61 protein-coding genes, 2 pseudogenes and 2 riboswitches (1 of these 65 running past the window's edge) are annotated in these 56708 nt (G+C 47.4%); of the genes and pseudogenes, 39 read left to right on the top strand and 24 right to left on the bottom strand.

The genetic code is table 11. The features are described from left to right. Both C7R94_RS26395 and C7R94_RS26390 read right to left on the bottom strand, forming a co-directional pair. Positions 1-466, bottom strand: the 5' portion of a protein-coding gene (locus C7R94_RS26395; protein WP_106785599.1) for a TrkH family potassium uptake protein. Its footprint begins 893 nt before the window's first position; 466 of the gene's 1359 nt are visible here — the first part of the coding sequence; its start codon is at positions 464-466; the stop codon falls past the left edge of the window. Positions 467-589: 123 nt separating this feature from the next. Then, complete coding sequence (locus C7R94_RS26390; RefSeq protein WP_047073414.1) at positions 590-1015, bottom strand: CHRD domain-containing protein; 426 nt, start codon at positions 1013-1015, stop codon at positions 590-592. A gap of 423 nt (positions 1016-1438) precedes the next feature. On the opposite strand from C7R94_RS26390, the gene C7R94_RS26385 reads away from it, so the two are divergent. The 5 genes from C7R94_RS26385 (at position 1439) to C7R94_RS26365 (ending at position 7416) form a co-directional block, all read left to right on the top strand. Continuing rightward, complete coding sequence (locus tag C7R94_RS26385) at positions 1439-3190, top strand: ABC transporter ATP-binding protein (RefSeq protein ID WP_106785598.1); 1752 nt, start codon at positions 1439-1441, stop codon at positions 3188-3190. 4 nt (positions 3191-3194) lie between these two features. Further along, positions 3195-5252: an ABC transporter ATP-binding protein gene (locus C7R94_RS26380; protein WP_106785597.1), complete on the top strand. Its 2058-nt coding sequence runs from the start codon at positions 3195-3197 to the stop codon at positions 5250-5252. Positions 5253-5325: 73 nt separating this feature from the next. After that, positions 5326-5652, top strand: coding sequence for a DUF1904 family protein (locus C7R94_RS26375; protein ID WP_106785596.1), 327 nt, complete (start codon positions 5326-5328; stop codon positions 5650-5652). Between the two features lie 236 nt (positions 5653-5888). Continuing rightward, positions 5889-6461: an RNA polymerase sigma factor gene (locus C7R94_RS26370; protein ID WP_106785595.1), complete on the top strand. Its 573-nt coding sequence runs from the start codon at positions 5889-5891 to the stop codon at positions 6459-6461. Next, the gene (locus tag C7R94_RS26365) at positions 6439-7416 is read left to right on the top strand and encodes a DUF4367 domain-containing protein (protein ID WP_106785594.1); all 978 of its coding nucleotides are present in this window, start codon (positions 6439-6441) and stop codon (positions 7414-7416) included. The genes C7R94_RS26370 and C7R94_RS26365 overlap by 23 nt, the downstream gene beginning before the upstream one ends. A 182-nt stretch (positions 7417-7598) precedes the next feature. Here the strand turns inward: C7R94_RS26365 and C7R94_RS26360 are convergent, their stop codons facing one another. Then, the gene (locus C7R94_RS26360; protein WP_106785593.1) at positions 7599-8525 is read right to left on the bottom strand and encodes a DMT family transporter; all 927 of its coding nucleotides are present in this window, start codon (positions 8523-8525) and stop codon (positions 7599-7601) included. Positions 8526-8636: 111 nt separating this feature from the next. Here C7R94_RS26360 and C7R94_RS26355 point away from each other — a divergent pair, with 111 nt between their 5' ends. Beyond that, positions 8637-10064 carry an aminotransferase-like domain-containing protein gene (locus tag C7R94_RS26355; RefSeq protein WP_106785592.1) on the top strand — a complete coding sequence of 476 codons (1428 nt, stop codon included), beginning with the start codon at positions 8637-8639 and terminating at the stop codon, positions 10062-10064. Between the two features lie 203 nt (positions 10065-10267). On the opposite strand, the gene C7R94_RS26350 is transcribed toward C7R94_RS26355, so the two are convergent. From C7R94_RS26350 to C7R94_RS26340, 3 genes are all read right to left on the bottom strand, one after another. Continuing rightward, the gene (locus C7R94_RS26350) at positions 10268-10468 is read right to left on the bottom strand and encodes a cold-shock protein (RefSeq protein WP_047073426.1); all 201 of its coding nucleotides are present in this window, start codon (positions 10466-10468) and stop codon (positions 10268-10270) included. Between the two features lie 215 nt (positions 10469-10683). Further along, entirely contained in the window at positions 10684-11370 is a 687-nt protein-coding gene (rluF, locus tag C7R94_RS26345; RefSeq protein WP_106785591.1) for a 23S rRNA pseudouridine(2604) synthase RluF, read from the bottom strand. An 18-nt stretch (positions 11371-11388) separates the two neighbouring features. Beyond that, the gene (locus C7R94_RS26340) at positions 11389-12036 is read right to left on the bottom strand and encodes an MOSC domain-containing protein (protein ID WP_106785610.1); all 648 of its coding nucleotides are present in this window, start codon (positions 12034-12036) and stop codon (positions 11389-11391) included. 145 nt (positions 12037-12181) lie between these two features. Here C7R94_RS26340 and C7R94_RS26335 point away from each other — a divergent pair, with 145 nt between their 5' ends. The 10 genes from C7R94_RS26335 to C7R94_RS26290 all read left to right on the top strand — a co-directional run bounded on the left by C7R94_RS26335 (position 12182) and on the right by C7R94_RS26290 (position 22392). Next, entirely contained in the window at positions 12182-13630 is a 1449-nt protein-coding gene (locus C7R94_RS26335; RefSeq protein WP_106785590.1) for a nicotinate phosphoribosyltransferase, read from the top strand. A gap of 196 nt (positions 13631-13826) precedes the next feature. Then, the gene (locus C7R94_RS26330) at positions 13827-15086 is read left to right on the top strand and encodes a Glu/Leu/Phe/Val family dehydrogenase (protein WP_106785589.1); all 1260 of its coding nucleotides are present in this window, start codon (positions 13827-13829) and stop codon (positions 15084-15086) included. Positions 15087-15228: 142 nt separating this feature from the next. Then, positions 15229-16149 (top strand): homoserine O-acetyltransferase MetA, encoded by a 921-nt coding sequence (gene metA, locus C7R94_RS26325; RefSeq protein ID WP_106785588.1) that lies wholly within the window; start codon positions 15229-15231, stop codon positions 16147-16149. A gap of 132 nt (positions 16150-16281) precedes the next feature. After that, on the top strand, positions 16282-17472 hold the full coding sequence (locus C7R94_RS26320; protein ID WP_233220677.1) for an ROK family transcriptional regulator: 1191 nt from the start codon (positions 16282-16284) through the stop codon (positions 17470-17472). Positions 17473-17559: 87 nt separating this feature from the next. Further along, entirely contained in the window at positions 17560-18672 is a 1113-nt protein-coding gene (locus tag C7R94_RS26315; protein WP_106785586.1) for an Ig-like domain-containing protein, read from the top strand. A 111-nt stretch (positions 18673-18783) separates the two neighbouring features. Further along, positions 18784-19680 carry a LysR family transcriptional regulator gene (locus C7R94_RS26310; protein WP_106785585.1) on the top strand — a complete coding sequence of 299 codons (897 nt, stop codon included), beginning with the start codon at positions 18784-18786 and terminating at the stop codon, positions 19678-19680. A 114-nt stretch (positions 19681-19794) separates the two neighbouring features. Continuing rightward, positions 19795-20184, top strand: a complete 390-nt coding sequence (locus C7R94_RS26305; RefSeq protein WP_007721979.1) for a CidA/LrgA family protein — start codon at positions 19795-19797, stop codon at positions 20182-20184. Continuing rightward, positions 20162-20860: an LrgB family protein gene (locus tag C7R94_RS26300; RefSeq protein WP_106785584.1), complete on the top strand. Its 699-nt coding sequence runs from the start codon at positions 20162-20164 to the stop codon at positions 20858-20860. Before C7R94_RS26305 ends, C7R94_RS26300 begins: the two co-directional genes overlap by 23 nt. 96 nt (positions 20861-20956) lie before the next feature. Beyond that, the gene (locus tag C7R94_RS26295) at positions 20957-21382 is read left to right on the top strand and encodes a GNAT family acetyltransferase (RefSeq protein ID WP_106785583.1); all 426 of its coding nucleotides are present in this window, start codon (positions 20957-20959) and stop codon (positions 21380-21382) included. Positions 21383-21480: 98 nt separating this feature from the next. After that, positions 21481-22392, top strand: a complete 912-nt coding sequence (locus C7R94_RS26290) for a DMT family transporter (protein WP_199197964.1) — start codon at positions 21481-21483, stop codon at positions 22390-22392. 159 nt (positions 22393-22551) lie between these two features. Here C7R94_RS26290 and C7R94_RS26285 read toward each other — a convergent pair whose 3' ends face one another. Next, a complete protein-coding gene (locus C7R94_RS26285) occupies positions 22552-22941 on the bottom strand; it encodes a hypothetical protein (RefSeq protein ID WP_106785582.1) in 390 nt (129 codons plus the stop codon). 168 nt (positions 22942-23109) lie between these two features. Here C7R94_RS26285 and C7R94_RS26280 point away from each other — a divergent pair. Together C7R94_RS26280 and C7R94_RS26270 are read left to right on the top strand one after the other, a co-directional pair. Beyond that, positions 23110-23426, top strand: a pseudogene (locus tag C7R94_RS26280) (GNAT family N-acetyltransferase); the annotation flags it as partial. Between the two features lie 506 nt (positions 23427-23932). After that, the gene (locus tag C7R94_RS26270; protein WP_106785581.1) at positions 23933-24763 is read left to right on the top strand and encodes a protein-glutamine gamma-glutamyltransferase; all 831 of its coding nucleotides are present in this window, start codon (positions 23933-23935) and stop codon (positions 24761-24763) included. Between the two features lie 53 nt (positions 24764-24816). Here C7R94_RS26270 and solA read toward each other — a convergent pair whose 3' ends face one another. Continuing rightward, positions 24817-25959 carry an N-methyl-L-tryptophan oxidase gene (gene solA, locus C7R94_RS26265; RefSeq protein ID WP_106785580.1) on the bottom strand — a complete coding sequence of 381 codons (1143 nt, stop codon included), beginning with the start codon at positions 25957-25959 and terminating at the stop codon, positions 24817-24819. Between the two features lie 176 nt (positions 25960-26135). Between solA and C7R94_RS26260 the strand changes: the two genes are divergently transcribed. The 8 genes from C7R94_RS26260 to motB all read left to right on the top strand — a co-directional run bounded on the left by C7R94_RS26260 (position 26136) and on the right by motB (position 32993). Next, positions 26136-27863, top strand: coding sequence for a methyl-accepting chemotaxis protein (locus C7R94_RS26260; RefSeq protein WP_106785579.1), 1728 nt, complete (start codon positions 26136-26138; stop codon positions 27861-27863). 235 nt (positions 27864-28098) lie between these two features. Beyond that, entirely contained in the window at positions 28099-28875 is a 777-nt protein-coding gene (locus C7R94_RS26255) for an ankyrin repeat domain-containing protein (RefSeq protein WP_106785578.1), read from the top strand. Positions 28876-28978: 103 nt separating this feature from the next. Beyond that, a complete protein-coding gene (locus C7R94_RS26250) occupies positions 28979-29581 on the top strand; it encodes a flavin reductase family protein (RefSeq protein ID WP_106785577.1) in 603 nt (200 codons plus the stop codon). A 112-nt stretch (positions 29582-29693) separates the two neighbouring features. Further along, a complete protein-coding gene (locus tag C7R94_RS26245) occupies positions 29694-29936 on the top strand; it encodes a helix-turn-helix domain-containing protein (RefSeq protein WP_007722000.1) in 243 nt (80 codons plus the stop codon). 4 nt (positions 29937-29940) lie between these two features. Next, positions 29941-30456, top strand: coding sequence for a peptide deformylase (def, locus tag C7R94_RS26240; protein WP_106785576.1), 516 nt, complete (start codon positions 29941-29943; stop codon positions 30454-30456). 96 nt (positions 30457-30552) lie between these two features. After that, complete coding sequence (locus C7R94_RS26235; RefSeq protein ID WP_047073459.1) at positions 30553-31284, top strand: ZIP family metal transporter; 732 nt, start codon at positions 30553-30555, stop codon at positions 31282-31284. Positions 31285-31375: 91 nt separating this feature from the next. Further along, positions 31376-32191, top strand: coding sequence for a flagellar motor stator protein MotA (gene motA / locus C7R94_RS26230; RefSeq protein WP_106785575.1), 816 nt, complete (start codon positions 31376-31378; stop codon positions 32189-32191). After that, on the top strand, positions 32184-32993 hold the full coding sequence (gene motB / locus C7R94_RS26225; RefSeq protein WP_047073463.1) for a flagellar motor protein MotB: 810 nt from the start codon (positions 32184-32186) through the stop codon (positions 32991-32993). The genes motA and motB overlap by 8 nt, the downstream gene beginning before the upstream one ends. A 165-nt stretch (positions 32994-33158) precedes the next feature. On the opposite strand, the gene C7R94_RS26220 is transcribed toward motB, so the two are convergent. Then, positions 33159-33482, bottom strand: coding sequence for a hypothetical protein (locus tag C7R94_RS26220; RefSeq protein WP_106785574.1), 324 nt, complete (start codon positions 33480-33482; stop codon positions 33159-33161). A gap of 78 nt (positions 33483-33560) precedes the next feature. Next, on the bottom strand, positions 33561-33944 hold the full coding sequence (locus tag C7R94_RS26215; RefSeq protein ID WP_106785573.1) for a winged helix-turn-helix transcriptional regulator: 384 nt from the start codon (positions 33942-33944) through the stop codon (positions 33561-33563). A 202-nt stretch (positions 33945-34146) separates the two neighbouring features. On the opposite strand from C7R94_RS26215, the gene C7R94_RS26210 reads away from it, so the two are divergent. Next, positions 34147-34965, top strand: coding sequence for an alpha/beta hydrolase family protein (locus C7R94_RS26210; protein ID WP_083995200.1), 819 nt, complete (start codon positions 34147-34149; stop codon positions 34963-34965). Positions 34966-34991: 26 nt separating this feature from the next. On the opposite strand, the gene C7R94_RS26205 is transcribed toward C7R94_RS26210, so the two are convergent. Continuing rightward, positions 34992-35462, bottom strand: coding sequence for a low molecular weight protein-tyrosine-phosphatase (locus C7R94_RS26205; RefSeq protein WP_106785572.1), 471 nt, complete (start codon positions 35460-35462; stop codon positions 34992-34994). 67 nt (positions 35463-35529) lie between these two features. Here C7R94_RS26205 and atoS point away from each other — a divergent pair, with 67 nt between their 5' ends. The 6 genes from atoS to C7R94_RS26175 all read left to right on the top strand — a co-directional run bounded on the left by atoS (position 35530) and on the right by C7R94_RS26175 (position 42361). Beyond that, a complete protein-coding gene (gene atoS / locus C7R94_RS26200) occupies positions 35530-37353 on the top strand; it encodes a two-component system sensor histidine kinase AtoS (protein WP_106785571.1) in 1824 nt (607 codons plus the stop codon). Then, a complete protein-coding gene (locus C7R94_RS26195) occupies positions 37353-38756 on the top strand; it encodes a sigma-54-dependent transcriptional regulator (RefSeq protein ID WP_106785570.1) in 1404 nt (467 codons plus the stop codon). The genes atoS and C7R94_RS26195 overlap by 1 nt, the downstream gene beginning before the upstream one ends. A 167-nt stretch (positions 38757-38923) precedes the next feature. Next, positions 38924-40249 (top strand): short-chain fatty acid transporter, encoded by a 1326-nt coding sequence (locus tag C7R94_RS26190; protein ID WP_106785569.1) that lies wholly within the window; start codon positions 38924-38926, stop codon positions 40247-40249. 80 nt (positions 40250-40329) lie between these two features. Then, a riboswitch (guanidine-I (ykkC/yxkD leader) is annotated at positions 40330-40433 on the top strand. Positions 40434-40572: 139 nt separating this feature from the next. Next, on the top strand, positions 40573-40926 hold the full coding sequence (locus C7R94_RS26185; protein ID WP_106785568.1) for a DMT family transporter: 354 nt from the start codon (positions 40573-40575) through the stop codon (positions 40924-40926). Continuing rightward, positions 40923-41237: a DMT family transporter gene (locus C7R94_RS26180; protein ID WP_106785567.1), complete on the top strand. Its 315-nt coding sequence runs from the start codon at positions 40923-40925 to the stop codon at positions 41235-41237. Before C7R94_RS26185 ends, C7R94_RS26180 begins: the two co-directional genes overlap by 4 nt. Positions 41238-41383: 146 nt before the next feature. Beyond that, positions 41384-42361, top strand: coding sequence for a cation diffusion facilitator family transporter (locus C7R94_RS26175; protein ID WP_106785566.1), 978 nt, complete (start codon positions 41384-41386; stop codon positions 42359-42361). A 72-nt stretch (positions 42362-42433) separates the two neighbouring features. Here C7R94_RS26175 and C7R94_RS26170 read toward each other — a convergent pair whose 3' ends face one another. The 9 genes from C7R94_RS26170 to C7R94_RS30760 all read right to left on the bottom strand — a co-directional run bounded on the left by C7R94_RS26170 (position 42434) and on the right by C7R94_RS30760 (position 49126). Then, on the bottom strand, positions 42434-43771 hold the full coding sequence (locus C7R94_RS26170) for a hemolysin family protein (protein WP_047073481.1): 1338 nt from the start codon (positions 43769-43771) through the stop codon (positions 42434-42436). 217 nt (positions 43772-43988) lie between these two features. Further along, complete coding sequence (locus tag C7R94_RS26165) at positions 43989-45101, bottom strand: site-2 protease family protein (protein WP_106785565.1); 1113 nt, start codon at positions 45099-45101, stop codon at positions 43989-43991. A 68-nt stretch (positions 45102-45169) separates the two neighbouring features. Continuing rightward, positions 45170-45472 (bottom strand): iron-sulfur cluster biosynthesis family protein, encoded by a 303-nt coding sequence (locus tag C7R94_RS26160; protein WP_007724750.1) that lies wholly within the window; start codon positions 45470-45472, stop codon positions 45170-45172. A 143-nt stretch (positions 45473-45615) separates the two neighbouring features. Continuing rightward, positions 45616-45972, bottom strand: coding sequence for a DUF3905 domain-containing protein (locus C7R94_RS26155; protein ID WP_047073485.1), 357 nt, complete (start codon positions 45970-45972; stop codon positions 45616-45618). Between the two features lie 109 nt (positions 45973-46081). Beyond that, entirely contained in the window at positions 46082-46258 is a 177-nt protein-coding gene (locus C7R94_RS30120; RefSeq protein ID WP_158264713.1) for a hypothetical protein, read from the bottom strand. A 59-nt stretch (positions 46259-46317) separates the two neighbouring features. Next, positions 46318-46497 carry a hypothetical protein gene (locus C7R94_RS26150; protein ID WP_106785564.1) on the bottom strand — a complete coding sequence of 60 codons (180 nt, stop codon included), beginning with the start codon at positions 46495-46497 and terminating at the stop codon, positions 46318-46320. 396 nt (positions 46498-46893) lie between these two features. Beyond that, positions 46894-47073, bottom strand: a complete 180-nt coding sequence (locus tag C7R94_RS26140) for a hypothetical protein (RefSeq protein WP_106785562.1) — start codon at positions 47071-47073, stop codon at positions 46894-46896. 790 nt (positions 47074-47863) lie between these two features. Further along, positions 47864-48532 (bottom strand): hypothetical protein, encoded by a 669-nt coding sequence (locus C7R94_RS26130; RefSeq protein ID WP_233220676.1) that lies wholly within the window; start codon positions 48530-48532, stop codon positions 47864-47866. A 345-nt stretch (positions 48533-48877) separates the two neighbouring features. Beyond that, on the bottom strand, positions 48878-49126 hold the full coding sequence (locus tag C7R94_RS30760; protein WP_233220675.1) for a glycoside hydrolase family protein: 249 nt from the start codon (positions 49124-49126) through the stop codon (positions 48878-48880). Between C7R94_RS30760 and C7R94_RS26120 the strand changes: the two genes are divergently transcribed. After that, on the top strand, positions 49066-49656 hold the full coding sequence (locus C7R94_RS26120) for a hypothetical protein (RefSeq protein WP_233220674.1): 591 nt from the start codon (positions 49066-49068) through the stop codon (positions 49654-49656). The two genes, C7R94_RS30760 and C7R94_RS26120, sit on opposite strands and share 61 nt — an antisense overlap. A gap of 748 nt (positions 49657-50404) precedes the next feature. Here the strand turns inward: C7R94_RS26120 and sspK are convergent. Next, complete coding sequence (gene sspK, locus C7R94_RS26115; RefSeq protein WP_007724732.1) at positions 50405-50536, bottom strand: small acid-soluble spore protein K; 132 nt, start codon at positions 50534-50536, stop codon at positions 50405-50407. A gap of 97 nt (positions 50537-50633) precedes the next feature. On the opposite strand from sspK, the gene C7R94_RS26110 reads away from it, so the two are divergent. The 3 genes from C7R94_RS26110 to C7R94_RS30435 are packed head-to-tail and all read left to right on the top strand — an operon-like array spanning position 50634 to position 51277. After that, positions 50634-50906 (top strand): DUF3886 domain-containing protein, encoded by a 273-nt coding sequence (locus C7R94_RS26110; RefSeq protein ID WP_106785560.1) that lies wholly within the window; start codon positions 50634-50636, stop codon positions 50904-50906. After that, complete coding sequence (locus C7R94_RS30440) at positions 50906-51052, top strand: hypothetical protein (RefSeq protein WP_007724729.1); 147 nt, start codon at positions 50906-50908, stop codon at positions 51050-51052. Before C7R94_RS26110 ends, C7R94_RS30440 begins: the two co-directional genes overlap by 1 nt. 48 nt (positions 51053-51100) lie before the next feature. Beyond that, complete coding sequence (locus tag C7R94_RS30435) at positions 51101-51277, top strand: hypothetical protein (RefSeq protein WP_007724726.1); 177 nt, start codon at positions 51101-51103, stop codon at positions 51275-51277. 58 nt (positions 51278-51335) lie between these two features. On the opposite strand, the gene C7R94_RS26105 is transcribed toward C7R94_RS30435, so the two are convergent. The 3 genes from C7R94_RS26105 to C7R94_RS26095 are packed head-to-tail and all read right to left on the bottom strand — an operon-like array spanning position 51336 to position 54543. Continuing rightward, complete coding sequence (locus tag C7R94_RS26105; protein ID WP_106785559.1) at positions 51336-52523, bottom strand: ABC transporter permease; 1188 nt, start codon at positions 52521-52523, stop codon at positions 51336-51338. Further along, on the bottom strand, positions 52520-53239 hold the full coding sequence (locus C7R94_RS26100; RefSeq protein WP_047073491.1) for an ABC transporter ATP-binding protein: 720 nt from the start codon (positions 53237-53239) through the stop codon (positions 52520-52522). Before C7R94_RS26100 ends, C7R94_RS26105 begins: the two co-directional genes overlap by 4 nt. Positions 53240-53265: 26 nt before the next feature. Then, positions 53266-54543: an efflux RND transporter periplasmic adaptor subunit gene (locus C7R94_RS26095; protein WP_106785558.1), complete on the bottom strand. Its 1278-nt coding sequence runs from the start codon at positions 54541-54543 to the stop codon at positions 53266-53268. Positions 54544-54753: 210 nt separating this feature from the next. Here C7R94_RS26095 and C7R94_RS26090 point away from each other — a divergent pair. After that, positions 54754-56103 (top strand): annotated as a pseudogene (locus tag C7R94_RS26090) (glucose-6-phosphate isomerase); the annotation flags it as partial. Then, positions 56086-56343, top strand: a complete 258-nt coding sequence (locus tag C7R94_RS31060; RefSeq protein ID WP_327935347.1) for an excisionase family DNA-binding protein — start codon at positions 56086-56088, stop codon at positions 56341-56343. The pseudogene C7R94_RS26090 and the gene C7R94_RS31060, both read left to right, overlap by 18 nt. A gap of 64 nt (positions 56344-56407) precedes the next feature. Then, positions 56408-56524, top strand: a riboswitch (TPP riboswitch). Positions 56525-56708 lie beyond the last annotated feature (184 nt).

Here is a 56708-nt window from a genome sequence, read left to right as displayed (position 1 = left end):
AGTAGCCGGCGTAAATAAAATGACTGCCTAACAGGATGGTTCCCACTAGCTCGATTAACAGTGCAATCACGAGAATATTGCGCATCAGGTCGACCAGACCGGACAACGTGGAGCGGTTGTGGTCCGTCGCGATCCAGATGCGCTGTTCCAGACCGATTTTTTGACCCATGAGGATCCAGATGAACGTTCCGAGTGTCATGATTCCGACCCCGCCAACCTGGAATAGCAACGTAAGAAAGAGAATCCCCCACTGGTTGAAAACCTCATGAATTGTAATGACAGTCAGCCCGGTAACGCTGATGGCACTCGCCGCGGTAAACAAAGAGTCAATAAAAGAAAGAGAGACTCCCGGCAAGTGAAAAAACGGCAATGACAGAAGAAACGCTGAGATCAGGATGAGCCCAACGTAGGCGAACACGATGATTTGAACAGAAGTCAATCGTCGCTTTTGATTGGATGATAACAAAATAAATGGCCTCCTGAATAAGCTTCATGAGGATAATCATACCAAAAAAAGTTCGCAAGCAAAAATACTAAGAAAACACCCCTTGTCTGCATGTAGCACCAAAGACAAGGAGTGTTCGTTCACCTACCTCTTATTGAGACGGAGGGCACGTCTGATTTGACCGCGAATCTCTCCATCCGGATTTTGCGTCGTGTGCACGTTTACATACGTTTGCCCGTTCTTCATGAGCCGAATCAATTCTGACAGGGGTCTGCCCTGCAGCGGACCAACCAAATCAGCTTGAGTAATGGAACCAGCAACAACACCCCGATTCACACTGATACCACGCGTTACAGGACCAAACAGGAATACAACAACAGGTCCATTTACTCCTCTGGCCCCCACATGAATATGAGCTTCCGTGAAATTCCGCAAATTGTTCACGACCAATCGAAAATCGAGTCGTTGTCCATTCTGGCTTAATCGAAAGCTAGTAGTACCTGTTGCATTTGTTCTGACTGGCGGAACCTCTTCAGAACCTCGTAAAAAAGCTCGAAACCTAAATGGCATAGTAATCACCTCCTACTTTCTACAATATTTTTACTGCTCATACATGGCTTGTACGTTTGTCCAACGCGGATTGAGCATGTACAAAAAGGGCTAGCGAAAAGATCAGTTGACAATGTATCCGCAAGAATGGTAAAGTTCAGAATGTATTTATTGGAAATTCAAAATATTAATGGAAAGGTGGGCTAGTCATGAAAAGAATTGTACGCATGGGTCATCCATACAATGGCATACATGACGTAACCCCACCATTGATACGAGCGTAGTATCGTTTTTTTGATCTCGTTAACATGGCGTAGGTTATCTTTTGTAGCCTACGCCTTTTCTATTTTTGTTGATGAAAAGGCATGTTGCTCACGGGCGATATGTCTTTTTTGTCCCTAAAAAAGGTCACCCACCCAGCTAAAGAGAGGGGAGAAACATAAGATGTTCTCGGTTTTGGCAAAGCTTGATTGGTTTTTCAAGGAGCATTGGAAACGTTATATGGTCGCTATTCTGCTATTGATCCTGGGCGGCCTGCTGGAGATTATCCCTCCAAAAATCATCGGGGTGGCTATTGATGAGATTCACCTGGGAACGCTGACTGGCGAGCGGCTGGTATCCATTTTGCTGTTTTTCGGCGTATTGTCTGTCGCGATTTATTGGGTCAATTTTATCTGGATTCGCCAGCTGTTTGGGGGAGCGTTTCTGGCGGAGCGGACGTTACGCTCGAAGCTCATGACGCATTTTTTGCGGATGACGCCGACGTTTTATCAGCGCAATCGTACCGGGGATCTGATGGCCCGAGCGACAAATGACCTCAAGGCTGTCTCAATGACGACAGGCTTCGGAATTCTGACGATGGTAGACTCGTTATCCTTTACAGGGGCAATTGTGCTGACGATGGGCTTTCTGATCAGTTGGAAGCTGACCTTAGCGGCGATCCTTCCATTGCCGTTCATGGCCTATATCATCAAGCAGTATGGGAAAAAAATTCACGAGCGTTTTTCAACCGCACAAACCTCATTCGGTGAGCTAAACGACCGTGTGCTGGAATCCGTCTCTGGCGTTCGCGTGATACGAGCCTACGTACAGGAGATGGCGGATCAGGAGCGCTTTCGCCAAAAAACCCATGAAGTGTATCAAAAAAATATGGATGTGGCGAGAATCGATTCGTTGATTGAACCGACCGTCAAAATATTGGTTGGGATCAGTTATATGATCGGCTTGATCTACGGTGGCTACCTCGTGTTCCAAAGAGAACTGACCTTGGGAGAGCTGGTCTCGTTCAACGTCTATCTCGGGATGCTCATTTGGCCGATGTTTGCGATTGGCGAATTGATCAATGTGATGCAAAGAGGAAGCGCCTCGCTGGATCGGGTCAATGAAACCTTGTCATACGAAGCCGATGTAACGGATCACGACAGACCGATTCATGTGGCAGTACCAGAAGTCATTCGGTTTGATTCCGTGACATTCCGCTATCCATCTGCGCAGGTTGATCAACTAGTGGATGTCTCCTTTACACTTGGTCGGGGGCAAACGCTAGGAATCGTCGGGCGTACGGGGAGCGGGAAATCCACGCTGGTGCGACAACTGCTTCGCGAATTTCCGGTAGGGCGAGGAGCCATCAGTGTTTCGGGAGAGGCGCTAGAACAGATTAGCCTGGATAACATCAAGAGCTGGATTGGCTATGTACCGCAGGAACAGATTCTGTTCTCGAAGACAGTCCGCGAAAACATCCTGTTTGGGAACAACGAGGCAACAGAAGAACAATTACAGGAAGTGTTGAAGCAGGCCGCATTTGCTCGGGATGTGCAATTACTGCCTGAAGGCTTGCAAACGCTCGTGGGTGAAAAAGGTGTAGCCCTTTCTGGCGGGCAAAAACAGCGAGTTTCGATTGCCCGTGCTCTTTTGGTCAATCCGGAAATCTTGATTCTCGATGATGCCATGTCAGCGGTGGATGGCAAAACCGAAGCGGAGATGATCGCGAATATTCGCCGGGAGCGTGCAGGCAAAACAACATTGATCACTACACATCGCTTATCGGCCGTCCAGCATGCAGATTGGATTCTCGTCATGGACGAAGGGCGAATCGTCGAGGAAGGTACACATGCACAGCTATTGGAGCTGGGCGGTTGGTATAAAGAACAATTCGAGAAACAGCAGATTGAAGCGACGCTGACAGAAAGCGGGTGAATGAATGACGACGGGGAAAAGGCTAGTCCACTATGCAGCTATTTTTAAAAAGACGATCCTCTTGGCTGTTTTGATGCTGTCCATCTCGGTTGGGGCAGAACTGACGGGACCGTTTTTGGCAAAAAAAATGATCGATACGCATATCATGGGCATTGAATTCCCTTGGTATGAAACGGCACAGCATGAGGATTCCGTGCTATACAAAGGGAAGTACTACACGAGACAGGACCACTTGGCAGCAGGGGAGAGCACAGGTGGGGAAGTACGTGTTTTGCAGGTGGGACGCGACTATTATTTCTTGAATCAGGCGATTTCGTATGATGGGGAGCGCTCTATTGAGGATGGGAAGCTCGTCATTGTCAAAGGTGCCGATCGAGCGGAGTACCAGGCCACTCTCTTAAGCAATCAGGAGATATTTGAATTTTTCCGGCCAGAGACGGGCGGCTTGCTCACACTGGCTGCTCTCTATTTCGGATTATTGGTAGTTGCCTCACTTTTCCACTATGGACAAAAGTTCTTATGGCAAAAATCAGCGAATCAGGTCATCGAGAGACTGCGTATTGACGTGTTTGCGCATATTCAACGATTGCCCATTCACTATTTCGATCATCTCCCTGCCGGGAAGGTGGTTGCTCGTGTCACAAACGATACGGAGGCAATCCGTGAACTGTTTACGAATGTGCTCGGCAACTTTATTACGAGCGGGATTTATTTAATCGGTATTTTCGCAGCGCTGTTCTTGCTTGATGTACGACTCGCGCTCGTGTGTCTGGTCATTTTGCCGATCATGGTCGTGTGGATTTACTTGTACCGCAAGTACGCTTCTGCTTTCAACCATGTCATTCGGGCACGCATCAGCGACATCAACGGAATGATCAACGAGTCGATCCAAGGGATGCCGATCATTCAGGCGTTTCGCAGAGAAAAGGAAACGATGCGGGAATTCGGCGAACTGAATGAAGAGCTGTTCACCTATCAAAATAAAATGCTCCGGCTCAATGCGACTGCTTCGTTTAACCTGGTTCAGTTCATCCGCAATATCGCGTTTGTGTTGTTCATCTGGTATTTCGGAGGAGCGTCCCTTGGGATAGGTACACTGCTCTCGCTTGGTGTCCTCTACGCATTCGTCGATTATCTCAACCGCTTGTTCCAGCCGATGACACAGATCGTCAACCAATTGGCGAACCTGGAGCAATCTCTCGTCGCGGCGTCGCGTGTGTTTGAACTGCTGGATGAAGAGGGCGTTGATGTTGATCCAGCAAAGGTTCCTTGCTATCAGGGGAATGTCCGCTTTGACGATGTTTCTTTTGCCTACAAAGACGACCAATACGTGCTGAAAAACATTTCGTTCGAGGCTTGGCCTGGAGAGACAGTGGCACTGGTTGGTCACACAGGCTCGGGAAAAAGCTCGATTATCAATCTGTTACTCCGTTTCTATGATGTAAACAAAGGAGCGATTATGATTGATGGGCGCAATGTGCAGTCATTTTCCAAACAGCAGCTTCGCCAGCATATGGCTATTGTTTTGCAGGACCCTTTTTTGTTTACAGGAACGATTCGTTCCAATGTGAGTCTGGATGATCCGTCGATTTCTCCGGAAAAAGTGGAGAAGGCCTTGTGTGATGTAGGGGCAGACCAACTTTTCCGCAGTCTCCCGCAAGGATTTGATGAACCCGTTATCGAGAAGGGCAGCACGCTTTCGCTCGGACAGCGTCAGTTGATTTCGTTTGCGCGTGCTCTCGCGTTTGACCCGGCTATCCTCATTCTGGATGAAGCGACTGCCAGCATCGACACGGAAACAGAAGGCATTATTCAAAATGCACTTGAGGTGTTGAAAAAAGGGAGAACGACCTTCATCATTGCGCATCGCCTGTCTACGATCAAAAATGCAGATCAAATTCTCGTTTTGGATCGAGGCAGAATTGTAGAGCGAGGAAAGCATGAAGACTTGATGGAGAAGCAAGGCAGATACTATCAGATGTATCAATTGCAGCAAGGGAACAAAGAAGTACGGGTGGAAGAGGCAGTAGGTAAGCACGGGAGCGCCGCAGCACTGACCTAGTTTTTTCTACTCTTTTTGCCTCTTGAACGGTAAGATAGAGCATAGAAGTATGGACTTTTCAGGAGGGATCATTATGCCACATCTTATCGTTCGAGGCATTCAAGCTGAACAAATGGCTACCATTAGCGAACCGCTTGCAGTGGAGCTTGCTGCACTCTGCCAATGCGGCACGGATAATTTCACAATCGAATGCTTACAGACGACAGGCGTTTTTGGCGGGAAAATCGTGGAGTCGTTTCCTTTTATCGAAGTAGCGTGGTTCGAGCGTGGGCAAGAAGTTCGTGACAAGTTTGCCCAAATTGTAACCAAGCATGTCCTATCTCTTGGCATCCCAGAAGTGGAAATGGCATTTGTTGCTTATCAAAAAGAAAGCTATTACGCCAACGGAGAGCATTTCTAAAGAGCAGCCGACAGGTGCTGTCGATTTCCCGGGAAAGAATCAAGACATTCGACAAGCGTACGGACAACTAAATGAATGCAGTATGGAATAAAGGTGTTCCTTTCGTAAGTACGAGGTTTTTCGTACGAGACGGGTGGAGCACCTTTTTAATTTTATTCGCAGAACCAAAAATTTCTAAAATAGGTGTCACAAACAAAAGATGCCAGTTGTTATTCATAGTGAGAGGAGGGCAAACAGTGGAAAAAACAGAGATAGAGCGCCTGCTGATTGAGATAAAAGCAGGTTCTCTTGAGCAATACGAACTCATTATCGATCACTATCAACAACCGATCTTTACATACTGCTATCACATGCTCGGTCATCGCCAAGATGCGGAAGACGCTGTCCAGGAAGTCCTGTTTCGTGCCTACGAGCATCTTGACCAGTATACGTACTCGCTGTCATTTTCTGCATGGCTGTACCGGATCGCTTACAACCATTGTGCGAATGTGCTAAAGCGCAGGAAATTAAGCCGCGTGTTGCCCTTTTTGTACAACCGTGATCAGGATGGACGCAACTATGTCGAGGAGAGCATCGACAGCAATTATTTCGGGGAGCCGCTCGAACAAATTTGGAAACGGCTGTCCGCCGAAGAACGAACACTCATTTTCCTGCGTGTGCTAGAGGAAAGAGAGTACGAGGAAATTGCGGAGCTGATGGACAAAAAGGCTGCGGCTCTGCGCAAGCAATTTGAACGCGTTTTGAAAAAGTGCAAACGTTATTTGCCACCGACGGGAGGGGTGCTGAATGATGGACAAAAATCCGTTTAAGCATATGCGAGACATGCTGGTAGCGAAGCCAGTCCCGAAAGTCGATGTCAAACATAAAGTCATGGCAGCAATTCGTGCCAAGGAAAACAAGGAGGAAAAAGTCGTGAAAAAGAAAATAGGTTTACTGGTCACTGTAGGTATGCTCGTCGGAGCGTCTTCTGTATGGGCGGGGATGGAAATGATCCAGTTGAAAAATGAGAAGGGCGAAGTAGTGCTAAAGCTTAAACAAATGAGTATGCAAGAACAGCAACAAAAGATGCAGCAGCTACCCCCTGACATAAAGGATCAGATCAAGAATCGAAATGCAGAGATTTTTAAACAGTTGGATACGGGGGAACAAATCGTCAATGGATTAAAACCTGGCGAAGCGGTTGCCATTTATTGGCCGCTGACAAAACTTCAGTTGGAATCAAATCCAAACAGTACTCCGTTCGTAGATGTACGATCCAAGCCTTTTACCTATACAACGTGGAAGGACATGGAACAAAAGGTTGGCCATCTGTTCAAAGTGCCAGCAGAGATGGGGACGGATTTCAAGTTTGTAGCAGGTGAAGCGATCTATCTTCCAAGTGACAAGTATGATGAGAAAGCGATGAAAGAGGAACAAGAAAGAACGAAAAAAGAATACGTGGTACAACCAATTCCATTATCAGACAAGCTTCGTAATGCAGAGATCGAGTACAAGGGCCAAAAAGGGAGTGCTTTCGTAGAAGTTTCGATCCTGGATGACAAGAATAAAAGTGGAGGTACACTTGCGGAGAATTTGGAGAAAGTCATGATTGGCGACAATGAAGCCGTGTACTCCACTTTTGCACCTAAAAATGGGGACACTGTTCACTCTTTGGATTGGGTGAAAAATGGGACAAAGGTAAACTATGGCCTGAGAGCCAAGATGAGTGTAAGCACGAAAGAAGAGCTGCTGAAAATGGCGGAACAAATCAATCAAGCGAAATAATGAGAAAATCCCTCATCGTGGGTGAACCAAGCCGCAATGTTCCGTTCGTGCTAGCGAGAAAGTGGCATCCAAAGACGAGCTAATCAAAATCGCCGAGCAAATCAACGATACGAAATAACCATAATCCAAATAGAGGAGTACCACAAAGCGCCAGTTTGGCTTGTGGTACTCCTCTTCTATCTCTAATTGCTTATGTCACTCAACTTGTTTGCCTTTTTACCCATCAACTGCTTCAAGCCATCCATGTTAATCAGGATAATCCCGACAATAATCGTGATTCCCCCTACGAACGACAGGAGGTAAAGCGGCTCATTGTACAGGGTGACGCCCAAGCTTAAGGCGATCAACGGAGAGATATAGAGCCACGTGGATGGAAACACAGGGTTGGTCTTGGCAACGAGCCAATAGAAAATGGTGTGCCCCATCATGGAACCAACGAAGACCAAGTACAGGAGCGAGAGGATCGCATTTGCCGTGAGCATCGATTCGATATGAACTTGCTCCGTAAATAACGATAAGACAAGCAGCATGGCTCCTCCGTACATCATCTGTGCTGCATTCAATGCGATGGGTGAGGTGTCTTGAAACCGTTGAATGACGCTACGGGAGTAAACAGCACCAGCAGAATAAAAGATTTGCCCGAATAAAACCACTATGCACCCAGCGAGCCAAAGGAAGCTGAATGAGATGGTTGTCGCACCGGGTAAAATCAGCAAGACAACACCGACAAGTCCAACGAGACTACCAGCCCACGATATGGCAGAGAGCTTTTGTCGTGAAATACCTCTCTGAAGCAGCATGACCATAAGCGGTGCTGTTGCCGATAAAATCGCAGCGATTCCTGAGCTGATATGCTGCTCCGCCCAATACAAGGTGGCAAATGTCCCAAACGTTAAACCGATTCCGGTAAAAAACATCTCTCTATGGAGCAGCAGCGAGAGACGCGCCTGTTTTTTCCAGAGCATAAATGAAAACAAAATCACACCTGCCAAGAAGAAGCGAATACCAGCAGAGAAAAACGGCGGCGCCCCCGCATCGATCCCGACTTTGATTGCCAAAAATGTCGTTCCGAATATCAAGCACATGACCACATAATTAAGCAGTACCATTATGATTCCTCCCTTTTCCTCATCATAAAGGGAAGGAAACAGAACAGATGAAATGGAATAGAACAGATGTGAGGGTCAGTGATTTATTATGGGGGAAAAGGGGGAGCTTGCATGAAAAGGGAGGCTCTTTCAAACAGTCATTCTGATAAGCTTTTCGAACAAGTGTATGACTATCTTCTGGACCGAATCAGACGCGAAGAGTGGAGAGCACATGAGAAGCTTCCTTCTGTTCGAACGTTGGCGTTGGAATTGAATGTGCATCGCCTGACGGTTTTTAAAGCATTTCAAATATTAAAGCAAAACAGCCATGTGTATGTGAAGGATAAGTCGGGGTATTATGTACTACCGAGCAGCCTGTTGCCAGTGGAGTCGATGGATGATCCAATCGTTTCTGCCTATGTGCACAAGAGTCATCTTTCGGAAATCCATCAGGTGCAAGCGACCTATCAATTTTCCAAAGCATTGATTGAACCGAATTTATTGCCAAATCATTACTTCTCCGAGTACGTGAAGAAAGTGTTTGATCTGTATCCAAAAGTGCTGGGTACCTATTCAACCACACAAGGAGATCAGGAGCTGCGGGAAGCGCTGTGCAGCTATTATGTCAGCCGTTATCATTTCCACCTGTCACCCGATGAGCTGATGATCACATCAGGTTCACAGGAAGCGATTGATCTGGTTGCCAGAGTCCTTGTAAAGCCGCGTGATGTCGTGTTGCTGGAGAGACCCACTTACAGTCCTGCCATCGATGTATTCAGAAGACAGGGAGCCAAAATGATTCCCATCGAGATCAAGCCGCATGGGTATGATTTGGAGCAGATTGAGCTGTTGATGCAAAAAGAAAAGCCCCGCCTGTTTTATCTCAATCCGACCTTTCACAATCCAACCGGCTACACGGTTCCAGCTGAACAACGGAAACGATTGGTGGAGCTGGCTGCGGAGTATCAGTGTCTTATCGTGGAGGATGATCCGTGCCGTGATATTTACTTCGGCGATGAGCCTCCACTGCCGTTTTTTTCTTACGACACAGCGGGCTATGTCATCTATCTGCGCAGCTTTAGCAAGTACATCGCGCCAGGGCTTAGTATTGCCACTGTGGCATGCCGTCCAGCTCTCATGAGATATTTGATCCAAGCAAAATCACTGTCAGACAGCGGAGCGCCCCTGTTGAATCAAAAGATTTTTTTGCATTATTTCTTCTCCGAACGGATGCAGCAGCATTTGGCGAAGCTGCGGATTGCACTGGCCATTCGCCGGGATATCATGGAGGAAGAGCTGTCTGTGACCGACTGGGAGTGGTCCAGCCCGCCAGGAGGCTTTAATTTATGGGTAAAGCTGCCTGACTCCGTCCCGATGGAAATTCTTTTGGGGAAGTGCATAGAGCAATCCATTACGTTTGTGCCCGGTGCGATCTGTGACCCGCTGCGGGAGTTAAGCTCTTGGATACGCATCAGTTATTCCTATTTGAATGAACAACAGCTGCGTGACGGTTTGCAAAGGCTCGTCAGCACGGTTCGCCAGTTGAATAGGGAGGAATAAAGGAAGGGCTGGGTCGAATCATCCGTATTTGAAAATATAAAAATTTTAGGAAGCGCTATGTACTGTGTTATACTGAGCCTACCTTTTACTGTTCTGTAGCATTCCCTACTCCATTTACGTGAGTAGGGTTTTTCATTTGTGTTTCAGACAACCCAAAAAAACAGACCCCCTCACAGGAGTCTGTTTTTTGGTGTATGGCTAAATTAAACTTTTTGAACGTTAGTAGCTTGTGGGCCGCGTTGTCCTTGCTCTACGTCAAAAGTAACTCTTTGACCTTCGTCAAGGGATTTGAAACCTTCGCCTTGGATAGCAGAGAAGTGAACAAATACGTCTTCTTTACCTTCGCGCTCAATAAAACCAAAACCTTTTTCTGCGTTAAACCATTTTACTGTACCTTGTTCCATTGTTATTGCCTCCTAGTGTGTAACACACATATATTACTATCCTTGCTCTCAGGATCATCTAGACGAAAATTTGCTATCTACGCTATCCGTTGCTTCGAACAAAAATAATTCTCTACTAGCATAACAGGATATTGAAAGGATAGCAAATAATTCGCGAATGTTGTTGAAAGAAAATACAGAGGAGCCACTATACTAGCTTCCAGCCCGTCCCTATTTCACAAGCTTTTATTCAGATCAGTCAATTCCTTGGCCGTCAGATTGCGCCATTGACCCAATTTTAAATTACCCAGCGTAATGTTCATGATGCGTATCCGTTCAAGCTTTCGCACCTGATAACCAAAAGCTTGGCACATCCGTCTGATTTGTCGATTCAGCCCTTGCGTCAGTACGATATTGAAGACGCGGTCGCTGACTTTGGTTACTTTGCAAGGCTTTGTAGTCGTTCCGAGAATGCGTACGCCGTTTGCCATTCCGTGCAAGAAATTCGCCGTGATCGGCTTGTCTACGGTGACGATGTACTCTTTGTCATGATTGTTCTCAGCACGCAAAATTTTGTTTACGATATCCCCGTCATTGGTTAACAGGATAAGGCCTTGCGAATCTTTATCGAGACGCCCGATAGGAAAAATCCGCTCCGGGTGATTCACGAAATCGATGATGTTGCCTTTGACGTGCAGTTCAGTGGTACACGTAATTCCGACAGGCTTGTTCAAGGCGATGTAGACATCTTTCTTTTTAGCACCGAGCGGCTGTCCATCGATGCGCACGTCATCTCCTGACGCAACCGTACTTCCCAATTCCGCGAGCTGGCCATTGATCGTCACGCGCTTGGCCTCGATTAATTTATCGGCTTCTCTTCGCGAGCAAATGCCGGTTTCACTGATGAACTTATTAATTCGCATGAGACGTTCCTTTCGCTATTACTGCTGCTTTTCCAGTTTTTCAAGTAGTTTATTCCGCCAAGGCAGGGCCAATTCCTCCACCTCGAGCATACGCTGTATCGTCTCTTGGGATGGTGCCTTGTCGTGGAAGTATAAGTGATGGATCGACGCTACCGTTACTTGTTTTGGGTGTGCAGTGATGAGGGTAATCTTGGAGTCTGGCTTGATCGTCCCTTCCTGCAGGACGCGGAAGAAATAGCCCGTATAGCCCATTTCCACCACCGCTTTGAGCAGTTGGTTATTGTTGTTTCGCTTGTTGATCGTCGCGCAAGGAAATCTGCCTTGGGTCACTTGCAGGATGGTATCACCGAATTGATACACATCCCCGATGCAGACCTGCTCTTCGGTCATGCCAGCGACCGTGAGATTTTCTCCGAATGCCGCATTGGTCAGAGGTTGGCCGAATAACTTCTCCCAATGGGCATAATGTTCAAAAGGATACGCACAGACGACGCGGTCTGGGCCGCCGTGGTATTCTGGATTCGCGATATCGTCGTCATCAATTTTCTCGGAACGGACAACGAGCTCGTTTGCTTCTTCCTTCCAAATGCCGGAGAGATATTCCTTGCCGTTGTACATATTACTTTTAGGCAAACCTTTACTGATTGTAACGATTTTTCTGTTCAACTTATGCTCACTCCCAGCCTGTACGATTGCTTCTCTTTTTATCCCCATACTATACCACATTCCCTAATATCCTCCACAGCGGATGGGCACCAGCGGACGCTTCTGGTATGATGGTAGAAAGGAATACACAGGAGGCCTCAGTGACATGCAATCATTTGGTGTGGCACTACACACAGATAAATATCAAATCAACATGATGTACGCCCATTGGGTGAACGGAACACACAATCAGAAGGTCGTTTTCGAAGCATTTTTCCGCAAACTGCCTTTTGGAAACGGATACGCCGTATCTGCCGGATTGGAACGAATTGTTTCCTATATTAAAAATTTGCGTTTTGAAGAAAGCGATCTCAAGTATTTGAGTGAGCAGGAGGAGAACTACGATCCGAAGTTTTTGGAAGAGCTGCGCCAGCTTCGTTTTAAGGGCTCGCTCTACTCCGTGAAGGAAGGAACCGTGGTTTTCCCGAACGAGCCGCTGATTCGCGTAGAGGGGCGTGTCATGGAGGCACAGCTGGTTGAGACGGCTCTGTTGAACTACATGAACTACCAGACGCTGATTGCGACCAAAGCCTCGCGGATTAAAAACGTGGCGGGCAATGATGTTCTTATGGAATTCGGAACAAGAAGGGCGCAGGAGGCAGATGCTGCGCTGTGGGGGACGCGGGCAGCCTACTTGGCTGGTTTCGACGCGACCTCGAACATGCTGGCAGGGAAAATGTTTGGCATTCCGACAAAAGGGACGCATGCTCACTCATGGGTACAGAGCTTCGAGAGCGAAGAAGAGGCTTTTGAGCGGTTTGCGAAAGCACTTCCTGGACAGGTCACTCTTCTGGTTGATACCTACGATACGCTGAAAAGCGGTGTGCCGAATGCGATTAAGTTAGGGAAGCGAATGGAGAAGGAAGGCAAGAAGCTGGCTGCTGTAAGACTGGACAGTGGCGACTTGGCCTATTTGTCCATCAAAACGCGTGAAATGCTCGATAAGGCCGGACTGCCCGAAGTAAAAATTGTCGCTTCCAACGACCTCGATGAGCACACAATTATGAACCTGAAAGTGCAGGGAGCCCGTGTGGACAGCTGGGGAGTGGGAACACAGCTCATCACGGCAGCGGATCAGCCGACGCTCGGAGGCGTATACAAGCTGGTGGCGCGTGAAGGTGCGAACGGAGAATATCAGCCGACCATCAAAATTTCCGGGAATCCGGAAAAAGTCACAACGCCGGGCATCAAAGATATGTACCGATTGATTGATCCGGAAACAGGCAAAGCGATCGCTGACTACTTGTGCTTCCCGCATGAAACAGCAGTCGAAGAGGGAGCTCCTCTCCATTTGTTCCATCCGAGCCATACGTATTTGAGCAAGAACTTGGAGAACTACCAGGCTGAGTCGCTGCTCATTCCAGTATTTGTGGATGGGAAACTGGTCTATGAACTGCCGACCCTCCAAGAGATTCGCGACTACCACCGTGAGCAGCTCAAGCTGTTCTGGCCTGAATACTTGCGCATGCTGAATCCGGAGCATTACCGTCTGCACATCAGCGAAGAGATGTGGGAGACGAAAACAAAGCTGATGAAGGCGTATTTAAAAAAATAGGAGAAAAACGTCTGATGTGTCGCGATGCATCGGGCGTTTTTTATTTGCTTGCCAAAAAATAACACAATAATGTGAAAACAAAGAAAATAAATTGTCTGAATTTACTTTCATCGTATATAATTACTCCAGTCATCCTTTAGCTCTGTGCCAAGGTGATGTAGAAAACGAGTGTGAAAAGTATTGGGGAGGAAGAGAGATGCTTAATACTGTAGAGAAAGAAAACCTGAATCCATACGAAATTGTGCAGAAACAGATTGATGCTGCGGCGGCATTGTTGGGATTGCGGAGCGATGCTGTAGAAATTTTAAAGCGACCCAAACGAGTATTGGCCGTCAGCTTTCCTGTCAAGATGGATGATGGCAGCGTGCGTGTCTTTGAAGGCTATCGATCTCAGCATAATGATGCGGTAGGGCCGACCAAGGGAGGGATTCGCTTTCATCCGGATGTGACGATGGATGAAGTCAAGGCGCTCTCCATGTGGATGTCATTCAAATGTGGCGTGGTTGGTCTTCCTTATGGGGGCGGAAAAGGCGGCGTCATATGTGATCCCCACGAATTCAGCAAAAATGAGCTGGAACGAGTCAGTCGCGGTTTCATGGAAGCCATCGCTGATATTGTCGGACCTGAGACAGACATACCCGCACCCGATGTGTATACGACCCCGCAAATCATGGGCTGGATGATGGATACGTACAGTCGATTAAAAGGCACCTATTCTCCGGGAGTGATCACTGGAAAGCCGCTCTCCGTCGGCGGCTCCAAAGGAAGAAACGAAGCGACTGCCCGGGGATGTGTCTTTACCATACTAGAGGCATTAAAGGATTCTGGACGCAAGCCGGAGCAAACAACCATTGCGATTCAAGGCTTTGGCAATGCGGGAAGAATAGCAGCGAGGCTTTTGACAGAGCTGGGCTTCAAAGTCGTGGCGGTCAGTGACTCACGCGGAGGTATTTATGATGCTGCTGGCTTGGACATCAAAAAGGTCGGACAGTTAAAAGACGACGCCACTATTTTGGAGTATGTAGGTGGTACGGTCATCTCCAATGAACAGCTGTTGGAGCTGGAAGTGGATATTCTGATCCCGGCTGCGTTGGAAAATGTCATCACAGCAGCGAATGCCCACAACATTCAGGCCAAATGGATTGCAGAAGCAGCAAACGGACCTACTACCCCTGATGCTGACGCCATTTTGCGGGAAAAAGGGATTACCGTGATCCCAGATATTCTCGCGAATGCAGGTGGCGTAACCGTTTCTTATTTTGAATGGGTGCAAAACCTGATGAATTACTACTGGTCCGAGGTTGAGGTAAACGAAAAGCTGCAAACGGCCATGATTAACGCTTATCGCGCGGTGAAAGAGCTCTCTGATCAATACAAGGTGGACTTGCGCACGGGAGCTTATATGATCTCGCTTTTGCGAATTACGGAGGCGATGGAAGCGCGCGGCTGGATTTAAGGGAAGAGACCTCTTGCAACTTGCTTGCAAGGGGATTTTTTCGTTTTCCCCTGCGGGATTAGCAGGAAGGCGAGTATTTTTGTCGAATTTGTCGGATTATTGTTTTTCTACCTGTGTTCAAAGGATGGAAAGGGGGATCTTTATGCCAATCAAATTGCCTGACGAATTGCCTGCAACGGAAATACTCGCCCAAGAAAATATTTTTGTGATGAAGGATAGCCGTGCCTTCACACAGGACATACGACCGCTCAGGATCGTCATTCTCAACCTCATGCCAGTGAAGGAAACAACGGAAACACAGTTGCTCCGCCTCCTGGGGAATACGCCGCTACAGGTGGAGATCGTGCTATTGCACATGTCCAGTCATACGTCCAAAAATACGTCAGAAGAGCATTTATCAATGTTTTATAAAACGTTTGAGGAGATCCGTGATCAGCGATTTGATGGCATGATCATCACCGGAGCGCCAGTGGAACAGCTCGAGTTTACAGACGTCACGTATTGGCAGGAGCTGACAGAAATCCTCGATTGGAAAATGGAGAACGTCACTTCGACCCTGCATATTTGTTGGGGAGCACAAGCGGGCCTTTACCACCACTTTGGCGTTCCGAAGCATCCTTTGCCAGAAAAAATGTTCGGAATCTTCCCTCATACACTCAATAAGCAAAATGTGAAGCTGTTCCGCGGATTTGACAACTACTTCCACATCCCGCATTCCAGGCATACTGAAAATCGCAGGGAAGACATCGAGCAAGTGCCGGAATTGGAGATCTTGTCCGAGTCTGATGAAGCAGGGGTTTACATCGTAGCGACGAGGGATGGCAGACAAATTTTCGTGACAGGACATTCCGAGTATGATCCGACCACTCTGCAAGATGAGTACCAGCGGGATGTGAACAAAGGCTTGGACATTGCTGTTCCGCGTAATTACTATCCAAAGGACGATCCAAGCCGCGAGCCCATTGTCACTTGGCGCGCGCATGCGAATTTGATGTTTTCCAACTGGTTAAACTATTACGTTTACCAAGAGACACCGTATGATTTGAACAACAACAAGCGATAGCAACGCAGCAGCCATCCGAGGTGATTCGGATGGTTTTTGTTTGGCCCAGTTGACGTAATAAATGGCGACAGGTAGTGTGAGAATAATCGCGCAGGAATACTACCGGGAATTCAAGCAAGATGGGAGTTTTGTATGATGAAAAAAATCATGAAACAAGATCAGGACGTCACCAAGCAGCATAACAAGCAAATGATCCTCGATATTATCAAAAAGCAGAGACCGATATCGCGTGCAGAAATCGCAAAAATTACGCGGATGAGTGCCACCTCGATTGGCAGATTTGTCAGCGAGCTGTGCGAGGAAGGACTGATTCGAGAGACAGAGCTTACTTCATCAGGTGTAGGCAGGAAGGCAATTATGCTCGACATCGAGCCAGGGGCCATTTATACAATCGGCGTGGACATGGCAAAAAAGCGCATCAGCTTTGGAATCATGGACTTTAGCGAAGCGATTATTGCACAGCACCGGATGGATCATAAAACACAGGATTCTACACCGGAAGAAACGGCTGAACTGATCTGTAACGAGATCGAAGGGATGCTCAACCAGACAGGCATTCCGCTAGAAAAAGTGGTCGGGATCGGCATTGGAATGCCAGGGGTGATCAATTATGAGCGAGGGATTGTTCAGCTATCCACTACGCTGGAGTGGAAGGACGTAGCGTTCGCCAGCCTGATTGAAAAAAGGCTGAAAATCAAAACCGTTATCGACAACGATTTGAAGGTGAAAATCCTCTCGGAGTACTTGTACGGATCTGCCAAAGGGTCGAACAAGACAGCCTTGATCGGCATTGGAACGGGCATCGGTTCGGCATTGATTATCAATGGCGAAGTGTTTCGCGGGGGCTCCAATAGCGCAGGAGAGCTGGGGCATACAACGCTCGATCCGAATGGGAATCTGTGCGAATGTGGAAAGCGCGGATGCCTGCAAACATATATAGACGAAAATTCTTTGATCATGGAAGCGCGTCGGGTGAAGGATGTCAATGATGTCCGACAGGTGTTCGCGGCGGCGAGAAACGAAGAGCGCTGGGCGAAGGAAATCGTCTCCCGTACCGCATTGTACCTCGGAATCACGATTAACAATATTGTGTGCATGTACAATCCAGATACCGTGATTGTAAGCGGTGATTTGGTGGAGAATTATCGCGAAATCATTGACTTGGTCGAGGAGCATAGCGATCAAGTGATTTGGGAGCCATTCAAGGGAAAATTTCGCGTCATTCCTTCTGAATTGAAGGGGGAGGCGATCGTGATGGGAGCTGGAGCTCTGGCGATGCAGCACTTTGCTCCTTTGGCAGGGAGATGGGCGGAAGAACCATGACTTTCTTTGCCATTTTGTATTCAACAAGTACAGCTGTTTAGCCGATATAGGAAATGGTGGAAAATGAGAGAGGAGAGGGATGTGAGCATGAGAAACTGGCAAAAAGGGATGCTCGCTACGGCTGTTACTGTTGGGCTTATCTTTTCCAGTGTCGGCCAAGTACCGGCATTGGCAAATTCTGCGACGACAAGTACGCAGAAGAAGATTTCCAAGCTTGTGGTTGATACAAAGACGGTAAAATTGAAAAAAGCGGGGACACAGCAGCTAAACGTCCGCGTGCAATACACGGATAAAACAACGGAAGATGTCACACAGCAAGCGGAGTGGACTTCCTCTGACAGTGACATTGCAACCGTTGAAAAAGGCTTGGTCACAGCAATTAGTTCCGGTAAAACAAGAGTGAAAGCAAGCTTCGGGGGCAAAAGTGTGAATGTCCCTGTTGAGATCGATGTGATTTCCAAGCTCACTGCTGACCAGAAGAAACTGGCTCTCAGCGTGGGAGGCACGAAACAGGTAAACGCAACAGCAACCTTCTCGGATAAGTCTACTGCTGATGTAACGGCTCAGGCAGAGTGGGAAAGCGATGATAAGGAAATCGTAACAGTCACGAATGGATTGGTTACGGCAGTAGGCTCGGGCACAGCAAAGCTCAAAGTGAAGTACGGTGGTAAAAGCGTATCCATTCCAGTAGAGGTGGATGTCGTCTCCAAGCTGGACAGTGATAAGAAAAAGCTGTACCTGCGTCCAGACACTACCCAGTCAGTTACGCTGTTGGCTACCCTGTCTACCAAAGAAAAAGTAGATGTAACAAGCAAAGCCAAGTGGACATCTGACAATGAAAAAGTCGCCACAGTTGAAAACGGAGTTGTGAAAACCGTAGGCTTTGGCAAAACGAGAATCAAAGCAACTTACGGTGGAAAGACAATCTCGATCCCTGTAGAGTCTGCTGTCATCTCCAAGCTGGAATTTGATACGAAAAAGGTCGCACTTAAAATCGGCGAATCAAAAGATTTGAAAGTATCTGTTACCTATACTGACAAAACTAAGGTCGATATCACAACCGATGCAGACTGGATCTCCACGAACAGCTCCGTTGTGACTGTAGCGGATGGCAAGCTCACGGCTGTGAAAGAAGGTCGTGCAACGATTGCGGCGACGTACAATGGAAAAGTTGTAAAAATACAAGTAACCGTGAAGTAACTCACACTGGAGGAAAAGCCAGGGCGCGACTGCGCACCTGGCTTTTTCGCATACTCCCGCCTGTGGTAATCTGTAGCTAACGATTTTGATTGGACGAAGACGGAGGGCATCATGGATATTCGACAGCTGCATTACTTTGTGGAAGTAGTCAAACATAAAAACTTTACGAAGGCCGCGCAATCCCTCCACGTCTCTCAGCCTTCTATCAGCAAAATGATCAAGGCATTGGAAGAAGAGCTAGAGGTAGTTCTGCTGGATCGGACGGAGCGGAAAATGGATCTGACAGACGCAGGGGAAATGGTCTACAGCTATGCGACCAAAGTGTTGCAGCTGATGGAAGGCATGGCGTCGTCGATTGCAGAATTGCGAAATGTCGAGCGTGGTCGGGTCAAACTGGGCATGATGCCGACAGTGGGTTCGTTTCTCTTGCCAAATGTGATCGCCTTGTTTAAAAAGCAGTATCCAGGCATCGATATCGAGATGAAGGAATACAGCGCCAAGCTGCTTGAAATCCAAATGGAGCAAGGAAGCATCGATGTGGCATTAACCGTTCTTCCAACAGATCAGGAGAAATTTGTGGCGGTTCCCTTGCTCGCAGAGGACCTCGTCGCGATCGTTCATCGGGAGCATTGGCTCGCGGGAGTCGACGAGGTGAGCTTGGAACAGCTCAAGGACGAGGCTTTCATATTGTTTACCGAAGAGTACGCGATGCATGATGTGGTGCGCCAAGCGTGCAAGCTGTCCGGCTTTGAACCGAAAGTCGCTTACATGAGCTCTTTATGGGATTTTGTCGGAGAGATGGTGGCTACTCAACTGGGGATATCACTTATTCCACGCTCCATCGTGAGACGCTTGAACAACAGACAATTGCACACCGTCAACATTTCCTACCCGGTGATTGACTGGCAGTATGCCCTGATTTATCGAAAAGAAGGGTATTTATCGCATGCGACAATGGCTTTCATATCGTTTGTAGAGAAAATGTACGGCTATAACCAAATGGAATAGAAATGATGATTTTTATGTATTGTACGAATGGAATCGAGACGGCTTAGAATGAAGGTAACTCGTTCAAACAGTAACTTTTTGAACAACCTTTGTAGAGCAACTGGGGTGGTCTCGATGAAAAGATGGTTCTCCATCATCGCACAAGTTTTGCTTTTGTTCGGCTTCACCTGGCTTGGGAAATGGGTAAGCTCATTTTTTCACCTTCCTGTTCCCGGCAGTCTGATCGGACTCGCGCTTTTGTTCATTTGTCTATATACCGGCTTGATTCGACTACAGTGGGTGGAAGCAGGAGCGACTCTGTTATTCTCGCAGATGATCCTGTTTTTCGTACCATCGCTGGTCGGAATGATGCAATATCCATGGTTATTAGGTATAAAAGGATTGCTGGTGCTTGTTGTTGTCGTAAGCGGTTGTGCGCTTGTGATGATTTCGACAGGTGTTGTTGCTGAGCGCATGTTCAATCGTGGAGAGGTGAAACAGCATGATCCTGTGGAAAACGTCTAGCGTGCTCCTGACACTTGTTTTCTTCTATGCAGCCAAACGGTTCAACAAGAAAAGACCGTTACTGCTGTTTTCCCCGGCCATATTGGCGCCGATTGGCTTGATTCTGTTTTTGCTTTTTGCAGGCATTCCTTATCAGGTGTACAGTGAAGCGACCTCTCTCATTAGTGAGATGATGAGCGTAGTCACAGTGGCGTTTGCGATTCCGCTGTACCGAAATTGGTCGGTGTTAATGGCGCATCGCCGGATGATATTGACGAGTCTCGCTACGGGTTCCCTTATTGCCATCCTTGCAGGAGTATCTACGACGATGCTAGTCGGATTGGGAAAAGAAGCGGCGATTAGCGTCATTCCTCGCTCGATTACTCTGCCGATTGCGGTGAGCGTAACCGAGGCGATTGGCGGAATGCCTACGATGACGGCTGTATTCGGCATGCTGACCAGCTTCGCAGGCGTTTTTCTAGCTCCCAAAATCATCAAAAAGATGAAGCTCCGTCATCCTGTTTCCATCGGTTTGATGTACGGAATGGGCGCACATGCGTTGGGGATGGTAAAAGCGTTTGAGCGTGGGGAAACAGAAGGAAGCAGTGCGACTTTGGCTGTAATCGCCGGAGCGATGATCACAGTAGTGTGGGCGTTTACTTTGCTGCCGGTGATCATGTCGTGGCTGGCTGTGTGAAGGAAGGGGTTGTTAGATAGCCCCTTTTTGTATTACAATAATCGTATAAAAATAAAATTAAATGAATAAAAATACATAAGATAGTGGTGATCAAACATGAGAATTGAATCATTCTCTTTGCAACAATACGAGGATGTCATTCAGCTATGGCAACGAGCCGGATTACAGCTTTCTTGCTCGGATACACGTGAGGGATTGTGTAAAAAGCTGGAGCGAGACGCAGAGCTTTTCTTGGTGGCAATGAATGAGGAGGAAAGGATGATAGCAGCTGTAATGGGCAGCTATGACGGACGGCGAGGATGGGTGAATCATCTGGCAGTCGATCCGGATTTCCAAGGACAAGACATAGGGAGCAGGCTGATGGATGAGCTGGAAAAGCGGCTGGCGAATATCGGGTGTGAAAAGATTAACCTGTTGATCGAGCCGACCAATCATGGTGTACAAGTCTTTTACAATCAGCTTGGGTATGAGCGTGACGAACTAATTTTCATGGAGAAGTGGATTGCTTCTGGTAAAGGATAAAAATGGAAGTGTATCATGACCGCCCAAATGCTGGCGAAAGGTGTATGATAGAGGACAAATCAAAGCTTCATAACTCTTTCATCTTGGCAGGAGGCAACATGAGACCGCTATATATCGTCCTATTACTCTGTACTAGCTTCCTTTGGGGAGGAAATTTTGTTGTCGGTAAATTTCTTGTCGGGCACGCGTCTTCCTTGACGTTGACCAATTTGCGCTGGCTCATTGCTGTTGTTTGCTTGTTGCCCGTTGTTTGGATACGCGAAAAGCGGATTTTTCCCACACGAGAGGCACTTCTTCCTTTGATTGTGATGGGAGTGACTGGTGTAGCCCTCTTTAATTTATTCATGTTCTGGGCACTTGAGCGGACAGACGCGACCAATGTCGGGCTATTGTCCACGCTGAATCCAGTTTCGATCGCGATTTTTTCCTTTTTGCTGATGGGCGATAAAATTCGACCGTTGCAGATTGTCGCGATGCTGATCTCGTTTACAGGCGTGCTTGTGGTGATGACCAAAGGAGACTTCGTACACTTGTCCCAGTTGCATTTCAACACGGGCGATTTGTGGATGCTCGCCGCTGTCGCCATGTGGGGGATTTACTCCGTATGCGCGCGGTGGGCGATGAAGACGGTCTCGCCGATGATGTCCACACTGTACTCGGGGATTTTCGGTGTTGCGCTGATGCTGCCCTTTAATGCCACCACATTTACGATCAGCAACACAGACTGGACGTTCTGGCTGTCGCTGTTCTACGTTGGTGTAATGGCGACTGTCGTCAGCATGGTGTTGTGGAATATCGGTGTACAAAAGGTTGGCGCAACCTCAGCAGGTATGTTCCTCAATTTCAATCCTATTTTTACCGCCATTCTCGCATTTCTTTTGCTCGGAGAGCGTATGACCATCATCCAATTACTCGGAAGTATAATCGTCATTGTCGGATGCTATATGTTCTCACGCTTAAAGCACGTCTCGACCCCGACACCACATACAGTCAAACAAGCACAAGGCTAAAACGGAAATCCCTCGTCTGCTCAAACAGGCGGGGGATTTTTTGGTAAATAGGCATTTATAAAAAATAAATTTACCAGAGTGCAAATTAGGCACTTTGCAAATTGCTAAACCCCGCCATAAGCTCTATCAGAGTCGAGGTGGGGTTTAACGGTTTAACTTCTATGGTTCCTCATTTGCAAACATCTCCAACGTAGCGATAAGAATGTCTTTCTTTTCAATATAGTAGTCTGCATATGGAGACGTTATTAGATTCATACCTTCAATCATTGTACAAAAATCCAAAACAGGTATAGGGCGTCCGATTCCTAGGGCAGCACCTACTGTCGATAGTAATGCCAGTAAACGAACCGGGTTCCATTCCCATTCCAAGAGTTGAAGAAGTTGGATGGCACTAGAAGCTCTTTTCGTTTGCTCGAGCGTATATACTTCGGGGAATCGCCCATCCGTCTTGTAGGCATGAAAAAACTCGTTGTAGTAAGCTTCTGCTGCGAAATCGATATCTCGGTACATTTCTCCAAAATCCGTGTAAGGTTGACTTTCATTCTTCATTACTACCCACACCAACCTTTCTTATAGGATGAAGTCATTGTATCAGAAAAAAATTTGATAGTAATAGAGTAAAAACGAACCTCAACCCTCACAATTATGTGAGCGGAGAGGTTTGTTTCAGATTTTACGAAATGAGAATATTCACTCGGGAGAGTAAGTAGACATCCTAATCAAGTTGTGGGTCGAATTGTTTTGAAAAGAAATTGGAACAAATATGCCTATGTGGAAGATATTAAAGTTGATAAGCAATATAGAGGATACGGTGTCGGAAAAAACTAATCGAACAGGCTAAACGCTGGATGAAGGATGGCGGTATGACGGGAATCATGCTGGAGACACAAAATAATAATGTCCGCGCATGTAATTTCTAAGAAAGTTGTGGTTTTGTCATCGGAGGTTTCGATTCCTACGTCTACAGAGGTCTAGATAAAGATAGTGATGAGATAGCCATTTATTGGTATCTCATGCTTGACAGCGCAAAATAAGCAGCCGCAGTCTAAGACTTTATTTTTTAAGTCATAGTCAGCGGCTTTTTAAATTTGGGTACGAGTCTATATCTTATTTTGTACGACTGAAGATTCTTCCTGAAATAACTTGCGCCATATCAAGGTTCCCGCCTATTACTTTATTTTCAATGAACACAACATGGAAGTTTTAGAAGGTACCGATCAACGCCCAAGGCTAGTGAGAAGAAAAAGCACAGGGCTCGCAGACCTTGACAAAGCCTACCCAGTCGGAGCTACAAAAAGGGGTCCACGCTTGTCGAACACTTCTCCCTCGAGAAACTTCCGCCCGTAGGGTGGCTTTGGCTCGATGGTCCCCTTTTTGTAGTGGAGACGTCCAGTGAATCCCCTGCCGGCGTGTCAGAGTCGAAGAGAACTGTGCTTTTTCTTCTCCACCACTATGTTGACTCATGGCTTTTTAGTCGATCACGTGGACATGGGCATTCGCATACAAATAAGAAGGACAGTGTGTGAAGGGGAGGTTGTATATGATCGTCATAGCGGGGAGACCAGCTAATCCCGCCTCGTTGGCAACGGAATGGGGATTAAATCCGGTACAGCGTGAAACAGTAGCGATTCTGGTACGAAGTGATGAAGTATTTGAATATCCGACTCCTGAACTCCTGCAATTTGAACTGAAGATGCGTGATCATCTGGTGAGGTCTGCCTTGGCTCTGCACGAAAGCGGCCTGGCCTTTTCTACTTTTGAAGAATCCCGTGCCAATCCAGCTTACTGGATACGAACAGACCAGGGCGGATTTCGCTTGCGACCCGGAGTGCTGCCATCCAGCGGGATTATCAATATTTTTCTTGAGGGCCAAAAATACGCCACGGAGTGTGCTACGGCGATGGTCATTATTATTTATCATGCAGTCCTACAGTCCATTCGTTTACCGGATTTTGAGAGAATGTTTGCAGACATCTTGCTATATGACTGGCGGTACGATCAGGATCTGGACTTGCAAACATTAAGAACAAATACCTTCTTGCCTGGTGATGTGATTTATTTTGCAAATCCTGATTACGATCGCACGACACCGCAGTGGCAAGGGGAAAATGCGGTAGTGCTCGGCAGTGGCTTGTATTACGGGCATGGTGCGGGGATCAAGCGAGCGAATGAGATGGTAGCGTTTTTGAATGAACAACGAAGAGAGGGAGCAATGAGGTCTGCCTATCTGGTCAATCAGGCGACTCGGCCTGGTTTCGCCTACCTGTTCCCCTATGACAACGGTCGTTCTATCATGCGAGTCTCCGGCAATCCGTTACAAGCGAGCAGTCGAATTACAGCGCAGATCGGTTCTTTGTCTTGGGAATGGTAATACGAACAAAAGCCTCCTGCCATAAATGCGGCGAGAGGCTTTTTGAACAACCTCTATGATGGACAGGAGAATCGCTTCCAAGAAAACATAGACAGGTCAAGGGTAGATGATCCTTCTATCAGCAGTTGGCTGGTCGCTTCCCCGATCGCACTGGCGAATTTAAAACCGTGTCCGGAAAAGCCAGCTGCCAATACAAGCTGTGGAAGTTGAGGATGACGGTCAATGACGAAATGCTCATCCGGTGTCATGGTGTAGATGCATACCTTGCCTTGTCGCAATGGTCCGGCTGCCCCAGGCATATACGCTTCCAAAAAAGAACGAACACAGCCTTCGTCTGACAAATAGGTGCCAAAGGTACGCTCTAGTTTATCGGGATCGATAGCTTGCCCACCGTCATGGCGCCCGATTTTTACACCACTGCCATCAAAGCTGGGAAATCCGTAGAACATGGAGTCATGAAGGCGAAAGATGAAAGCGGGAAAGCCATCCGCACTATACTGGCTCTCATCTGCACCAAACCAGGCGACCGTTTTGCGTGTAGGCGTGAGCGGGATAGACAAGCCCAACGAGTCAAGGAGAGAACCATTCCAAGCACCAGCGGATAGAAGGACTTTATCGGCATGGTAGCTGGCAGAATCCGTATGCACGATGAACCCGTTTCCTGCTGGCTCCAACTGCGTGACCGGCGTGTTCGTCAACAGTGTAGCTCCGGAGGCGAGGGCGAGCTCTCGATAGGCACGAATGCCGTTTTCGGAATAAAGCACACCTGAAGTAGGCTCCAGGCACCCGTAGTAATCAGCAGGTAGATTGATTCCTGGCCAGCGTTGCATGACCTCATCGGCACGGAGTACCTCCAAGGGCAGGGAGTACTGCTCAGCGCTCTCCCGAATTTCATTCAGGAAAGGACAATTCAAGGGTCCAGCGTTCAACACACCCGTTTTGGCGAAGATCGGTATGCCGGATGCTTGTTCCAATTCTGACCACAACTGTTGCGCCCGCAACGCAAGCGGGACGTACTGCTTTCCTTCTCCGTATGCATGGCGAATGATACGGGTATCCCCATGATGGCTGCCCATCGTGTGCGGGGGATCAAAGGCATCGATCATGAGTGTACGCACGCCGCGCTGTGCCAGATAGTAGCCAGCTGCCATTCCCATCGATCCTGCTCCAACAATAATGACGTCGTAGTTTTGCATCATCAGTCCTCCATTCCGCTTATTTTCATCTATCTTACAGGAGTTTTCTGAATTGTGGATTTTAATTTTTTGTGTAAAGAACCATTTTTTTGTGTGCAATAAGGTTTATTCCATCAGTTGGTAGGGAAAAGGAGATTACGCTATCATCATACGTCAAGAAAAGTGGTGTTTACGAAATGAAATGGACGATCGGAAAAAAATTGGGTAGTGCGTACGCGCTGATCCTGGTCATCATGCTGTTTATGGGGATCACGACCATTATCAAGATGGAACAGATGAATCAGAAGATGGTGGAAATGAATACGAATTGGCGCCCAGGTCTGGAAGATATTTTGAAGATCAACATGACGCTGGAAACCGTTTACGGACTTACGCAAACCATGCTTACGACAGAGAACATGGATGACAAGAACAAGTACGCAAAGCAAGTCGATGACCAATTTGCCTATATGGACGGCTTATTGGCAAGCTATGAAAAAACGATTTTCAGTGAAGAGGACCGTAACAATTATGAAGGATTGAAGCAGGCGCTGCAAAAATACGAGGATTTCAGTCCGCAATACGTGGCAATCGCCAAAAAGGTCGACATCAGAAGACCGGCTACCGATGCAGACATGGCAGAGCTGGAGCGCATCAAGAAAAAAGCCAGTGAATTGTTTCTAGAACGCAAGAAATATTTGGATGCCATGATGACGAATAACAGTGAGGGAGCAGAACGCGCTGGCGCAGAAAGTGCTGAACTGTATGAGTCAGTCAAGCGGGACCTGAATATTATCTTGGTTATCTCTATTATTGCGTGTGTGGCGCTAGCTGTCGTACTGACGTCAAGCATCCGTCGACCGATCTTGCGTTTGATGGAAGAGATGAAGAAAGTGGCTGATGGTGATTTGCGTGTGGAGCCATTGGTTGTCAAAAGCCGTGACGAGATTTTGGATCTGGCGAATTCGTTTAATGATATGACTAGCAGTTTAACTACAGTCATTCGTCAGGTAGGCGGAACTTCCGAGCAGGTAGCCGCATCTGCTGAGCAATTGATGGCAAGTGCCGATCAGACGAGCAGGGCTACCGAACAGATTGCTGTTACTGTTCAAGAAGTGGCAGCAGGCGTTGATCGCCAGGTAGCGAGTGTAGACAATGGGGCGAAATCCATTGATGATATGTCACGAGGAATTCGTCAAATCGCAAATAACGCACAGCAAACATCCAATATGGTGAGCGAAGTCGCCAACATGGCAGGAGAAGGGAACCAGTCGATTCAGGCAGCGGTTCAACAAATGAATGCGATCCACGCTTCCATGCGTGAGCTCTCATCCGTGATAGACGGTCTGGGTAACCATTCTCAAGCAATCGGAGAGATCATTGAGGTTATTACAGGCATTGCGGATCAGACCAATCTGCTGGCCCTCAATGCAGCGATTGAAGCAGCGCGCGCAGGAGAGCAAGGCCGTGGATTCGCGGTGGTAGCAGATGAAGTACGGAAGCTGGCAGAGCAATCTGCTCAGTCCGCCCAAAAAATTGCGCAGTTGATCAGCACGATTCAGACAGATACAAAAGTCGCGGTCGAATCAATGGAAACAGGCACCCGGGAAGTACAAGAAGGAATTCGTGTCGTTCATCGTGCGGGTGAGACTTTCGGTCAAATTCAGAGCTCGATTGGCACAGTAGCCGGCCAGATTCACGACGTTTCTGCATCTGCCCAGGAAGTGTCCGCCCATTCCGAACAGGTCGTACAAGCGATGGAGCTAGTCAGCGAAGTTTCTGACTTGACTGCTGATGGCACGCAAAACGTTTCCGCTGCTACACAGCAGCAGCTCGCTTCTATGGAGGAAATCGCTTCGTCAGCAACAGCTCTTTCCAATATGGCAGAAGAGCTGCAGTACATGATTCGCCGATTTAAGGTGTAGGTATATACCGTGCAAACGAACGCAAAAACGCCAACGTGATTTGGCGTTTTTTCTTTTCATGGCATTTTTTTAGAAAAAGTTAATCTTTAGGAAATAGTTCATTAAGAACAGGTTTAGTAGGAGTTTATCTCTACGGACTACGATGGATTCAGAGGTTTAACAGGCAATCTAAGCTCGGTACGCAACCGGGCTTAGGCCTATATCTTAATGACATAGCCAGGAGGAAGGTGCCAAAATGTACAAACTCATTCTCACTGCACTCCCATTCGGAATGTTGTTGACTGGCTGCGTAGAGGAACCGTCCACAACAGCTCCGGCTGTAACAACCGCACAGGAGCAACAACAACAACCAGTAACACCGCAGCAACAGTCTCAACCAGTAAAAAAACCAACTCTATCTCCAGAAGCAGTGAAAGAATGGAACAAAAAACTGCTCTCTGCCGCAGCCGAGGGCAAAACTGATGAAGTCAAGGCTAGCTTGGCAGCAGGGGCTGAGATAAACACACAGGATGACCGTGGAAGAACAGCGGCAATGGCGGCAACACACGGCAACCATGTGGAAACAGTGAAAGTCCTTATTGAAGCAGGAGCTGACATCAATATTCAGGACGACCGGCAAGATAATCCGTTCTTATACGCGGGAGCAGAGGGATACCTAGAAATCTTGAAGCTGGTTATCGATGCAGGTCCAGATACGAAGATTTACAACCGCTTCGGAGGAACACCTTTAATTCCAGCGGCGGAACATGGGTATGTGGAAGTAGCAAAGGAACTTCTTACCCGGACGGATGTAGACGTCAACCATGTGAACAATCCGGGCTGGACGGCGTTGATGGAAGCAATCGTATTGAACGATGGTGGGAAAAAACAGCAAGAGATGATCCAACTGTTAATCGACCACGGTGCCGATGTGAACATCCCGGATCGCGAAGGAAAAACACCTCTATATCGTGCAAAAGAACAAGGTTATCACGAGATCGTCCAAATCCTGCAAAAAGCAGGAGCACGCTAATATGCGGAGGTAAGTGCACATTCACACTTCGAGCGCGATGGAAATAATCCTCGACTAGAATAAGTCGTAGCAAGAGTGATTCTAGTCAAAGGAGGCTATGTTCATGACAAGCCATACTACCATCCAGCCGAAGATTTTGTATTACGGAACTCCCGTCGTTCTGTTGACGACTGAAAATGAAGATGGAACAACGAATATCAGTCCCATTTCATCGTCATGGGCACTGGGGAATTATGTGATTCTGGGACTCGGGTTTGGCTCGCATGGATTGGAAAATTTGCGTCAGCGGCCCGAGTGCGTTATCAATTTGCCGGATGCTTCCATGTGGCAGCAAGTAGAAGCACTGGCTCCGCTAACAGGCCGCAATCCCGTACCCGACTATAAAAAGGAGCTGGGCTTCCGCTATGAAGCAGATAAGTTTCAGGCAGCCAATTTGACTCCTGTTGACTCTGCTATCGTTCGTCCAAAGCGAGTAGGAGAATGCCCGCTTCAACTCGAAGCAGTCGTCCGCACAATCCGTTTTCCGGAATATGCCGACATGTTTGCGATTTTGGAGACAGAAGTGCGTCACGTCCATGCAGCCAAAGAGATTGTCCAAAGTGCTCATCATGTAAACCCTCAAGCATGGAATCCGCTGATCTACAACTTCCGTCATTATTTTGGTCTGAGTGATCAGTTAGGCAAAACATATCGATCGGAAACGTAAAACGTTAAAAACGCCAAGTTTTTGGCGTTTTTGTATTTCGGCCTGTAAAATATGGTATATTAGGTGTTGCCTAATAAAATTAGTTAATACCAAAAGCTTGAGGGGTGAAAAGATGCTTGTCTGGATGTTGCGAAAAGTAATGGCAGAAAGAGGAGTTTGGACGGGAGCCGCTTTAGCAAGGCTGTTAAAAGAGAAAGCAAATTACAGCCTGTCTCCAGCCTCCATCAGTGCTTTACTAACCAGTCAGCCCAAACAAATGAAAGCCGAGACACTTGATGCACTCTGTACAGCTCTGGAGTGTACACCAAATGACTTGTGGGCATATACACCGCCTAATAGAGTGAAGGGAGCCTAAAAATATGGCAGTGAAACAAATTTTGCCTTTTGGAGACCCGATTTTGCGCAAAGTAGCCAAGCCAGTGGATGAGCTGAATGCGAAAACGTTCAAGCTACTGGATGAGATGGCTGAAACCTTATATGCCAAGGATGGCCGTGCTGGCCTTGCCGCACCTCAAGTAGGCATTCTTCGCAGAGTGGTTGTCATGGATTGCGGAGATGGATTAATTGAGCTCATTAATCCGGAAATCATAGAAAGGAGTGGCGAACAAATCGGAATGGAAGCATGCTTATCTTTTCCGGGTTACTATGGCAATGTAAAGAGAGCCGAGCATGTAAAGGTAAAGACGTTGAACAGACAAGGCGAGGAAATGATCCTTGCGGGGGACGGATTCCTTGCTGTTTGTATGCAGCATGAAATCGATCATTTAGACGGAATCTTATTTGTGGATCATGTTCAGGAGAAATGGCTGTATCATGAAAAAACAAAGCAAAAAGTCGATTTGCTGGATGTGATCCGCTTAACAAAAAAGGCCTAACAAAAAGGCGTACTGTTTCCATAAGGGAAATATGATAGTAGAAGGCCGTTTGTTCCAGATATCTGAAGAGCGGCATTATTACGTGGAGGAACATACATGGAACAACTACTGATAGGTAGCTTTCTTTCAGCCATGGCTACTGGTGTGGGCGCCTTGCCTATCCTTTTTTTCAAGTCGGTATCACATCGATGGCGGGATATATTGCTGGCGTTTACGGCTGGAATTATGGTGGCTGCCTCGACCTTCAGTCTGATTCCACAGGCACTTCAGAGCGCGCCATTTATTATTGTTTGCTTGGGAGTGCTTACCGGAACATTGCTGCTTACGGTGTTGGAAAGCATCGTCCCGCATATCGATCTGGAGCATACGAGAATCAACATTTCGATGGATTCGCAATCGCTGCTTATCTTGTCCGCGATTACCTTGCACAATATCCCAGAGGGCTTGTCTGTTGGCGTGAGCTATTCCAGTGAACAGTCTGGCTTGGGTGGCCTGATTTCTTTTGCAATCGGTTTGCAGAATGCACCAGAAGGCTTCCTGGTCGCTCTCTTCCTGATCAATCAGAAGGTCAGTCGCTTCAAGGCGTTTCTATTGGCAACGATGACCGGAGCAGTCGAAATCGTCTCTGGAATCTGTGGCTATTATCTAACCTCTGTGGTTCACGGGCTGGTGCCATATGGGCTTTCCTTTGCCGCTGGCGCGATGTTGTTCATCGTTTACAAGGAGCTCATCCCCGAAAGCCATGGAGATGGTCATGCTCGTTCCGCGACTTTTTCGTTTATCCTAGGACTTTTGGTCATGATTGGACTCGTTCAGTCATTCGGATGATCGGTTTTTTTCAAAAAGCCTCACAAGTGAGAGCAAAAATTCCGAAACCATATATAGATAGATTTCGATTATGGAAGTAGGGAGTGTCACGATGGAAAAGTCTACCTTGATAGGTATAGTTTTAGGTATTATCGCAGTAGTGGTCGGGATGATCTTGAAGCATGCGAGTCCGGCGGCATTACTGAATCCAGCAGCATTTATGATCATCATGGTAGGTACTGTTGCTGCTATCTTTAACGCATTTCCTATGTCGGAAATCAAACGTATTCCTGCTCTTTTCAAGATAATTTTTAAAGAAGAAAAGCTCCCTGAAAAAAAAGAATTGATCGGTCAGTTTATGAACTGGGCTTCCATCGCTCGCCGCGAAGGATTGCTTGCACTGGAAAACACTTCTGATGAGATTGAAGATCCATTTCTGCGTAACGGCATGAAGATGATCATTGATGGTGGGGAACCGGATTTTGTTCGCGATGTTCTGAATGAAGAAATTCACGCCATTGAAGAGCGCCATCAGGCAGGGGCACTCGTCTTTAGCCAAGCGGGAAGCTACGCTCCGACTCTTGGGGTATTGGGTGCGGTTGTCGGACTGATTGCCGCCTTGGGTAACTTGAGTGACATTGATGCATTGGGTGTATCGATTGCGGCTGCGTTCGTAGCTACCTTGCTCGGTATTTTCACGGGTTACGTATTATGGCACCCGTTCGCGACCAAGCTCAAACGGAAATCAAAGGCAGAAATCGAAATCAAAAAAATCATGGTCGAAGGATTGCTTTCCATTCAAGCAGGTGTATCCCCGACCGCAATTGAGCAAAAGCTGCTGGTTTACATTCCGTACCAAGAGCGTGCGGAAATGAAAGAAGAAATGAAGGAAGAGAAGAGGGAGGAAGGAGCTGCGGTAAATGGCTAAGCGACCAAAGAGACATGCTCATCATGAAGAGCATATGGACGAGTCTTGGCTAATTCCATACGCGGACTTGCTTACCCTTCTGCTTGCTTTGTTTATCGTGTTGTTCGCCTCTAGCGAGATGGATGCGAAGAAGTTCGACCAAATGGTTCGGTCGTTCAGCGTTGCTATGAACGGCGGTGTGGGTGTCATGAACTACCCGAGTCCGGTGCCGCTAGACCCGGAACTTCAGCAGCAAACCTTGCACAAAGGCGCACAGGAAGCAGAAAAACAGAAGACAGAAGAAGAAAAGCGTCTGGAAGAAGCAGTTCGCAAAGAGACAGAGGACTTGAAAAAGCTACAGACAAAGCTGGACGGATACATTCAGCAAAACAAGCTGCAGGACAAGCTACAGACTAAGCTCACCGAAGAAGGACTGCTGATCACTATTTTGGACAATGCATTGTTTGACTCCGGTAAAGCTGATCTGAAACCGGAAGCGAGAAAGCTTGCGAGCGAAATGGCAGGGATGCTGGTGCCGCACCCGAAAAAAGTGACCGTAACCGGTCATACGGACAATGTGCCAATTCGCCGTGCAGAGTTCCCATCCAACTGGGATCTCAGTGCCAAACGTTCCGTTAACTTCTTGAAGGTGCTTCTGGAAAACAAGAACCTAGACCCGACGAAGTTCAGCGCAACAGGCTTGGGAGAATACCATCCGGTAGCGCCGAATACATCGGCAGAAGGCAGAGCGAAAAACAGACGGGTAGAGGTAGCAATCCTGCGTGATCTGGCTTCTCCTCCGAAAAATACTGTGAATCCGTAATAACAAAAAGGATAGCTTCCTCGAGGAGGCTATCCTTTTTTTGTTTTAGTAGCTGTAGTGGAGGGGAAGAAGCCCATTTCCAGTCTACGCTTCGGCCTACGCCCCGCAAGGGGTTAGACTGTCCGCTCCGAAATAAATGGCGGGAGCGCTTCAAAACAGAAAACGTTATATCGTTTTTGTATGTGATAAAAGCTGAAAACCCCCGCCATTTATTTCGGAGCTAGGTCGGGCTCCAGAGGCGCTAGGACTGGAAATGTGCTTCTTCCCAAGCTGCTTTTTTTCTACATCTTGAAAGTAGCATTCAAAAGGTTTTTTCTTAAAAATTGCAGGTAGAATCTCAACAGCTCGCAGAGGAAACAGGAGAAAACAGCGAAGATCTTTGGACACACCTACCGAGGCGCAGTGAAAAAAAGAGAAACTGCCTTTAGCGTCCACCTCTGAGAAGCCTCCTGGATCATCGACTTTGGACGCGGTTTCTCTTTTTTTCACGGAGCCGGCACCTCATGCTTCCGCGCAGGTGTTCCAAGAAGCTGAGCGTTTTCTCCTGTTTCCTCCCCACCACAGCAGCTAGTCAGAGGACGCCTCCCCCAATTCCAGCTTCAATTGCCCCATCCGCATTTCGCCCCACTCATACATCATTTCCACAATGGGCAACAGAGTCATCCCCAGCTCCGTCATGGAATACTCCACGCGAGGCGGAACCTCCGGATATACTTCCCGATGAACAATCCCATCCTCGATTAGCTCTTTTAACTGATTCGTCAGCATTTTATGTGTGATTTTTGGAAACAGCCGTTGCAGCTCGCTGAAGCGATGCGGGCCTTCTACTCCTAAATGCCACAGGATCACAACTTTCCATTTTCCGCTGAACATAGACAAGGTCAGCTCCTTGGAACAGGTGAAATCACCGTTTTTTATTTTTTCCAAGGTTTCTTTCCGCAAATCGGACATAGTTTTTCTCCTCACAATCTATCTTCGGTGCAACAGCTCTAGCAAAGTAAGCATTCCTATGTTGCGCCTCGCTCCCTTCCATCATAAACCGTGCGGGATGATTTTTCATTGAGTTTTCCGGTTCATCTTGACAGCGTTCATGAAAATGAAGATAATAAACATAATAACTAAGTAAACAACTCGGAATACTAAAATAAAAGAGGTGAGTTCTTTGGAACGGATTTTGCAAATACCTAGCGACACGATTTCGTTAACGGCTACCTTGCATGAACCTACATGCACAACAGGCAAGACCAGAGTGAAATACCCGTTGGTTGTCATTTGCCATGGCTTTATCGGCAGTCGGATTGGAGTGAACCGCTTGTTTGTAAAAGCTGCCAGAGAATTAGCTTCACACGGTTTTGGCGTACTGCGCTTCGATTACGGAGGCTGCGGGGAAAGCGACGGGGATTATGGGGCAGGTGGTTTGGATGTCCTGCTTGCGCAAACACGTGATGTTCTCGACCATGTTTTCACGCTGGAACAGGTAGATAAGGAGCGTGTCTGCCTGTTAGGGCATAGTCTGGGTGGTGCGGTCAGTGTGTTGACGGCGAGCCAGGATAAACGAATACACTCGCTCATCCTATGGGCACCAGTAGCACGCCCCTTCGAGGATATCGTTCGGATCGTGGGGGAAAAGGAATACAAGGAAGCAGTTTCATACGGCAAAACGGATCATTTGGGCTACGGATTGGAAAAGCGCTTTTTTCAGTCGCTGGGTACCGCTTTACCGTTGCGTCAAGCCAAGCAGTTTGAGGGCGATGTGTTAATCCTGCATGGCAATCGGGATGATGTCATTGCGGTGGATGCCATGTTCCATTATGAGCGAGAGCTGCATCTGCGGAGACGGGGGAGCTGCGAAACAGAAGTAGTTGTAGGAGGAGACCATACCTTTTCCTCGGCGGACAGCTACAAACGCTTGATTGCCAGTACGATGAGCTGGCTGGCAAGATTGCAGGAGAAGGAAACGGTAGCAGTATAAGAAAAAGGGATGGCCCTGATGACGGGCTATCCCTTTTTGGCGATATTGGCTTTAATTTCGTTCAAGAGCCCGCGGCAACCCGCATTCACCAGGTCATACACATAGGTGAATCGCCCGGTATAATAAGGGTCCTCCACATTTTGTTCCTGGGCAGAATCGGCAAAGTCTAGCAGGCGGTACACCTTTTTCCCTGACGGCGCCATCTGCTTGAGCGCGGACAAATTTTCTTCATCCATGCAGACGATATAGTCGTACTCCGAGAAGTCCTGTGTGACAATTTGGCGAGCACGCAGTGTGTCATACGCAATCCCATTCTCGGTCAACACCTTTTGTGTGCCTTTGTGCGGAGGTTCACCTGCGTGCCAGCCACCGAGCCCCGCTGAATCGATGGAGATTTCCCCTGCCAATCCCTCCGCCTCTACGAGATGGCGAAATACAGCTTCGGCCATGGGCGAGCGGCAAATATTGCCCAGACAAACGAACAAAACGGTGGTCATATGTACGTTCCTCTCTTCCTGTGTGGATGCTTCTGTATGTTAGAATACCATAAGGAGGCCATTTGCAATGAAAACATATCTGTACCGCATACGTTTTGTCGTGGCTGTCATTGTTGTCACCGTTTTACCGATTATCATTACCGGAATCGTATTGGTAAAATCGGCAGAGCAGGCTTTACTGGCGGAAAAGAAGCAAAAGCTGATCGCCATCACGCAGCAGCTGGATTTTGCGCTGTCAAAAGATTTTGACACAATCGTCGTGGAAGCTGGATTAGAAAAAGCGGAAAAAGAGCACAAGCTCCAAGCATTAAACGAGAAAATGCAACCGCTTACAGATCGGATCGCTCTAGCCCACCCGGGAATTGGCGTCGGCTATTATTCCGCAGCTCTCGATTCCATCGTGACGTATGGACCCAGCAATGAAATGAACTTGTACATAGGACAATCGATTAGCGAAAACCATCCGGGTCGCAATGTCATGCAGACGCGGCAGATTGATGTAGTAATCGGCGAACAAGTACGCGGCAACATTATGAACGCCATGGTTCCACTCATTCGCAATGATCAAGTGATCGGCTATGCTTGGGCGAATGAGCTCATGTCTACGATTGATATACAACTTGCGGGAATGCGACAAAGCATTTATGCGATTTTGGGCATTGGCTGTATGATCGCAGCAGCGGCCAGCGGTTTGCTCGTCCATCGCTTTGAAGTGATTTTGTCAGAGATCAAGTCAGGACTGAAGCGGCTTAGCCAAGACCTTTCCTTTCGTTTAAGGAGAATGGACGGCGAGCCTGGAGAAATTACAGGTGCGATCAACAATCTGGCGAGTGATTTACAGGCTAGCCGTAGCCGAACGGAGACTATCATGAATAGCATGGACAGCGGGGTCCTCGCTTTGGATCAGAGCGGGCACCTGATTGCATGGAATGAGGCAGCGATACATATGATTGGCTTCACGTCCAGTCGAGCAAAGGGGATGCATTACACGGAAGTTTTTACAGAGAGTGAGGCTCTCCTTCATATCCTGTTAGATACGCTACAAAACGGTCAAGCCATCCGGGATGCTATATGGCGCCATCAGCATCCGGACAGGGGCATACTCTGGCTAAAGGTCAGCTCTTCTATTTGGAAAAATAACGCAGATGAAGTGCTGGGGGCGATCGTTGTGCTCGAGGATCGTACACAATGGCGAAGGATGGAGTCAAGGCTGGCTCAAGCCGAGCGGCTCGCGGTTATAGGTGAGTGGGCGACTAGCATTGCCCATGAGGTACGCAATCCGTTGACGGCTATCAAAGCCTTCGCCCAGATCATCGAGGAAGAATGGCCAAAAGACCATGCTTCTCGGGAATACACAGGGATCATTGTGGAGGAAGTCGAGCGTCTGAACCGTTTTACTGACGAGCTCTTGTTATTTTCTCGTCCCAATGAAGAGTCGAACGTACCTGTGCGCGTGCAAGAGGTAATCCAGCACACGCTCAAGCTGATGGAACATGTCGAGGGCTTTAGCGGAGTGAATGTACAACTTGTGTGTCATGAGGATATTCCTGCCGTGATGTCTTCACCAGAGTTGTTAAAGCAGGTGTTTTTGAATATATTGCACAACGCACTGCAAGCAAAGCCAATGGAAGGTCGTATTCAGATCGAAATCAAAAACATAAATAATGATGTGCATGTCCAGGTAACGAATGACGGTCCGCCTATTGCGGAAGAAAATCTGCTGACTATATTCGAACCGTTTTTCACGACGAAGCAAACAGGTACGGGACTGGGACTGGCGATCTCCCAACGGATTGTACAAGCGTATGGCGGACATATTTTTGCTCAAAATACCCCCGAAGGCGTTTGCTTCACTGTCGTACTGCCGATTCGGGCAAAAGGAGGATTGTGATGACGAGCAAAGTGCTGATCGTAGACGATGAGGCAAATGTGAGAAAGGCATTGTCAACTACGCTGCGCAAAATGGGATACGAGCTCTTGGAGGCTAGCAGTGGAGTAGAGGCTTTGGAGCAGGTCGAACGCTTTTGCCCGCAAGTCATGCTTTTGGATCTGCGTATGCCTCATTTAGACGGCATGGATACATTGCGTCTCCTGAACGAGAGAAAGGGAAGGCACCCGAGGGTCGTAATGATGACTGCCTATGGTTCTGCCAGTGACGTCATGGAGGCAATGAAGCTGGGAGCATTTGATTATGTGCAAAAGCCATTTGACTTGGGGCAGGTCAAACAAGTCGTTGCTCATGCACTTACACAGGGAGAGTCGCTTGAGCAAGGCGAAGTCGGGAAAGTCCTACAGGAGGAGCAAGCGAATCCAAATGGAACCAGCTTGATCGGCCTGAGTCCGGCTATGCAAAACGTGTACAAGCTGGTGGGAAAAGTAGCAATGTCTAAAGCCACTGTTTTGATTGAAGGGGAGAGCGGAACAGGCAAGGAGCTCATTGCAAAAGCGATTCATTCCAATAGCCCTCGGGCGGACAAACCGCTCATTCCTGTCAATTGCGGCGCGATTCCTGAAAATTTGCTGGAAAGCGAGTTGTTTGGATATGAACGGGGTGCATTTACAGGTGCCGTTCATCGCAAGCAAGGACTGCTGGAGCTTGCGAATGGAGGTACGTTGTTCCTTGACGAAGTAGGAGAACTAAGCCTTTCTTTGCAGGTAAAACTGCTGCGGGTTTTGCAGGATCGCGTATTTATTCGGGTAGGCGGCATCGAGGCTGTATCGGTTGATGTCCGTGTGATTGCTGCTACCAATCGTGATTTGCAGGAAAGAATTCGCCAGGAGCTTTTCCGTGAAGACCTATACTACCGGCTCAATGTCGTTCCGATTCGCATGCCGCCACTTCGGGAGCGAAAAGAGGACATTCCTTTGCTTATCCGTCACTTTCTCGCCAAATATGGAAAAGAGGCAGGGAAGCATGACCTCTGCTTGTCCGCTGCTGCCACGGAAGCGCTAATCGCCTACCACTGGCCAGGCAATGTGCGCCAGCTCGAGAATACGATTGAACGGGCTGTTGTTTTAACCAGAGGAGCAGTTATCGGTCACGAGCATGTCTTATCCCCCCTTCAGGACAACAAGCTGAACGAATCGACCCAAGGCCTTGGCAAAATCAGCTATGAAGACCGAACCATGCGGGAAATCATTGCCCAGGTCGAGCAGGAAGCAATTTCCCATGCCTTGCGCAAAGAACGCGGCAACAAGCTACAGACAGCGAAAAGGCTGGGCATATCAAGGCGGGCACTGCTCTACAAGCTGCAAATGTACGGATTAGATTCGGCAATAGGTGAAAGAGACTAATCGCCCGAAGTGCGCAAACAAGTGTCATACTGTGCAAAAAGTAGTCAGCATAACAGAGCAATTATTTTGAAAGCGCATTCATTTTCCTTAAAAAACAGCTTGGCATCCCTCTTGCTATATCGAAAGGCCATAAGTACACGAATGCTTTTTGAAAAGGGGATGAAAATGTGTTTCAAGCCATAACGAATGCTTCGGTCCGCATGGTGCAACGCTATTTGCCAGACGCTTTTTTATTTGCAATTATTCTGACCTTCCTCGTGTTTTTTGCCGGAATCGTTGTCAATGGCAAAACGCCGATCGAAATGGTCAACTACTGGGGAGGCGGCTTCTGGAGCCTGCTCAGCTTTACGATGCAAATGGTCTTGATCTTGATTACGGGTCATACGTTAGCCAGTACGAATATTTGTAAGCGTGGCTTGAATGCCTTGGGATCACTGGCAAAGACGCCAGGTCAAGCGATTGTACTCGTCACAGTCGTTTCCTGTGTGGCGAACTGGATCAATTGGGGATTTGGGCTTGTCATCAGTGCGCTATTGGCACGCGTTCTTGCCAATCAAGTGGAAAAGGTAGACTATCGATTGCTCGTCGCAAGTGCATATGGCGGATTTGTTGTCTGGCACGGAGGGCTTGCTGGCTCTGTTCCTTTGACGATCGCTACGGAAAAGCATAGCCTGGAAAACATCATCGGTGTCATTCCTACCTCAGAAACGATGTTTTCACCGATGAATTTGACCATCGTAGCCGCAATCATGATTGTCCTCCCGATTGTGAACAGATTGATGATGCCTGCCGAAAAAGATACGATTGTATTCAAGGGAGAAGGGATAGAGCAACAAGAAATGGCTGCTGCTTCTGATTCTACAATCGACAATACTCCTGCTTCCAAAATGGAAAACAGCCGATTGATCTCCGTTCTTGTCTCAGCACTCGGAATTATTTATTTGATCTACTATTTTGCTGATAAAGGCTTTAAGCTGAATTTGGATGTCGTCATCATGGGTTTCTTGTTTTTGGGCATACTCCTTCATGGGACACCGCGCAAGTTTTTGGATGCCATGAATGAAGCGGTGAAAACCACGACAGGGATCGTCGTGCAGTTTCCGTTTTATGCAGGGATCATTGGGATGATGACGGCTTCAGGACTGGCGGCGAGTATCTCCCAATGGTTTATCAGCATCTCGACACCTACTACCTTCCCGCTGTTCACGTTTTGGAGTGCAGGCTTATTGAACATATTCATTCCTTCTGGTGGAGGGCAATGGGCAGTACAGGGACCAATCATGCTGCCTGTTGCCACTGAGCTGGGCGTGTCCCATGCAAAAGTCGCGATGGCCATTGCTTGGGGGGATGCGTGGACGAACTTGATTCAGCCATTCTGGGCATTACCTGTGCTAGCTCTTGCTGGATTGGGTGCGAGGGATATCATGGGCTATTGCTTGATGATGCTGATCGTGACAGGCGGCATTATCAGCTTGGGCTTCTTGCTTTTTTAGCGAGGTGTGCAGCTTCATTGCCAATCGAGGCGTGTTTTGATATGATGATAACAGTTACCCCAAGAAAAGAACTGCATATGTACTGAGTTTTCTAGGGTTCCGCGGTTAGTCATCTGGCCGGTCAGGACCGAGAGAAAACCCACGACTACGGTCGTGTACACGGAGGGATAAAAGCCCGGGAGAATATCTGTGATGGTATTCACCCGAGGCTTTTTTTGCATTCGGAAAGCCTAAGCCATCTTGGATGAGTATGTATTTTGGGGAACGATAAAAACGGATACGTCCGTTGCGATGAGCGTAAAAGAAAGAGGAGGGAGCCAGAAATGGGGAAATATTGGTTGATGGTTGTCGTAGCAGCAGTATTTGAAGTCATGTGGGTAGCGGGCTTGAAGCATGCCGACAGCTTTTGGTCATGGGCGTTGACAATTATTGCGATTATTATCAGCTTTGGTGTTTTGGTGTATTCAGGGAAAAAGCTGCCGACGAGTACGGTTTATGCGATCTTCGTCGGTTTGGGTACGGCAGGTACCGTTATTAGTGAAATGGTCTTGTTTGGCGAACCGTTCAGCTGGGTAAAAGTGGGCTTGATCGCGCTTCTTCTGGGCGGAATCCTTGGGTTGAAGCTGGTCACACCAGATCATGAAGAGAAGCCGAAGAGGGAGGGTGAAGTGGCATGACATGGTTATCCTTAATTTTTGCAGGGTTGTTTGAGGTCGTTGGCGTGATGGGGATTACACAAGTCAACCAAAAGCCTTCGTTCCGCTCGTTTGCGGTTCTAATCGGTGGCTTTTCCCTCAGCTTCTTCCTCTTATCCTTTGCCATGAGAGAAATCCCCATGGGAACCGCCTATGCGGTTTGGACAGGGATTGGTACGGTAGGCAGCGCTCTTGTTGGAATGTTGTTCTATGGAGAAGCAAAAGACAAGCTGCGGATCTTGTGCATCGTCGTGGTGATTATAGCAGTAGCAGGATTGAAATTAGTAGCATAAGGTAGCGGTATCAAGGAAAGGCAGATATTCCACTTCGGATGTCTGTCTTTTCTTTGTGTATATGTTCCATTTCTCATAAGGAACACTCCTTACGAATAGGGAATAGTAAAGAAAATCGTCTCGTTCAAGGAGGGAATGGCAACACCATGAGCTCTTTCTGGGCAACGCTAAAAAAGGGAAATACGTCCTCGGCGACAGCGGCCTTGGGAAACACAGGGCTTGCGATCGCAAAAGGCTTTGCGGCTGTCTTTAGTGGGAGTGGAGCCATGTTTGCTTCAGCGATGCATTCTGTAGCCGATGCAGTCAACCAGTTCTTCGTTTTCTTTGGCAGCGTACTCGCAGAGAAAAAACCGACACCGAGGTTCCCTACAGGCTTTGGTCGTGTCATTAACATTTTCTGCATGGTCGCGGTGATCGTCGTAACCATCATGGCCTACGAAACGATTATCAAGGGCTTCCATCTCATTTCCGAGCCAGCAGAATCCAGCCATTTTTGGTTGAATTTCATCATTTTGTCTCTGGCGGTCATTGTGGATGGATACGTGCTTGTAAAAGTGATGTTCGAAATCATTCATGAAGCTCGGGTGGAAGCGAAGGGCTTTGCTGTCATCCCAGCAGCTTTTCGGAATGTAGGGCGTGCGGCTCCCCCGACCAGACTTGTCTTTTACGAAGACATCGTAGCTACGCTCGGCGCGTTGTTGGCACTTATTGCCGTTATCGTCACTACGTTTACTTCCTTTGCCTTGCTGGACGGGATTGCCACCATTTTAATCGGGATTCTCATGGTGGGTGTGGCATTCAAGGTAGGGTATGACAACATGGTGGGTTTGATTGGTATTGCAGCTCCCAAAGAAATCGAGGATCGGGTAGCCAAAGTCATTCTTGCTGATCCGGATGTGACGGACATCAACCAGATGCGGATTGTACAGGAAGGGCGTTTTTACCATGTGGAGAGCTACGTAGAGCTACGGACGGGACTGAGTCTTGCTGTGGCGGACGATATTAAATACCGTATTCGCGACAGCTTGCTGACTGATCCGGATATTAGCGATGTGACGATGGGGATTTTGGAGGACAACGGCGTGGACGACTGGAAGCAACTAACGGACCAGGGAACCACGTAGACAAATAGAAAAAGCCCCGCACCAGGCAAGTAAGCAGGTGTGGGGCTTGGGTTTGTGTGAAGGGTGTGATGATTAGGAGACGGTCAACAGTTCTTGTTGCTCCGATTCATCTTTTTCCAAACGCGTAATCAGAACACGTGTGACACGGTGATGGTCCATCTGCTTGACGGTGAACAGGTGGTTTTCCCATTCTACTGTCGCACCAACAGCGATGTCTTCTTCCAGTTGGCTATACAGCCAACCACCGATCGTGTCTACATCTTCGGATTCGAGTTCGAACGGAAGATGGTCATTCAGGTCAGCCAACACGAGCATACCGGATACAGAGAGGCCATTGTCCAGCTTTTCAATCTCTGGTCTTTCCTCATCAAACTCGTCTTGGATATCCCCAACGATTTCTTCCAGAATATCCTCCATCGTCACGAGACCGGCTGTTCCACCGTATTCGTCGATGACAATCGCGAGCTGTGAACGGTTTTTCTGCATCAGGCGCAATACCGTGCTGATTTCCATGGTTTCCGGTACGGTTAGGACAGGGCGGACCAACGTATCCAGCTCTACGCTTCCGTCTTGCAAGGCAGAAAGGTAGAAGTCTGTCGCATGGACAAAACCAATGATGTTGTCCTTGTCCTCAGCTGCAACCGGAAAACGCGTGTGGCGCTGCGAGCGGATAATCTCCAGGTTTTCTTCAAAGGTATTCGTTGTATATAAGCAAACCATATCAATGCGCGGGATCATCGTTTCCCGAGCAACGGTTTCGGAGAAGTCAAAAACTTGTTCCACAAGAGCCAATTCGGTTTGGTCGATATGGCCACTTTGGTGACTTTGATTGACCAGAAGACGAATTTCTTCTTCGGTATGCGCCGCTTCATGTTCCGAGATGGCTTCGAGTCCGAGTCGTCTCATGAGAGCGTTGGCGGTTCCGTTCAAGAACCAGATGGCAGGGTAAAGCAATTTATAGAAAAACATCAATGGCGCGGCAACCCACAACGAGGTGATTTCTGCTTTTTGAATGGCCAATGATTTCGGAGCCAACTCACCCAAGACAATGTGGAGGAACGTAATAATCGCAAAGGCTACACCAAAAGAAATCGCGGAGATCGCATAACCAGGCAATCCTGAAGATCCAAGCAAAGGCTCCACAATCATATGGGCAATGGCCGGTTCCCCGACCCAACCCAGTCCCAGCGAGGCGAGAGTGATCCCGACCTGGCAGGCAGATAGGTAAGCGTCTAGCTTATGCGTTACTTTTTGGGCATAGACTGCACGTCTGTTACCTTCATTCACCATCTGTGTCAGGCGCGTTTGCCGCACCTTCACGAGTGAGAACTCTGCGGCTACGAAAAAGCCGTTGAGAAAAACAAGAAATATAACAAGCAGTAGGTTGAGCACTATCGGGACGGTGTCCAAGTAAAAAGTCATCCTCTCTGGAATTTTATGAAAGTACTATTTTCTATTTTACTCTGATTGGGTGGAACGCACAAAAGCGAAATACCACCGTAGAGGGCGTTTTACGCCCTTTTGGTCGGGAAGAGCGACTCTCAGATAACCGTAGCGCATGTTTTTGCGCCCGGAGAACGCCGCAGATGGGCATCCATTTTTGTCAAGCAACGCAAAGTGCAAGGATTTACCTGTGCAGTATTTGTTGGGCGTAGACGAAAAAAACTGACAAAACCGCAGCTAGACCGAGATAGGCAGCTAACACTTTCCACTTTGTAGAGGCAGGTGCATCGTAGTACGTTGTGAGCTGGTGCATTTGCTCATCCAGTTCGGCTAACCTCTCTTGCGCCGCACGTTCTCCATCACGGAGCGCATCCGATGGGATCGGTCGGTTTGGGTCCGAATCATAATACAGAACAGGCTCTCGTTCCCACAGTCTGAACAGTTCCCATTTTCTGTTCACATACACTTTATCGAGTCGCTTGAAGTCGCGCTGAAGGCGTTTTTTGTCCTGCAAAAACGGAATATAAAATTTCTTTAAATCTTCCTGATTGATCGCATTTACCTCGGCATTCATTTGCATGCGAATATCCCATGTCGATTCCAGTGCGGGCCATTTGGCTATGCTTTGCTGGAAGTCTGCAATCCTTTCGCGCTCGTATTGCAGGAGCTTTTGTTGATAGCTGCCACGCAGGCGGTTGTACCACGTAATCAAGCCGATGATGAAAATGAACACAGTAATCGGTCCTGGGTTGGCGAACAGCATAACGCCAAGCCCGGCTAACCCGATGAACCAAATTTTCGTCGACAATACCGAAACGATGCGGCCGCCATCCAGCGGGGAGATGGGCAGCAGATTAAATAAATTGAGCATGGCGCCCAAGTAGATAACCAACCCCCAGAAAGGGTCCTGCGTATACCAATACAGCGGGAGGGCAGGCAAGAAAGCAATCATCCCCGCCAAGGGTCCGCCGTAGGCTAGGTATGCCTCCGTTTTTGCATCACGCGGCATGTCTTTCATGGCGATGAAGGCTCCGGCAAAAGGAATAAACACAGCGGGTGAAGTCGCGATTCCTTTTCGTTTGGCGGCAATCACATGGCCCATTTCATGGACGAAGATCAGATAGACGAGAGCCACGGCGAATTTCCATCCGTAAAAAGCGGCATACGCCCACAAGGTAATCCCCATGGATATAATGGTGGTGCCGAATTTCGAAAACTTCAGTATGCCAAGTATCCATTTTAAATTGGCAAGTAAGAAAGCACCGATCGCCAAAAGGACTGAACGGCTTTTTTTCATTGTTTTTCCTCCCAGAAGATATAGGCAGATATTCCTTCTTACGAATCACGCAGAGAAAAGTTTCTGTTCTAGTTGCCATCCAGACGAGGGTTGGTGAAGTGAAAGCCGTACTCGCCATAAAGCGGATTGTAGCTCAGATGTCCCCCGTCGAAATACCAGAAATCAGTTGGGCGAATGACAAAGCGCAATCCCTCTACTTCAAATACAGCATCATCGGTGAGGGCCTCATCTTTTTCAATCGCATAAAACATGCCACCGGTCCCGGGGCCGCTTGTTCGTACATATAATCGAAGCGTATCTCCCGGTACAAAGCCAGCATAACGTTGATAGGCAAGGGAAAACGCTGGTTCTATCGCAAGTGTGATACTCATGGACTAGCTCCTTTCTGCTACTTGTCTTCCATTGTAACACAAGTCAGAGTAGTGTCCCGAGGACGAAGGTGCAAGCGCAATTCAAAAACACCCGTCCGGTCAGAAGTGCCTCTGCCGAACGGGCTTGCATGAAAAAGCTGTCATTAGTCTTTGCCTTTGCTCACATCGAGGGTAGGGTGCATAAACCGCGCTCTGTCTGGTTCTTCTTGATCCTCAAGGAGCTCACGGTTTTCTATCGAGTTCCAGCCAATGTCATTGGTCGGATGTACCCACCGGTCTCCTGCCATGACGGAGGGATCAGTTTCTGTACTCCAGTTGTGTAAGGGAGATTCCTTGGACTCGTACAAGCTGTCACCGATGACGACTCCGAACTCATTGACGAATGGCTTTTGAATCGTACGGGACGAGTTCTTGAAGTCAGGAGCACTGATTTGATGTGGCAGCGTCCCATCGAGGGAAATATCCTTCGTCTTGTCGTTCTGTTGCTTCTCGTTATCCATCATCTGGACCTCCTTTTATCCCATAGCATGCATCAGTCACTGACCCCTTATTCGGTTTCGGAGGGGAGCTTGTGCCCAGCCCAAATGAGACCTAGCCGTGTTACCCTTTTTATGGTCTATCCATGAAAGTTCTACTTATAGCTTCTGCCTCGAATGTATGGGTTATATTTTCTTTTCCGGCATAATTAATTTCATTTAAGTGTACTTTCTTTTTATGTTGTCTATCAGCCACATATCCAAGAACAAGCACTGGTACAATAAAAGCTAATAATATTCCCCAAAACATGCAATGACGTCCTTGGCGGTTGCCCAGCCAGCCTCTCAAGGGAGAGTGGGCTGCGTTTTTTATTGTGGTCCGCTAATATCATTACGTACTTCGTTTAGATAATTCTCTGTGTACACCATTTGGGAGCTGCTCAAGTTCTTGGAAGTCTTTCTCATTTTTCTTTTGTTAATCTGGTCATAAATTACACCAAATACGATCAAGCCACCAACAATGGTTAATAAGAACGCCCACATTGGCATAAAAATCCTCCCTCACGAGATGCTCGCTTTATGTATTAGAATCATTTTTCTGTAATATGTTGCACCTTATTTTTTAAATTACTTCGTCCAATTATGTTATATTTTGGTCCCGATATTAGGTTTTATGTAAAACTTCGGTTTTTGGTTGGAGTTGCCAATCATCTGAAAGCTCTAATGGGGTAATTTCGGTTTTTCTATGAATAGCCAACCCGAAGAAATCCAAAAGGCAATTGATGGTTTGATTCAAGGTCTGGGAATCTCTGAAGAGGAATATTGGACTGACTATGTCGTTAAAGGATACATAAAGCAAGACACGATCAGCAGGCTCCGTAGTGAGGTTTTAGAAGGCATTGAGGGTCAGGCTAAGAGAAACGAAGCGAAAGTTGTGAGACCTGTCTAGTTTTCCTTATTTGCTTCACGGGTTTCATCCGAGCGAACTTTTCCAGACATTACATCATCGTAAGGGGTATAGTTAGGCGGATTTGGAAGTCTTTTCTCCTTGATTGATCGGAAAACAATTCGGGCAATCAGGACAACAAAAGTAAATATAATCAGAACTACAATCACTTGTGTCATGGTACAATCACCACCTATGAGTTTTTAGTCTTCACGACACGCGCAAAGTTTCCTTCAGCCGATTGCTTATGCAATCGGCTTTTTGTATACAGTAACGCAGCCAGCCAGTGAGGGGCAAACACTCATCTTCATCTGTTACAACATAATGAAATATTCGAAACATAAGACCGAGACATATCGAGAATATGTGCGACTTCTTCTTGCGATTTTCCTTCCTCCAGCATCCTCAAAACCGTTGCACGCAATTTCTTCTTTGTAGGCTTAGTCATTGCTGGACCCAACATAGCATTAATTCGTTCAAGGTGAAGTTGCCGAGGTAATCCGGCAACCCTGCGCCTATATTTCCAGACGAAAGCAATTGTTTCTCTTCAACAACTGGTTGGATTTCCACAGTCATTCTCGGGAGAGCACCAGCATTCTTACTAGTTAAGTTAACGTCAAAATGTTGGCTTAATTGTTTACTGTGTCGATTACCAGGACATCTTCTACAGGTGTGTCCTTTTCAAAACCAAAAGTACAAAGAATAAAAAAGAACACCAACTAAAGTGATTAGTTAGTGTCAGACTTTTTGTTTTTCCACAGTCTACATGACAGGGGGCAGATCAATTTTCTAAGAGCTTTTTTGATTGTTTTTTTATTCTTTGATATTAAGTCAACTATAAAAATCAAAATCACGATAATGATGGAATGAATTAGAGGTTTTGTAACACCAGATCCATCATAAAAAAACAAGCTATAACAAAATTAGCTATAAAAGTAATAAAATATCCAAGCATTTGTAAATCCTTCCTTAAAACCAAGCATCTATTACTGTAGATTTTCTTATATCTGTTTCAACATTTCCCCCTGAATATTCGGAGTTTTTAGTTACTCTTATTTCTTTTTTAATCTCATAATCTCCTATAAAGTTCCCATTCATATCAAATTTACCTGGACCTAGTTCTCTATAGGAATATTTGATATAAAAATACAAATGTTCTGGATTAATAGGCGCTAAAAAATAATAAATACCAAATCCGCCAGCAGCAGCTACTCCAATTTTACGTGGATCAGGTAAGCCTTTATTTTTTGCCCATTCAACGGTAGCTGAAGCCAAAGCAATTTTAGTTGCTGTTTTAAATCTGTCTGAAGCAGTATAATCATTCAATTTCATATGCACATAGGGAGTTGGATAAGAAACAGCGGCTTTAGCAATAGAGTTGAACTCTGAAGCAAGTAACTTATTGGACCTAGCTATAGATTCGGGTGAGGTATTCTCTCGTTTTAAATTTCCATTTACAATTTGAAATTCAATATTGGCTCTTTTTAATAGTTCGACAACCCTAGGTACAGGCGAAGCTTTTTCATTACTTTCTGCGGAAGCAGTAAGAGGGATATTAAAGACTAACAATAAGCAAACAGAGAAAAATAGAGAGTAAATCCTTTTCCTTACAAAAAATCCCTTTTTGGTTACATTCAAATCCATTATATACCAATTAAGAGTGATAATGTAAGTGTCCTTTGAAAATAAAGTACTAGACTCAAAAAAAGTTTTAGACTGGGACACCTTATCAGATAAGGCTTCCAGAACATTTAGGTCCTGTTGTTACCGCTGAGTACCATGTTCAGTCTACAACTTGGGGTAATACCAGCGTAGCTGGGATATTTGTGAGTATACTTCATGTCTTTACAAAATAAAGTTGCTTCTTCATTTCTTCTTTTTTGTAAATTCCTATCATATGAAAATGCTTTGCTGACTAATTTTGAACAAGTATCACTTTGAGCTGATGTAATTGGGCCAATTAAATGATATATCAACGCATATTTAAGCATAGCTACTACATCTGTGGGTTTCTAGCACCCCAGGATCTCCATTATAAGTGAGCGAAACAAGTGCATCAAACTGAGATTGTGTAAATTGACAACCTGTAGGAAGTTTTAATTTATTTACTGCCGTTACAGCTTTTGCAGTATCATCAGCAAAAAAAGTATTTGCCTTAGACTGAGAAATTGGTGAAGTATAACCTAGATTTAAAAAGTTTGATAGAGCATCAGCTTCTGCTTGGGAATTCACTTGGGGAGGGAGCGACCATTTGTATTAAACTGCGCTCTATGTTAGTAGGTCTTATTTACGGTTTGGTGACTATGTTTTTTTTGAGTTTTATCATTTCTTTTCTCGGAGATTTCGCAGCTGGCGGCATGTCGGTTGGGGGAGCATCGTTTGGGGGATGGGTATGGTTTTTTGCGACATCCCTATTTCCTGTCTCTGTTATTTCTGGTATTTCAGGTTACTTCCAGGCATTCAGGAACATTCGCCTATGGGGATATTGGGTTTTATGTGCTTTTCTAGGTTTTATAATCCCCCTTTTCATGGGGTCAGTTGGTGCTACGCTGATGCTTATTTTAGAGTATGGCTTTGAGCGTGTAATGACCCCGTCACCAGAGATTACAGCGAATGATATCATGCATGACTATTTTAAATTAGCCCCCCTATATGCCCTGATAGTACTGCCAGTTACGACACCCTTTTTGGCTCTTTGGCTTAAAGGAATGCAAGCTTTTCTAACCTATGTTGAAAATAAGTGGAAAAAGGAGACCTCGTGAGCTGTAAGGATCGAATCTCCTTCGAACCGGCCAAATCATTATGAGCGTCAATAGGCTAGTAAATGGGGTACCGCCAGCAAAGTAACCAGAACCCACGTTAAGGGGAAAAGTGCCGTAAAATACGCCTTTTGCGACAGTTTTTGTGGGAGCATAACGGTGTGAATCGGCATTATTGCCTTCGTAATCAGTGAAAAAAGTGACGCAAAAGTTTCTTAGCGTAGGAAAAAGTGGCTTATTTGATTGGCCTCAACTTTTTAGTTGGGGCTCTTGTTATAAATTAGAGCGTGATCGGGTTCGGGTTCTTTTTTGATGGAGTGACCAATCATCTGAACGGCTCTAATGGGGTAAATTTCGATTTCGATTTTTCAATGACTAGCCCCAACCCTACACATAGAATAAAAACGTATAAAAGGGCCTTTGTAGCTCGTTTGGTTTAAACATAACCGGTAGCAAAGGGATTTAGCCTAATCAAGACGTTGATCGGGATATTCGGAGGGCCTACGACTTAACTGCTTGCTGATGTATTTTCGATTTCCTATTCTGAGCCCTTCTTTGTTTATTTTGTCCGCAACCAAAGAAACGTTCCCTTCAATTGCATACTCATGAATGGTTCTCTCCTGCTCTATAATTTCTTCGCGTAGCTCTTCAATGAACTGTCATTCTCATGAGATTACACGCCCCCTAGACTCATCAAACTTTAGAAAGAGTAATAACCGCCGAGCATAATGGCTGCCCGGCGGTTTTTTTGTTAGCGGTTTTCTTTTAGCCTTTCTTGTGGTTCACTATTAATGGAGCCGTCAGAGCGGACAGCCTCGGATTGGGCTTTGGGTCCTCGGATTTCAGCGGTTTTTCCAAAATCTTTTTCTTTGTTGCGAACCATGTGATGTCCTCCTCTTTGTGAAAGATGAAGATAGTATGACCCGGATGGGGCCAGAGAATGAGGACAGAATGAGGATAGGGAAAGGGTGGCAATTCAAATGGCGAAAAAACAACGAAAAACACAGCGTCAAGCAGAGACAACGACTATGACAGACGCGAAAAGCGGATTGAACAGTTTGAAGGATATGCTGAATGCAGATGCGCTCGGGGCACTGAAGCAGCTTGAAAAAGAAATGAAGACAGAAGGCGAGCGCAAAGCGAAGGCAGCAGCCGAACAAATGCGCCGGGAGCAGGAAGAACGCGAGCGAAACAAGAGCTTTACTGAGCTTTTGGACGATTACGAGAAAAAAGGCGGAGGCAAGTACAGCTAATGCGGGATGGACGGCAAACGGACCGACCGGATACTTCCAAAAACGGTTTGATGAAGAAGCGGCAACAAGATATTAAGGACGAGTCGATCAAGGAGCGGGGCCGGATGGTCCTCGGCCGATTGGGCAAAAAGGACCCGAAGAAGTGATTTTTTCTCTCTAATTCCCATATAGCTAGGAGTGAGGGGAGGGAGGTCATGGGGACAATCCTGCTCCTGTTTAGCCTCTTGTGCGTGGCGGTGGGTACCTGGAAGTTAATCGGGATCTACAAGGCAGAAAAGGCAGACAGCAAGCCGCTCTGGTGGACAGTCGCGAGCGTGGGGATTGCGCTTTTTTTTCTTTTGAAGCTGGTAACAGATACGTTGCCAACATAAACAAGCACCTGTAGCCAGAGAGCCTACAGGTGCTTGTTTTTTCAAAAAGGGTACTCCATTATTCGTAGCGCAGTGCTTCGATTGGATCGAGCTTGGCTGCCTTGTTGGCCGGGTAGAGGCCGAAGAAAATACCGATGGCACTGGAGAAGCCAAATGCGATAAATACGCTGTTCCAGGACATTAGCGGCGGCAACTGTGCAAAATAGGCGATGATCGAAGCGATACCAAGGCCGAACAACACCCCGATTAATCCACCGATCAAGCAGACGATGACCGACTCAATCAAAAACTGAATCAAAATATCTCGTCGGCGTGCCCCTAATGCTTTGCGAATCCCGATCTCGCGCGTACGCTCTGTCACGGATACGAGCATAATGTTCATAACGCCGACGCCCCCAACCACAAGGGAGATACCAGCGATGATACTGAAGATCAGCGTCAAGGTGCCCGTCATTTGATTAAACTGATCCATCGATTCTTGCATGCTGCGAACTCTGTAATGGTCTTCCTTTTGATGCTTGCGGCTCAAATACTGTTTGACCTGCTGCATGGCTGGGTCGACAGAGGCTTTGTCGATCGCTTTTCCCATGATCATTTGGACTGAAGGCTCTTCCTGCAGGCTCAATTCGTAACGGATGGGAATAATCGCTCCGTAGCTTGTTGCCATGTCAAACTTGAACTTCTCTTCCGTGTACGTCCCGATTACGACGAGAGATTGATTTCCCCAGCGAACACGCTGACCAATCGGGCTCATTTGACCGAACAGCTTTTGAGCAAGAGCTTCCTCTAGAACGATGACCGCACGTTGCTCTTTATCATCTACCTCGTTGAAAAGTCGCCCTTTTGCCACCTTCAAGGTTGATTGCATCGAAAAATAATCAGCAGTGGAGGCAGTGAGGTTGACGCGTTCTTCCTTTTTCGGTCCCTTCAAATCAATCGTACTGGAGTTGGAAGGCACGATGTATTCGATGGCAGGACTAATCCTGCCGAGCACCTCTGTATCTTCCACAGTCATATCTTCTGAGGCTATCTCTTCTTTTGTCTCCCAATTGATGAATACGCTAAACGTGTTTTGCCCGAACTTTTCCATCTCTTCATTGATGGCTTTCTGTCCACCTTCACCGAGTGCCGTGACGACAATGACGGAGGTAATCCCGATGATGATCCCGAGCATGGTCAAGATTGAGCGCATTTTGTTCGCCCAAATACCCTCCACGGCGGTGTTAAAGCTTTCCATAAAATTCATGTGACAATCACCTCGTCAGATGGCTTGGAGAATATTCGCTCCGTAACCTTTTCATCGCGAATGATCACGCCATCCTTGAAAGTCACAATCCGCTCTGCGTGCTGGGCGATATCCAATTCGTGTGTAACGAGAATGATCGTAACGCCCTGCGCATGCAGCTCCTGAAACATGGCCATGATTTCGACCCCGGAGCGGCTGTCCAGATTTCCCGTCGGTTCGTCTGCCAGCAGGATGGCTGGCTTATTGACCAGTGCTCTGGCAATCGCCACACGCTGTTTTTGACCACCGGACAGTTGGGTCGGCTTATGATCCATGCGTTCAGCCAGTCCCACACGCTTGAGTGCTTCTGTAGCCCGTTTGCGCCGTTCTGAGCGACTGACATTTGCGTACATCATCGGCAGCTCTACATTGTGCAAGGAGGTAGAGCGGGCGAGCAGATTAAACGATTGGAACACAAAGCCGATCTTTTGGTTGCGAACAACGGCGAGCTCGGTATCCTTTAGGCTGCTGACCTCAATGCCATCTAGCATGTACGAACCCGAATCTGGACGATCCAGACAGCCCAGCATGTTCATAAACGTCGATTTCCCTGATCCTGATGGCCCCATGATGGCAACGAATTCGCCTTGTTCCACCAGCAGGGAGACACCTTTTAAGATGGGCAGTACGGTATCACCCGTCTTGTATGCTTTCGTCAAGCCTTCTACATGAAGCATCGTCGGCTGACCTCCTTCTTTACGTGTTACATGCCCATTGCTGCGCCGCCGCCACTCATCGGCATGACAGGTGCTCCTTCAGTCAGGGATTCGACAGGGCCTAGAATCACTTGCTCATCACCGTTAAGTCCGGACTTGACGTGAGTGAACAACTCATTTTCCATGCCGGTTTCGACCTTCTGCTTTTTCGCCACACCATCAGCAGCTACCCAGACAAAGGTGCTGCCGTCAGCATCTTGCTGTACAGCTTCGATTGGCACTTGCAAGGCATTATCGATTTTTTCGACGGAGATGTTGATGTCCACATGGAAGCCAGGCTTCAAAGCAGATAGATCGCCAGATGGCTTGAGGGTGACTTTGACGCGTGTTTTATCACCTTGCCCTGACTTGGTGGCTGTAGTCGTCGCGGTTGGAGAGATGCGAGCTACTTCCGCATTCAGCTTTTTCTTTCCAAGTGTCACGCCTTCAATCGTGGCAGATTGACCGATTTTGAGCTTGTTGACATCGGATTCGTTGATATCTGCTTCAACCAACAGATTGTTCAGATTGGCAAGGGTCAAGATTTCTGTTCCCTTGTTGACGTATTGACCGTTATCAGCTGCAACGCCAATGACGGTTCCATCCATCGGTGCTACGACGACACTTTGGACTCTTTCTTTATTCAGCTGTGCTTTTTCTACATTCAGCTTGTTGATTTGGGCTTGCTGAGCGGCAATGTCTTCCTTGCGTGGCCCCTTTTGCTTGAGCGCGAGCTGTTGCTTGGCAACATTCAGCGTAGATAGGGCACTGTCCATTTGTGATTTCAACTTGTCCAGCTCTTGCTGGGTAGAAGCGCCAGAAGTGAATAATTGATTCATCCGATCATATTCCCGCTTTGCCGCATCGTATTCACGCTGGGCTTGGGAGACACGTTCTTGGTCCTGCGCGACTTCTTCCGGCTCGTTGCCGATTTGTGCCTTGGCGAGGTTGGCTTTGGCCAATTCCATTTGCGCTTCCAGCTCGAGAATTCTGCTATCGACATCTGACGTGTCAATTTTCGCGATCACTTGTCCCTTTTTCACCTTGTCGCCTTCCTTGACGACAAACTCACGTAAGGTTCCGGTGACATTGGCGTACTGTTTGAGCTTGTCCTCTACGGTGACGACCCCTGATGTCAAAACCTTGCTTTCCAAAGCTGATTTCGTTGGTGCGCCGATGCTGACAGGCATTCCCATAGCTTGTTGCGATCCCATCATGGAAAACGCAACGCCCCCGATGCCCAGGAGGACTACGACGGAACCGATGATCCACCATCGTTTTTTCATGTTCATTCTCCTTGCTTTGGTAAGAACCATATTATTTCATTGCTCGAAAGGTTTTTACGGAAGTGCTGGAAAAAGGTAACATGAAATGCCGAGTGTTCACATTTTGGACATAATTAAACGCATTTTGATACGTTTCATCGGGAAGTTCTTTGCCGCCAATTGCCGTGATATCATAGATAAAGATGAGATGACGTTCCTCGGAGGGGAGCTATGAACAAAACGATTCGTTTTGATTACGCCAACGCTCGAGCCTTTGTCAAACAGCATGAGTGGGAGCAGCTTTCTCCAGCGATCGAAATTGCGCATCAAATGCTTCATTCAAGGACTGGACCCGGTAAGGATTATCTTGGTTGGGTCGATTGGCCGGAACAATACGACCGGGACGAGTATGAGCGAATTCGCCAAGCTTCAGTACGGATTCGATCGGATTCGGATGTGCTTCTGGTGATTGGCATCGGAGGCTCATATCTAGGGGCAAAAGCGGTGCTTGACATTTTGGGCCACAGCTTCTACAATTTGCTGCCGAAGTCCAAGCGGCGTTCTCCAGAGATTTATTTTGTGGGCAACAATATTAGTCCGATTTATATCTCTCATCTGATGGACGTATTAGAAGGAAAAAATGTGTCCGTCAACGTCATCTCAAAATCGGGCACGACGACTGAGCCCGCTATCGCGTTTCGACTTTTTCGGGAATGGCTGGAAAAGAAATACGGACGTGAAAAGGCCAAAAAACGAATTTACATTACGACTGATAAACAGCGGGGAGCCCTGAAAAAGCTGGCGGATGACGAGGGCTATGAGTGCTTTGTCATCCCAGATGATATCGGTGGGCGATATTCAGTCCTGACCGCGGTTGGATTGTTGCCGATCGCTGTAAGCGGGGCGAACATGGATGCTCTCATGCAAGGGGCCAGGGATGCACGCGAACGCTACATGGTCATGGATTTAAGCGACAATCCGTGCTATCAATATGCGGCGATTCGCAATGCACTCTATCGAAAAGGCAAGACAGTGGAGCTGTTGGTCAGCTATGAACCGCAGTTTCGCTATTTTGCAGAGTGGTGGAAGCAGCTCTTCGGGGAATCGGAGGGCAAGGACGGCAAAGGAATTTTTCCGGCTTCTGCTGAGTTTTCAACGGACCTGCATTCGTTGGGCCAATACATACAGGACGGCATGAGGCATTTATTCGAGACCGTTCTGTATGTGAGGAAGCCCGCTGTGGATTTGACTGTTCAGGAGGACCCCGCTGACGTCGATGGATTGAATTTTTTGACTGGCAAACGAATGGGGTATGTCAATAAAAAGGCTTTCGAGGGAACGGTGCTGGCCCATGTGGACGGCGGCGTACCGAATCTGCTTGTGGAAATACCGGAGGCGACAGCTTACTATCTCGGCGGACTGATTTACTTTTTTGAAAAGGCATGCGGAATCAGCGGCTATTTGCTAGGCGTCAATCCGTTTGATCAGCCAGGGGTGGAGGCATACAAGGCCAATATGTTTGCCTTGCTGGGCAAGCCGGGCTACGAGCGGCAGAAAGCGGAATTGGAGGCTAGATTGCGCGAGAATAAGACGTATTTGACCGTTGAGGAGACAGCCGCCTATTTGGAGCTTCCCGAGACGTTTATTATGGAAAAAATCAAGCAGGGACGCATCCGTGCTGTCCATGATGGCAATGAGTACATCATCAACAAAGAGCAATTCAATCATCATCTGGAGGAAATTCGCAAGCTCCGGGAGTTCGAGGATGCCGCACGTCATGAGCCGATTCCCGAGAGCTACGATGTGAAGGACGAGGATTAACCAGCGGACGTGCTTGTCAGATGGTTGCAAACAGGACTATACTTACAGAGGAATATCATAATGAACAAGCAACTTGGGGAGTCCTTCATGCGGGGCTGAGAGGATGGAAGCAATCGACCATCGACCCATTGCACCTGATCCGGATCATGCCGGCGCAGGGATACGGTTGCCGGCAGACAGCGCTTTTTCGCTTGATTGTTACCTATGCGTATGTAGCCCACCTTTTCCTGCTCGGGAACTGGTGGGCTTTTTGTTATGAAGAAGTGGACATGTGGCTGTATGTGGAGAGAAGAATATTTCTAGTCTAGGCTCCAGGCTCCGTCCTGCTGGGGGCTGGGACTGCCCGCTCCGAAGGGATTCGCGGG

The organism is Brevibacillus sp. NRRL NRS-603, from assembly GCF_003013445.1.
In the GTDB taxonomy this organism is placed as follows: Bacteria; Bacillota; Bacilli; order Brevibacillales; family Brevibacillaceae; genus Brevibacillus; species Brevibacillus formosus.
This window is presented reverse-complemented; position numbering and strand designations above follow the sequence as displayed.

Excerpts from the sequence above, each read along its gene's own strand:
- C7R94_RS26105 (WP_106785559.1), bottom strand. The coding sequence starts at position 52,523 with ATGAATTTTATGGAAAGCTTTAACACCGCCGTGGAGGGTATTTGGGCG.
- C7R94_RS26365 (WP_106785594.1), top strand. The coding sequence starts at position 6,439 with ATGATGGACAAAAATCCGTTTAAGCATATGCGAGACATGCTGGTAGCG.
- C7R94_RS26335 (WP_106785590.1), top strand. The coding sequence starts at position 12,182 with ATGCAATCATTTGGTGTGGCACTACACACAGATAAATATCAAATCAAC.
- sspK (WP_007724732.1), bottom strand. The coding sequence starts at position 50,536 with ATGGTTCGCAACAAAGAAAAAGATTTTGGAAAAACCGCTGAAATCCGA.
- C7R94_RS26205 (WP_106785572.1), bottom strand. The coding sequence starts at position 35,462 with ATGACCACCGTTTTGTTCGTTTGTCTGGGCAATATTTGCCGCTCGCCC.
- C7R94_RS26250 (WP_106785577.1), top strand. The coding sequence starts at position 28,979 with ATGACAAGCCATACTACCATCCAGCCGAAGATTTTGTATTACGGAACT.
- C7R94_RS26295 (WP_106785583.1), top strand. The coding sequence starts at position 20,957 with ATGAGAATTGAATCATTCTCTTTGCAACAATACGAGGATGTCATTCAG.
- C7R94_RS26140 (WP_106785562.1), bottom strand. The coding sequence starts at position 47,073 with ATGACACAAGTGATTGTAGTTCTGATTATATTTACTTTTGTTGTCCTG.
- rluF (WP_106785591.1), bottom strand. The coding sequence starts at position 11,370 with ATGCGAATTAATAAGTTCATCAGTGAAACCGGCATTTGCTCGCGAAGA.
- C7R94_RS26110 (WP_106785560.1), top strand. The coding sequence starts at position 50,634 with ATGGCGAAAAAACAACGAAAAACACAGCGTCAAGCAGAGACAACGACT.
- C7R94_RS26160 (WP_007724750.1), bottom strand. The coding sequence starts at position 45,472 with ATGAGTATCACACTTGCGATAGAACCAGCGTTTTCCCTTGCCTATCAA.
- C7R94_RS26355 (WP_106785592.1), top strand. The coding sequence starts at position 8,637 with ATGAAAAGGGAGGCTCTTTCAAACAGTCATTCTGATAAGCTTTTCGAA.
- metA (WP_106785588.1), top strand. The coding sequence starts at position 15,229 with ATGCCAATCAAATTGCCTGACGAATTGCCTGCAACGGAAATACTCGCC.
- C7R94_RS26175 (WP_106785566.1), top strand. The coding sequence starts at position 41,384 with ATGAGCTCTTTCTGGGCAACGCTAAAAAAGGGAAATACGTCCTCGGCG.
- C7R94_RS30120 (WP_158264713.1), bottom strand. The coding sequence starts at position 46,258 with ATGTTTTGGGGAATATTATTAGCTTTTATTGTACCAGTGCTTGTTCTT.
- C7R94_RS26375 (WP_106785596.1), top strand. The coding sequence starts at position 5,326 with ATGCCACATCTTATCGTTCGAGGCATTCAAGCTGAACAAATGGCTACC.
- C7R94_RS26285 (WP_106785582.1), bottom strand. The coding sequence starts at position 22,941 with ATGAAGAATGAAAGTCAACCTTACACGGATTTTGGAGAAATGTACCGA.
- C7R94_RS26350 (WP_047073426.1), bottom strand. The coding sequence starts at position 10,468 with ATGGAACAAGGTACAGTAAAATGGTTTAACGCAGAAAAAGGTTTTGGT.
- C7R94_RS30435 (WP_007724726.1), top strand. The coding sequence starts at position 51,101 with ATGGGGACAATCCTGCTCCTGTTTAGCCTCTTGTGCGTGGCGGTGGGT.
- C7R94_RS26255 (WP_106785578.1), top strand. The coding sequence starts at position 28,099 with ATGTACAAACTCATTCTCACTGCACTCCCATTCGGAATGTTGTTGACT.
- C7R94_RS26310 (WP_106785585.1), top strand. The coding sequence starts at position 18,784 with ATGGATATTCGACAGCTGCATTACTTTGTGGAAGTAGTCAAACATAAA.
- C7R94_RS26330 (WP_106785589.1), top strand. The coding sequence starts at position 13,827 with ATGCTTAATACTGTAGAGAAAGAAAACCTGAATCCATACGAAATTGTG.
- def (WP_106785576.1), top strand. The coding sequence starts at position 29,941 with ATGGCAGTGAAACAAATTTTGCCTTTTGGAGACCCGATTTTGCGCAAA.
- C7R94_RS26100 (WP_047073491.1), bottom strand. The coding sequence starts at position 53,239 with ATGCTTCATGTAGAAGGCTTGACGAAAGCATACAAGACGGGTGATACC.
- C7R94_RS26320 (WP_233220677.1), top strand. The coding sequence starts at position 16,282 with ATGATGAAAAAAATCATGAAACAAGATCAGGACGTCACCAAGCAGCAT.
- C7R94_RS30440 (WP_007724729.1), top strand. The coding sequence starts at position 50,906 with ATGCGGGATGGACGGCAAACGGACCGACCGGATACTTCCAAAAACGGT.
- C7R94_RS26380 (WP_106785597.1), top strand. The coding sequence starts at position 3,195 with ATGACGACGGGGAAAAGGCTAGTCCACTATGCAGCTATTTTTAAAAAG.
- C7R94_RS26095 (WP_106785558.1), bottom strand. The coding sequence starts at position 54,543 with ATGAAAAAACGATGGTGGATCATCGGTTCCGTCGTAGTCCTCCTGGGC.
- C7R94_RS26260 (WP_106785579.1), top strand. The coding sequence starts at position 26,136 with ATGAAATGGACGATCGGAAAAAAATTGGGTAGTGCGTACGCGCTGATC.
- C7R94_RS26155 (WP_047073485.1), bottom strand. The coding sequence starts at position 45,972 with ATGGATAACGAGAAGCAACAGAACGACAAGACGAAGGATATTTCCCTC.
- atoS (WP_106785571.1), top strand. The coding sequence starts at position 35,530 with ATGAAAACATATCTGTACCGCATACGTTTTGTCGTGGCTGTCATTGTT.
- C7R94_RS26390 (WP_047073414.1), bottom strand. The coding sequence starts at position 1,015 with ATGCCATTTAGGTTTCGAGCTTTTTTACGAGGTTCTGAAGAGGTTCCG.
- C7R94_RS26150 (WP_106785564.1), bottom strand. The coding sequence starts at position 46,497 with ATGCCAATGTGGGCGTTCTTATTAACCATTGTTGGTGGCTTGATCGTA.
- C7R94_RS26215 (WP_106785573.1), bottom strand. The coding sequence starts at position 33,944 with ATGTCCGATTTGCGGAAAGAAACCTTGGAAAAAATAAAAAACGGTGAT.
- C7R94_RS26180 (WP_106785567.1), top strand. The coding sequence starts at position 40,923 with ATGACATGGTTATCCTTAATTTTTGCAGGGTTGTTTGAGGTCGTTGGC.
- C7R94_RS26300 (WP_106785584.1), top strand. The coding sequence starts at position 20,162 with ATGATCCTGTGGAAAACGTCTAGCGTGCTCCTGACACTTGTTTTCTTC.
- C7R94_RS26245 (WP_007722000.1), top strand. The coding sequence starts at position 29,694 with ATGCTTGTCTGGATGTTGCGAAAAGTAATGGCAGAAAGAGGAGTTTGG.
- C7R94_RS26195 (WP_106785570.1), top strand. The coding sequence starts at position 37,353 with ATGACGAGCAAAGTGCTGATCGTAGACGATGAGGCAAATGTGAGAAAG.
- C7R94_RS26305 (WP_007721979.1), top strand. The coding sequence starts at position 19,795 with ATGAAAAGATGGTTCTCCATCATCGCACAAGTTTTGCTTTTGTTCGGC.
- solA (WP_106785580.1), bottom strand. The coding sequence starts at position 25,959 with ATGCAAAACTACGACGTCATTATTGTTGGAGCAGGATCGATGGGAATG.
- C7R94_RS26165 (WP_106785565.1), bottom strand. The coding sequence starts at position 45,101 with ATGAAAAAAAGCCGTTCAGTCCTTTTGGCGATCGGTGCTTTCTTACTT.
- C7R94_RS26315 (WP_106785586.1), top strand. The coding sequence starts at position 17,560 with ATGAGAAACTGGCAAAAAGGGATGCTCGCTACGGCTGTTACTGTTGGG.
- C7R94_RS26270 (WP_106785581.1), top strand. The coding sequence starts at position 23,933 with ATGATCGTCATAGCGGGGAGACCAGCTAATCCCGCCTCGTTGGCAACG.
- C7R94_RS26385 (WP_106785598.1), top strand. The coding sequence starts at position 1,439 with ATGTTCTCGGTTTTGGCAAAGCTTGATTGGTTTTTCAAGGAGCATTGG.
- C7R94_RS26235 (WP_047073459.1), top strand. The coding sequence starts at position 30,553 with ATGGAACAACTACTGATAGGTAGCTTTCTTTCAGCCATGGCTACTGGT.
- C7R94_RS26360 (WP_106785593.1), bottom strand. The coding sequence starts at position 8,525 with ATGGTACTGCTTAATTATGTGGTCATGTGCTTGATATTCGGAACGACA.
- C7R94_RS26290 (WP_199197964.1), top strand. The coding sequence starts at position 21,481 with ATGAGACCGCTATATATCGTCCTATTACTCTGTACTAGCTTCCTTTGG.
- motB (WP_047073463.1), top strand. The coding sequence starts at position 32,184 with ATGGCTAAGCGACCAAAGAGACATGCTCATCATGAAGAGCATATGGAC.
- motA (WP_106785575.1), top strand. The coding sequence starts at position 31,376 with ATGGAAAAGTCTACCTTGATAGGTATAGTTTTAGGTATTATCGCAGTA.
- C7R94_RS26185 (WP_106785568.1), top strand. The coding sequence starts at position 40,573 with ATGGGGAAATATTGGTTGATGGTTGTCGTAGCAGCAGTATTTGAAGTC.